Consider the following 41,837-nt stretch of genomic DNA (forward strand, 5'->3'; position numbering starts at 1 on the left):
GGCTACAGGAAAGTCCATTATGCGCCAGGCGGCTGACACGATTAAGCATGTAACGCTGGAGCTTGGCGGAAAGTCGCCTAATATCATCTTAGAGGATGCAGATTTATCAGAAGCCATCCCCGGTGCGTTTAATGGCATTATGTACAATCATGGGCAAAACTGCAGCGCGGGTTCACGGGTATTTGTCCACAGAAAGCATTATGACAAGGTAGTGGATGAGCTGGCAAAGATGGCTGACAATGTAAAGCTTGGCTCCGGCATGGACCCGGAAACCGACATGGGGCCGCTTGTAACGAAAAAGCAGCAGGAGCGTGTCCTTGGATATATCCAAAAAGGGAAAGACGAAGGGGCCAGAATCGTTGCCGGAGGAGACAAAGCATTGGAGAAAGGCTATTTTGTCCGGCCGACGGTTTTCGCCGATGTAACGGATGAGATGACGATCGCGAAGGAAGAGATTTTTGGTCCGGTTGTTGTCGTTCTTCCATTCGATAGCACAGAAGAAGTCATTGAACGGGCGAATCATACGCCATTTGGCCTCGCGGCAGGCGTCTGGACGGAAAATGTAAAGACCGCTCATCAAGTCGCCAATCAGTTAAAAGCTGGTACTGTCTGGATCAATGATTATAATCTCGAAAATGCAGCTTCGCCGTTTGGCGGCTATAAACAATCAGGCATTGGGCGTGAAATGGGCTCCTACGCCCTTGATAACTATACGGAAGTAAAAAGCATTTGGGTGAACTTAAAATAAACAGCGGATGAGGGCCTCAACATGCGTATTTTTTGTTAGGCTCTGCAGTTTAATTAAACAGAGCTTGTTAAAGATACGCATTTTTTAGAGGACAGCGGTATATCCATGCCTGAAGAGTTTTGCCGGCAGGAAGACTAGCAGCGCAAAGGGAGGACGGAGGATGACAGCGATTTATCAACAACGGATCACCGCTTTAAAAGAACAGATGAAAGAGCGGCAAATAGAAGTGGGACTGGTCACTTCACCAAAAAATATCTACTATTATACAGGCTTTCACTCAGAGCCTTATGAGCGCTTTATGGCCTTGCTGCTCGATGGCCGCACGGATCAGCTAAGCTTATTTATCCCCGCTTTAGATTATGAAGCCGCCAAGCAGCATTCGTTTGTTGAACAGCTTATTCCTATTTTTGATGAACAAAACCCTTATCAGGTCGTGAAAGATCATATTGGCGAGGAGATCAAAAGTCTGGGCGTAGAGACCAAAAGAGTGACTCTGCATCAGCAAACACAACTAAATAATCACCTCTCGATTTCCGGTTATTTAGATATAGGGGATTTCGTTGCCTCCCAAAGAATGAGAAAGACCCCGGAAGAATGCCTCCGGGTAGAACGGGCCGTCCAGATCGTTGAGAAGGTGTTAGCGGAAGGGATGAAAAAAGTTGCGGTAGGGATGACTGAATTAGAGCTGGCCGCAGAAATGGAGTTATTGATGAGAAGATTTGGCGCGGCCGGCCCTTCTTTCTCGACAACTGTTTTATCGGGGGTGAAATCGTCGCTTCCACACGGACATTCGGATGAAAAAAAACTCCAGTGGGGAGAGTTTTTACTGATTGATATGGGAGTGATGGCCGATGGCTATTGCTCAGATATTTCAAGAACATTTGTTATTGGAGAGGCGTCAGCTGAGCAAGAGAAGCTGCATGGCATTGTGCGCCAAGCGACAGAAGCAGGGGTTCGCGCCGCCAAGGCTGGGGTCGCGGCAAAAGAGGTAGACAGAGCGGCCCGGGAGGTTATTAAACAAAATGGATACGGGCGTTATTTTAATAACCGGGTAGGACATGGGCTGGGCATAGAGGTGCATGAAGAACCTTCTATTCATGAAAACAGCGAATTAATGATCGAAAGCGGCTTTCTCTTTACAGTTGAGCCGGGGATCTACGTCCCTAATTGGGGAGGGGTAAGAATTGAGGAGGATGTTTACATCGGAGAAGATGGACAGGCGAACGTATTAACCACATTTCCAACCGAGTTAATGAGCGTAGCAGTCAATAGTTATTCTTGACAGATAGAGCAAGCAGTGAAAAGAATAAGCTGAGCTGTTGAACCGCTCCCCGCTTATTGACAAAAAAGGTTCGGAATGATTTCATTCCGAACCTTTTCTGTTTTTTTAGATGATGTTTAAGCTATCCGGGAGAAGGAGAAACTTCGCTGCGTCGATTAGTCAGGCCAGTTTCTTAGGGGGCACCGCAGCGAAAGCAAGCGCCACCTGCATTGATGTTAAAACAGGCCGTATGGCATGGCTGCCCTCACTTTGCCAACTGTGTTGATTAGAGCAGAAGGCGCGAAGACTCCTTGGAGGTTTAGCAGACTGTCTGAGTTATTCAAGAAACGACAATTTTTTGGCTGTTCATTCAAAATTTTTAGACACGTTATAAAAAATTATACACACGGTGTTTAATTTTTTAAAATATTCTGTTAACTATTGCTTCAAACGGCTCTCTTCCATTGGCATATGGATTGCATTATGAAATAAAGGGTGAAGAAAGGAGGAGGGATAGAGGCATAAAGTGACAGAAAGATAGAGGATTACCTGCTTGTGAGCAAGCAAATCATTTTAAGCATAGGCAGCTGGAGGTGGGATGAGTGAAACAATATATTTTAAGCAGATTAGGATATACACTAGTAACATTTTTTGTTATTGCCACATTTACTTTTTTCCTGATGCAAACCCTGCCAGGTTCTCCATTCAATGATGAGAGATTATCAGATGTACAGAAGGAAAGAATGATGGAGCGGTACGGGTTAGATAAGCCTGTGCCTCTCCAGTATGTGACATATATAGGCAATATTTTCAAAGGAGATTTCGGCGTATCTTTTCAATACGATGGCCGGGCGGTGGTAGATATTATTGGCGAGCGGATCGGGGCATCTGTCGTGCTCGGATTGCAGTCGCTCGTTGTAGGAAGCATTGTTGGTATTCTCTTAGGAATTATTGCAGCTTATAAACATAATACACCGATTGATTACGGGGCGATGATTCTCTCTGTTATTGGGCTATCTGTACCGAGCTTTGTGTTTGCGGGGTTATTGCAGTATTGGATTGGCGTGCGTCTGCAGTGGCTGCCGGTAGCTTTTTGGGAAGGGTTTGAATTTTCCATTCTTCCTACTATTTCATTATCCGTATTTGTTGTCGCTACTTTGGCCCGGTTTATGCGCAGTGAAATGCTTGATGTACTCGGCCAGGATTATATCGTCACCGCTAAAGCTAAAGGGTTAACGAATTTCAACGTCATTTTCAAGCATAGCATCCGGAATGCGGCGATCCCGATTATGACGATTTTGGGCCCGATGACCGTGTCGCTTCTGACCGGCACGCTGGTGATTGAAAAAATCTTCAGTATTCCCGGATTGGGAGAACAGTTTGTAAAGTCTATTATCACCAATGACTTTCCAATGATCATGGGGGTTACTTTATTCTACAGTATTCTATTTATTGGTGTGGTCCTGTTGATCGATATTATGTACGGAATTGTTGATCCGCGGATACGAGTGGCTGGGGGGAATAGATCATGACCGTAGAGAACAGGGAGCTTGCGGATGAACTGTTTGAGCCCGCGCAAGAACAGCAAAGTGCAAAGAGCATTTCCCGTCCTGCAATGACTTACTGGCAGGATGCTTGGAAGCGCTTTCTGAAAAATAAAGCAGCATTTGCCGGTTTAATGTTAATTGCCCTCATCATCTTATTAGCTGTCTTTGGCCCTTATGCAAATAACCATGGGTACGATGAGCAAAATTTGGCGCGGGCTAACTTGCCGCCGAAGGTTCCTATCTTAGAGCAGGTGGGCTGGCTTGGATTTGATGGAGTAGATAACAGAGGGATTGACCGTTACGAAGCAAGCGGAGTGACTGATTATTATTGGTTTGGCACGGATAACTTAGGAAGGGATCTATGGACAAGAGTGTGGCATGGAACCCGTATTTCGCTCTACATTGCTTTTCTGGCGGCAGCGATTGACCTGCTTATCGGGGTCGCGTATGGAGGCATTTCTGCTTATTACGGAGGCCGGGTTGATAATGTCATGCAGCGATTGATCGAAATTCTGGTGGGCATCCCCAATCTCATTGTAGTGATTCTTTTAATTTTAGTGCTGAAGCCTGGCATCATGTCCATCACGCTGGCCATGGTCATTACAGGATGGGTGGGAATGGCGCGCATCGTCCGGGGCCAAATATTAAAGCTGAAGGAACAGGAATTTATTTTGGCTTCTAAAACGTTAGGGGCGAAGGACAAAAGGATGATCTGGAAGCATTTAATTCCTAATGCATTAGGGCCCATTATTATTACGACGATGTTCACGATACCTACCGCCATTTTTACAGAGGCTTTTTTGAGCTTTATCGGTCTTGGGCTGCAGCCGCCGGTATCTTCTTTAGGCACATTGATTAATGAAGGCTATAAGCTATTAGGCATTTATCCGCATATGCTTGCTTTTTCGTCTATCGTTATTAGTGTGATCATGATCAGCTTTAACTTGTTGGGAGATGGCCTGCAGGATGCGCTTGATCCTAAAATGCGCAAATAAGGAGGGGAGCCAGTGGAAAGAGTACTGGAAGTAAAGGATTTGCATGTCTCATTTAACACCTATGCCGGGGAGGTGAAAGCGGTCCGCGGTGTTTCCTTTCATTTGAATAAAGGAGAAACGCTGGCCATTGTCGGAGAGTCAGGATCAGGGAAGTCCGTTACTTCTAAAAGTCTGTTAAGGCTGATTCCTCATCCGCCCGGGAAAATAACAAAAGGGGAAATCCTGTTTGAAGGAAAGGACTTGGCGGCTTTATCGGAGAAACAAATGCAAAGCATCCGCGGAGCTGATATTTCGATGATTTTCCAAGATCCAATGACCTCCCTTAATCCAACGATGACAATAGGCAAACAAATCATGGAGAGTGTCATCAAGCATCAAAAAGGAACGAAGCAGGAAGCGAAGGAAAGAACGCTTGAGCTGCTGGAGTTAGTCGGCATTCATCATCCGGAGAAAAGGTTTGATCAGTACCCCCATCAATTTTCCGGAGGAATGAGGCAGCGGGTCGTGATCGCCATGGCCATTTCCTGCAATCCGAAAGTGCTGATCGCCGATGAGCCGACAACCGCCCTTGATGTAACGATACAAGCCCAGATTCTTGAACTGTTGAAGTCCCTGCAGAAGCAGCTGGGAATGGCGATTATTTTTATTACCCATGATCTAGGAGTAGTAGCCAACATAGCTGATCGTGTGGCTGTGATGTACGCCGGGAAGATCATTGAAGTCGGCAAGGCCCATGAAGTGTTCTATGAGCCTCAGCATCCATACACATGGGGGCTTTTGGGAGCGATGCCGGATATTCATCGCCAAGAGGAGGAGCTCGTCACTATTCCGGGGGCGCCGCCTCATTTAGCTGCCCCTCCGGCAGGGGATGCCTTTGCTGCACGGAACCCAAACGCAATGGAAATTGACTTCCTGTTAGAGCCTCCGATGTTTAAAGTATCCGACACTCATTATGCGGCTACCTGGCTTTTGCATGAAAAAGCCCGAAAAATGCGGGGGGCACAGCAGCGTAAGCAAACGGCTGCCAATTCACGCAAAGCGAAAGAAAATGAAACCGTCATAAAAAAGAGCGGAAAGGGCCAAAAGCTGTTAGAAGTAAAAGGGTTAAAACAATACTTTAAAAGCGATAAGCATCATGTGATTAAAGCGATCGATGGATTAAGCTTTGATATTTATAAAGGGGAAACCTTTGGATTGGTGGGAGAATCAGGCTGCGGCAAGTCAACAACCGGGAGGACATTGATCGGCCTGTATGAGGGCACTGCCGGGGAGGTGCTGTATAAAAATGAGAGCGTTTTTAAAAAGAAGTCTGGTGCAGAAACACAGCAATTGAACAGAAGCATCCAAATGATTTTCCAAGATCCATACTCTTCCCTGAATCCGAGATTGACAGTTGCGGATATTATTGCGGAAGGGATGGATATCCACGGGTTAGCCGGTAGCCGGCAGCAGCGGATGAACCGGGTTTACGAGCTGCTGGAAACGGTAGGATTGCATAGAGACCATGCGAATCGTTATCCTCATGAATTCAGCGGGGGGCAGCGCCAGCGCATCGGAATTGCCCGAGCCCTCGCTGTAGATCCGGAATTTATTATTGCCGATGAGCCGATTTCTGCTTTAGATGTATCTATTCAGGCACAAGTGATTAATTTATTGAAAAAGCTGCAGCGGGAAAAAGGGCTGACCTACCTTTTTATCGCCCATGACCTGGCCATGGTCAAGTATATTAGTGACCGGATAGGGGTTATGTATAAAGGAAAGATTGTTGAGTTAGCAGAAAGCAACGAGCTTTATTGCCGCCCTCTGCATCCGTACACCCAATCCCTGTTGTCTGCCATTCCGATGCCTGATCCCCGATTGGAGCAAAGCCACCAGCGCATGAAGTTTGATGAGCAAAAGCTGTTGTCTGAAAGAAAACAGGAAGAGGTGCGGCTGCGCGAGGTGAAGGATGGACATTGGGTGGAATGCACAGAACGGGAATTTAGAGAATATCAAAGCAAACTATCAGGAGCAGTATGAACCAAGGCCAAAACCGGAAGCAAAGGAGAGAACGCCTATTCTCAGGAAAGTGAACAAGCTATTGTGTTTATCGGTAGCTGCTGCTTATATAGGTTCATTGTTTTCACAAGGCACCTTATGGACGGTCTTCACTACTTATTTATTCTTTATAGCTATCTGGCTGTTAATGATAGGCGGAGCACTGCTCGTCTTAGAAGGCGGTATGTTTGATGGGATGATGTACAGCTTTCGGCATTTCAAGAAGCATACATCCAAGAAGGAGGCGTATATTTCCCGGCAAACGAAGGAATGGCGGCCTTCCCGTACAGGACGCCATAAGTTTTCACTCACTTATCCGTTCCTATTCTCAGGAGGTGCATTATTCCTCTTTACTGTTGCCGCTTCACTCGCTCAATAAAGATAAACGAGCTGTTTTTAGCCGGGTTGCGGCTGAACTTTCAGGCAGCCAAGAATGATTCATTAGGGGGAAAACACAGTGGAAAAGTTAATAAAGGCCAGACAAATACTTGAGGAGCAGCATATAGACGCTTTATTGATTACGAATGACACAAACAGAAGATATTTGACGGATTTTACAGGAAGCGCCGGCGTTGTGATCATTACAAAAACGGCCGCTGTGTTAGTGGTTGACTTTCGCTATGTTGAGCAGGCGCACAAGCAGGCTGCTCAGTATTCGATTCATTCCGTGAAAAACAAGCCGTCTATTTTTGAAGAAACGGTAAAGGTATTAGAAGAATTAAAGGTTTCTGCCATTGGATTCGAACAGGACCATATGTCTTATCGCCTGTATACAAAATATCAGGAGGCGGCAACGGCGGAAATGGTTCCTCTATCGGGAGAGATAGAGAAATTAAGAATGGTCAAAAGCAAGGAAGAAATCAGCAGACTGAAAACAGCGGCGGAAATCTCAGATGCAGCCTTTACACATATCCTAAGCTTCGTTCAACCGGGAGTAGCAGAAGTGGATGTAGCGAATGAATTAGAAGCATTCATGAGAAAGCAGGGAGCGGCATCGTCATCCTTCGATATGATTATTGCTTCAGGGGAACGTTCGGCACTGCCGCATGGCTTAGCGAGCAAACAGGTGATCCGGCATGGGGATATGTTAATTCTGGATTACGGCGCTTATTATGAAGGATATCGTTCGGATATGACAAGAACTGTGGCCGCAGGGGAACCTGACGCCCGATTAAAAGATATTTATGCGGTCGTGCTGGAAGCTTTGATGAGGAGCCTGCACTCCATTAGACCGGGGATTACTGGCCGTCAGGCGGACGCATTCAGCCGTCAGTATATTGAGCAGCAAGGGTATGGCAAGGAGTACGGGCATGGCTCCGGCCATGGAGTGGGGCTGGATATTCATGAAGAACCTTTTATGTCTCCAAGGTGTGAACACATCATTCAGCCCGGGATGGTGTTAACGGTAGAACCAGGTATCTATGTGCCGGGACTCGGCGGCGTGCGCATAGAAGATGATATTCTAATAACGGATCACGGGAATGAAGTGCTCACTGCTTCACCGAGAGAGCTGATCATCTTATAGAGGCGTGCAGATACCGCTTTTTTGACTGAATATTCCGTCAAAACCGGCGACTGTTTGAAAATATAAAGACCATGAACGGGGGATAGGAAAATGAAGAGATCCATAATGATAACCGGCATGCTGCTCATAGGCTCTGTTTTGTCCGGCTGCTATGGGGGAGAAAGCAAAGGCGTGGATGAAGCAGAGGGCACCGGAACAGCCAATGAGAAGAACAGCCAGCAGGTATTGAACTTAGCGGAAGGAGGGGATTTGCCTACGCTGAACACTTTAGGGCTGTTTGATACTCTTTCCAGTAAAACAATGAACAATATTTTTGAAGGACTTTACCGGCTAGATAAGTCTCATGAGCCGGTCGCAGGGGTGGCTGAAAAACATGAGGTGAGCAAAGATGGAAAGACGTATACTTTTCACCTCCGTTCCGATGCGAAATGGAGCAATGGGACGGCCGTAACGGCCCAAGATTTTGAATATGCTTGGAAAAAAGCGATTCATCCCGATACTCTTTCCATGTACGCCTATTTATTTAACGATATGAAGAATGCAGCCGCCATACAGGATAGCAAAAGTGAGCTGTACGGAAAGGTGGATGAATTGGGCATCCAAGCAGTTGACGAACATACCTTGCAAGTGGAGCTGGAAAATCCCGTGCCGTATTTTCTCAGCCTCGTGACTTATCCAGTCTTTTATCCGCAAAATAAAGAGTTTACTGAAAAACAAGGCGAGAAGTATGCACTTGAGGCAGAGAACTTACTCTATAACGGCCCATTTGTCCTGAAATCATGGGAACATGAAGCTGGCTGGATATATGAGAAAAACCCTGATTACTGGGATGCTGATGCCGTCAAGCTGGAAAAAATTAATGTGAAAGTCGTCAAGGATGTCGCTACAAGAGTAAACTTATATAACACAGGGCAAATTGATTCGACAGACCTTACTTCCGAATTTGTCGACCAGTATAAAGACAGTCCCGAGTACAGCACATTATTGAAGCCGGAAGTATTCTTTATTCGCATGAACCAGAAAAATAAAAATTTGTCGAATGTAAATATCCGAAAAGCCATTGATATGGGCTGGGATAAAAAAGGAGCGGCAGAAAAGCTATTAAATAACGGCTCGATTCCTGCTCACTATCTTGTGCCGAAGGATTTCACGTTTGATGAAGGGAAAAAGGATTTCCGGGCAAAGTATGAAGGGTTTAATACAGAAGGTGTGGAGAAGGCCCAAGAGCATTGGCAAAAGGGGCTCAAGGAGCTGGGAGTTAAAAACCTCAAGCTTGAACTATTGAGCTATGATAGCGAAGACAGAAAAAAGATCAGTGAATATGTAAAAAATCAATTAGAAAAGAATTTGCCAGGCCTTACCGTTAACATCAACCAGCAGCCAAATAAACAAAAGCTCGCTTTGGAATCGAGCCTCCAATACGATTTAAGTTATTCGGGATGGACACCGGATTTTCAAGATCCGATTACTTTTATCGACCTTTATGTGTCAGACGGTCCGTACAACTGGTCCAATTTTTCCAACAAAAAATTTGATCAGCTTGTTATGAAAGCGAAAGCCGATCCAAGCGATTTAAAAGAAAGGTGGAGAAACCTTCAGGAAGCGGAGAAAATCCTGATTGAAGAAGAGGCAGCTATTTCTCCAATGTACCAATCAGGCAGCGCCCAGCTGAGAAAACAGTATGTGAAGGGGTATATTGCTCATCCATTTGGTGTAGGCGCTTCATATAAATGGGTAGAAATAAAGGGGAAAAACTAGTTTAGAGCATCGGAAACGCTTAAGAGCCGCCTTCAAGGCGGCTCTTAAGCGTTTCAGTTGGGCGCATCTCTTTAAAACAAGCCTTTTTGTGATTTAAACGAACATTGTGCAGAATTCAAATTCAAATTTTAAAACAACATCCATCAAGTACTGCATGGACAACCATTTCAACCGCTTTTTAATGATGCCTGCATCTAAACTGTCCTGCGATTTGGATATGAAAGAGGAAGGAAGGGGGGGCTTTTTCAGAGAAATAAGCGAATATTGTGAAGGAATTGTAAAGATTTATTGAAGCTATAGGTTACCGCTTTGCGTTTAGGGCGGGAGCGATTATAATATTGTTAACAAAAAGAAAGACAGGCGGTTTATTATTCAACTCCCGTATAGACAAGGGAGCGTCAAACCAATAAGGGAATGAAAATGGAGAGGAGCTTCACTGGTGAGTAAAAGATTGTTGTCTCGCTTAGGAATAGGGTCAGCAAAAGTAGACTTAATTTTAGAAAAACAAGAGTATTCGCCTGGCGAAAAGGTGACGGGTCATTTCTTATTAATCGGCGGGATCATCGAGCAGGATGTGAAAAGGATTGATTGCCACTTAATGGTATTAGACAAAAAAAACGGTTCGGAGTCTATTCTGGACTCGCTGACCATTTTAAGTTCAAGATCTATCCGTCCTAAAGAAGTAGAAAAAATTGATTTTAAGTTTCGGCTTCCTGAGAATCTAGAAATGTCCTCATCGGCGCGTTCCTACCAGTTTAAAACGAAGCTTCATTTTGACGCGGGAGTAGCGAATAAAGATCAAGATATTATTCATGTCGCTGCCCAAAATATTTAAAACGATCAGTCTAACTGATAAATGAGAGGGACAACAATCGTATGAGCATTGTAGGGCCCTCTAAAACTATATCTTCAACTATGCGTAAAATGCTTGTTTTACGAATTATCATTCTTTTTTATGTTATGATACTATATAAGTGAAACAATCTAACGATTCTACTGATTGGAGTGAAGAATGTGACCATTGAAGATGCTGAAAAATTGATAACAGACTTTCTTGTTGATCGTGTAGCTCCATCTGTCATTTATTTATTTGGTTCTCGAGTAGCTGGTCGGGCACGTAGCAACAGTGACTATGATATCGCTTATTTAAGCGACAAGCACCTCAGCAACTATGAGCGGTTCATGCTGGCACAGGAATTGGCAGCCATCTTAAACAGGGACGTAGATCTTGTTGATTTAAAACAAGCCTCAACAGTTTTCCAAACAGAGATCATAGAAACAGGAAAGGTCCTATATGGAGATCATTCAACAGACAAAGCCCTGTTTGAAATGCGGGCGCTGAAAAATTATGCCATTCTGAATGAGGAAAGACGCGTTATATTGGAAAATATTTCAGAAAGAGGTCAAATCTATGAAGAGTGACGTCATTTTAAATAAAATCGGCACCATTGAACGCTGTGTCAAGAGAATAAACGAAGAATATGCTAATCATCCGGACAATCTGGAAAATTACACGAAGCAGGATTCAATCGTTTTGAATATCCAGAGGGCTTGTGAAGCCAGCATAGACATTGCTATGCATGCAGTAGCTGAAAAGAAGCTGGGGATTCCGCAGACAAGCCGTGATGCCTTCGAATTATTGGCTAAGAACAAGGTAATTACCGAGGACCTTTCATTTAAGATGAAAGCGATGGTCGGTTTTCGGAATATTGCTGTTCATGACTATCAAGACATTAATCTGGATATTGTCAAGGCCATTATTGAAAAGCATTTACAGGATTATAAGGATTTCACTAAACAAATTCTTGCCTTTCAAGGATAACTTTCAATTATTTCGTAAAAATTGTATTTTACGCATAATTGAAAACGTAAAGGAGATTTCTCATGGCTACATCCAGACAGCATCAAATTCATGAGCAACGGCTTCATAAAATGGTGAAAACCATGCCCTTCTACGTGGAAGAGTTTATTGATGATAAGCTTGATCATCGCTCTCCTTCTACTCTGCTCAATTACTTGCACGACTATAAGCTGTTCTTTGAATGGCTGATTGCGGAAGGAATTGTTGATTGCCGGGAAATCAAGGATATTCCTCTTTCCGCATTAGAGACGCTAAGGCTGGAGTCAGCCCAAAGTTTTTTCAAATACATTCAACGGCGGGAAATACCCGTGGGCAAGACAGAAACGAAAAAGCCTGAAAAAGTCTCTATTAACAGGAAAATATCTGCCCTCCGCTCCCTCTTTCATTATTTGACAGCCCAGACGGAAAACGAAGACGGCGAGCCTTATTTCTACCGGAATGTCATGCAAAAGGTTGAAATTCATAAGGTGAAGGAAACGCTGGGAGCCAGGGCCAACAAAATCTCGGCCAAAATCCTCCATGACGATGATGACTTGCTGCTGGTTGAGTATATCAAGCAGCAATACATTCATGAAATGCCCGAAAATTCCCGCCAGCGCACTTATTTTCTTCGCGATCAGGAAAGAGATGTAAGCATTCTTTCGCTTTTTCTCGGTTCAGGAATCCGAGTAAATGAGCTGGTAAACCTTCGAATCAAGGATTTAGACTTTCGCGAGAACCTGATCCATGTCGTCAGAAAAGGAGGAAAGAAAGATACGGTAGCTGTAGTTCCCGGGGCAATGGAGGATTTGAAGGGCTATATGCGTATCCGAAACGAGCGCTATCATGCAGATGATGACGATAACGGCTTTGTTTTCTTAGCCAAACGCCAAGGCAAAGGAGAGCCTCTTTCTGTCCGGGCTGTTCAGCTCCTGGTCAAGAAGTATACGAAAGCTTTTACAAAAAACAAATCGCTGGCTCCTCATAAGCTCCGCCACACGTATGCGACAAAGTTAATGGAAGAGACAAATGATATTCATTTGTTAATGAGGCAGCTTGGGCACACATCTACTACGACAGCCGCCCTTTATTCTAACCCGGAGCAGGAAAAAGCCAAACAGGCCGCCCGCCTGCTTGATAACAGGCGAAGCAAGAACACAGATTGAGAAAAAAGCTGTTCTCCCCCTGATGAAAGCGTTCATTGAAATAGCAAGCGACCGGTTAGGATGACAACCGTTAAAACTTTAAAAAGGGCGCTTTCCTTATCTAAAGGAAAGCGCCCCATTCAATATTTATAATAGGTTAATCCTGATAATATTCTGCTAATGCGTTTGCAGCGACGATGGCTTGATAGACATCCGCAGGCGTGACTGGGTGCGGCATATTCCCCATCGTGTCTCCTTCAGCACATGCAAGTTCTGCTACTTTGCGCCATTCTTCTTCTCTGAATTCATCCAGACCCAGGTCTTTTAATGTTAAAGGCAGCCCAACTTCTTTAATAAAGTGGATGACTGTTTCTATTTCTTCTTTTGGTGCATCTTCTAAAACAAGCTGCGTTAATAAACCAAACACCACTTTTTCACCGTGTTGTGCATGGTGGAGCGATGGAACTGCAGTCATTCCATTATGAATAGCGTGTGCAGCAGCTAAGCCGCCAGCTTCAGCGCCAACACCGCTTAAGTAAATAGTGGCTTCAATTGTATTTTCAACAGCGGGCGTAGATACTCCGTTATCAACGGCAATTTTAGCTTGAAGGCCGTACTCCAGTATCGTGTCATAGCACATTTTTGCTAAGCCTAATCCAGAAAGAGACGGTTTCAAATTAACCAGGTTGTCCCCGTTTTTGCGGTAACATGCCCGTGCTTCGAAATAAGTAGCAAGCGCATCACCGATGCCAGCTACGAAGAAACGGGTCGGCGCCGCTGCTAAAATGGCGGTATCCGCTAATACAACGTCCGGATTGGACGGTAAAAATAAGTAGCGGTCAAATGAACCATCTGTATTGTAAATAACAGAAAGGGCTGTACACGGTGCGTCTGTTGAAGCGATTGTCGGGAAAATGACTACGGGCAAATGCTCGTAGTAGGCAGCTGCTTTCGCCGTATCTAATGTTTTTCCGCCGCCGATGCCGACGATTACATTTGCGCCAGAGCTTCTCACTGCTTCCCGGTGCCGGTCAATTTCTTCCTGGGTAATTTCTAAATTAAACTTAGCAAATTCACTCTTATGCCCTGCCTCTTCAAAGGATTGGCTGGCTTCTTGACTGGCGCGCTCAAGAATGAATTCATCACAAATGACATAAGCGTGGTCCCCGTATGTTTTTGTATATGTACATAATTCCTTCAACAGGTGCTGCCCTACGATAAATTTCTTGGGGGATGTAATAGACTTTACTGATTTTGACATTTAAAACAATCTCCTTTAGTTGGATTTTTCAGCTTATTATTTGCTGTAAACAATTTAATTATAGCTAATTTAGCGCCGATTTGCTTCTAAATTGCCTGTCAAATGTCACGATGAAGGTCTATGTTTTGGGTATATATACCTGTTTTTCATTTCGCTTTAATGAAAAATCATATATTTTTGCTCTTTCCGCACTAATAAACAAAAAAGAGGCTGCACGGGGCAGCCTCTTTTTTGTTATACATCGATATTATGAAACCTTTGTTTCTTCTGGTGCAGGAGTTTTATCTTCTTCTTTAGGAGTTTCTGTTTTTAGTGCTGTTGCTTGCTCGACAAGTGATTTTAAGCGTTTGATCTCGTCGTTAGCCAATTTTTGCAGCTCTTGAGATTTCGCTGTTAACGCTTCATAATCAGCCTTATTCTTTTTATCTTTTTTCTTAGATGCAGCGATTTGTTTGTCGATCGCGCGTAATTTATTGATTTCAGCTTTTAGTTTTCCAGCATAGCTGTTGTACTTTTTATTTGCAATTGCTTTTGTTAATGCAGCCTCAGCTTGTCCTTCTTGGTTCACGCCAAAGTCAGCATTTATCGCTTTTGTGATTTTGTTAATTGCTGCTTCAGAAGCGTTTAAGCGCTTTTCAATGGCTTTTCCTTGCTGTGATTTAATTACCGCTTTTTTCTTTTGCTCTTTTTTCTTCACTGCTTGTGTTTTTGCCTTCTCTGGCTCCTGAGCACTTACTAAAGAAACCGATGATGTAACTAGCGTAAACGCCAATAAACTTGCTGCTGCTTTTGAATACCAATTCTTTTTCATTCCCATACTTCCTCCTCAATTGGGTAACGGTAGCTGGCTAGCCTGGATCGCGATCTGTAGCCCCTATAGCTTTGTGACATCAGGTTTCCCTGACTGTACCACGGCTTCATCATACAACAAAATTTTTAGCGGAAAAAGCAGTTTTTATCAAATTTTGAAGTTTTAACATATGTATAATTTGCGTAATATTTAAGGGATGATTGCCCTTTTTCTAAGATATTCCGCTATAGAGATTTTACGGTAATAAAAGGAGTATTTATCCTTGGGAAAGATCTCTTTCTGCTTATCTTTAGAAAATTCCAATAAAAAAGCCGGCAGCCAGTATACGTTTAATCGGTTCACTGGCTGCCGGCTTTTTATTTCTATAGATAAAATATGTCTCTGTTTGTAAGAAATTATTGAATATAACAAGAAAAACGTGTAATACTTTTGAGATATTCCTCGTCTACTTCCAAGCCCAGGCCTGGCGCATCGCTAAGTTGAATCACGTCCCCGTCGTAAGTTACAGCGGCAACGTCCCGTGAAAACATGAGCGGTCCCACCATTTCATTGGTTTCAATGATGGATCTGCTCATAGCCAGGTGCGCACCAGCCATGGTGCCGATGGCTGATTCCACCATGGACCCGACTTGGCAAGGCATTTCTGCCGCTTCAGCTAAATTGGCTAAGGCTAGAGCCGGATAGATTCCGCCCGATTTCATCAATTTGATGTTCAGCATATCCGCCGCCCGCATGCCGATGACATTCACTAAGTCTTGAATATTATGAACCCCTTCGTCCACCATCACTTTCTGCGGGGAAACCGCCCGAATTTCTTTAAGAGATCTTAAATCATGGGCCTTTACCGGCTGCTCGTACCAATCCACATTGCAGTCAGCTGTTTCACGAATCACTTTTAGTGTATCAATTCTGTTCCATCCTTGGTTGGCGTCCACGCGAAGCTGAGTCACCTCGCCAATGGCTTGTCTTACAGCTTGAATCCGCTGAATATCCATCGTCGCATTTGTGCCTACTTTAATCTTAATGTTTCGGAACCCTGCTTCCACATAACGTTGGGCGTCCGCTGCCATTTCCTCGGGTTCTTTAATGCTAATGACTTGAGGAACTTGCAATTCTTCGTGCGCTTTTCCGCCAATTAACTGATAAACCGGCTGCCCGGTGATTTTTCCCATTAAATCGTACAAGGCGATGTCCAGCGCTGCTTTGGCTGAAGGAACACCGTCGATTTTGCCGTTAAACTTTTTGTGAATGCGGTCAATGGCAAAGGGGCTTTCATTAATAAGCAGCGGAGCCAGTTCGTGCTGGATAACCTGATAGGTGCTTTCCCATGTTTCCCCTGTCACATTTTGGTCAGGCACTGCTTCTCCCCAGCCGATTACTCCCTCGTCTGTTTCGAGTTTGGTAATAATGGTCGGCATATCATCTAGTTGAACATATGAAATAATAAAAGGTTCCTTCAGCAGCAAGCGTGCCGCAAACACTTCCACTTTTTTAATCTTCATGAGCTTTTCCGTCCTTCCGCTTACAGCTCCTCATCAAGAGGAGTTGTTGATCACTGGTAATGCTTAATAATTTCAATAAATAATTGAATGGCATCAGGAAATACCTCTTCATCAAGGTCGAATCTTGGATGGTGATGCGGGTAGCGGCTTTTTTCGCCGCCGATGCCTACGAAGATAAAGGCACCCGGTCTTTCTTGTAAATAAAAAGAAAAATCTTCGCCGCCCATGACAGGGTCGATTGCCTCGAATGTTTCCCTGCCGAATTGTTCGGCGATGATGGACTCGACAAATCGGGCTTGCCCCGGATCATTGATGACAGGCGGTGTGCCAAGAATAAATTCCACTGTTCCTTTGGCGCCAAACGCCTGGCAAATTCCCTCTGTTAAGTTCACCATATTTGTTTGAATCGTATGGATCGCCTCGGGTGTCAGCGCCCGGATTGTCCCGATTAATTTGGCAGTGTCCGGGATAATGTTATAATTCGTTCCTGCTTGAATTTGCCCCACGGTAATTACTCCTGCATCAATCGGATTTAAGCGCCGGCTAATGATGCTTTGAAAGGATTGAATTACATGGGTAGCAATATAAATAGGATCAATCGTTTCGTGTGGCATCGATCCGTGGCCGCCGGAGCCTTGAATGGTTATCTCAAAATCGTCAATAGAAGCCATCATCGGACCGTTTGTTAAGCCGATTTTTCCTTTTTCAAGCCCTTGCCATAAATGAATGCCGAAGATGGCATCTACTCTCTCTAAAACGCCTTGTTGAATCAGGCGATCGGCTCCGCTGGGGGTCATTTCTTCGGATGACTGGAAAATCAGCATAACGTTTGGCTTGATTTGATTACTTTTTCTGGATAGCCATTCAGCAACGGCTAATAGGATCGCGGTATGGCCATCATGGCCGCATACGTGAGCGACCCCTGGTTTTTTGGAGATATAAGGCTTGTCGCCTTCTTCCATAATCGGAAGAGCATCGATGTCTGCCCGCAAGGCAATCGTCTTCGCTCCTTCTGTTCCTTTAATAAAGGCTACTATACTGGGAGGCTCATAATCCAATAGTTCAATATTTAATTCTTCTAATCTGGTGCGGATAAACCGGCTCGTTTCATGCTCTTCTCCAGAAAGCTCGGGATATTGATGAAGATAGCGCCGGTCTTCAATCGCTTGTTTCGTTAAATCCATGATCTCTTTTGTTTCCACGAGTAACTCCCCTTTTTTAAAATGGTCCGTATTGAATCAACTGAGCAATCACAAGAGCAACCACCGCAACGGTTACTTGAATGAGCATAAATGGAAAAATCCACTTTATCCACTTGCCCCATGGAATGCCTGCAATGGAGAGACCGGCCATCAGAAATCCTACGGTTGGGAAAATGATATTCGACATGCCATCCCCAAACTGATAGGCAAGAACAGCGGTTTGCCGTGTGACACCAATCATGTCAGATAGCGGAGCCATAATAGGCATCGTTAAGGCGGCTTGGCCACTTCCAGACGGGACTAAAAAGTTTAAAAACAATTGAAAGATAAACATTCCGACAGCATTCAATGCAGGAGGAATGACATCCAGTAATCGAGCTGTATGGTACAAGATGGTATCAATCAGGCCGGCATCATTAAAAATGACCAGAATGGATTGGGCCAGCCCGATAATTAAGGCGCCGCCAATCAAATCCCCCGCTCCCCGAATAAACGAATTGGCAATGTGAGACGGAGCCAGCTTTCCGACAAGACCCATAATAATTCCAAATAACAAGAACAGACCGGCGATTTCAGTGATATACCATCCTAATTTCATCACCCCGTACATGAGCACGATGAAGTTAAGGAGGAAGGTTACCATTACAAGCTTATGTCTCATGCTCATTTTTATATTGGCACCGGCGAGCGCCTCCTTGTTTCCCGGCTGAAAGTTGCCGTAGAAGCCAAGAGACGGGTTATCCTTCACTTTGCTTGCATAGCGATACACATACAGGACGGCTGCCAAGTATAAGACGACAAAGATGACAACGCGAAAGATAATTCCTGAAAACATTGGCAGCTCAGCGATTTCTTGGGCAATCCCTACTGTAAACGGATTCATTACAGCAGAAGAGAAACCGACAGAGGCACCAAGAATAACGATGGCAAATCCCGTCATCGCATCAAAACCTAAAGCGACGGCAAGCGGCACCAATATTCCAACATATACAATCGTTTCATCAGACATTCCCATTAAGGAACCGGCACAGGCAAAGAAGAGCATTAATACAGGGATGATTAATTTTTCCCTATTGACCATTTTCACCGAAAGCATAGATATAAAAGAATCTAATGCACCAGTGGCTGATAGAATGCCGAAGGTGCCGCCAACAATGAGTACGAAGAAAATAATACTCGATCCTTGCATCATGCCAGAGTGGACACTGCTAAAGATATCTAAAAACCCGATAGGATGTTCATCTGCGTATTGGAAGGTGCCAGGTTGAATAACACTGCGTCCATTGACTTCCTCTCTTTGAAATTCGCCTGCAGGAATGATATAAGTTAAAACGGATGATAACACAATCAGGCAAAATATTAAGACATATACATTGATTCCTTTTGGCTCTTTCGTACTTCTCATATCGACTTTAGTCTCTAATTTACTCATCTTTCATCCCCCTTTAATAAAGGCCTAGCATTATGAACTTTTCTTCTGTTTCAACATTCTGTTCAATCGATGTTTCTTTTCCCTCCTTTTGCTTCCTCCCGTTTTTTTTTTGAAAGTTCCGTCTTATTCACATTGTAATGGATCGAAAATCAAATAAAAAATTGCGATTTCAAATAGTTACTATTAGTAAATTTGCATATAAAAAGGCGACTGTTGCCTATTAGGCAACGTCGCCTTCAGAAAAAGCAGAGAAGCCAAGCCTATTTAAATGGTGCTCCACATATCTGTGACCAAATCAATGAACGTATTTACATTGCTAAAGCCTTTCAGGTTTTCAGGATAAACTACGTATGTAGGCAATCTTTTGGGGAAGCGGTAAAGCACATGCAGGCTGCCCTCGCTCACTTCCTTTTGGATGATGCGGTCGCTTAATAAAGCAATGCCGACTTCTCCCAGAACAGCCCGTTTGATGGCCTCCTCGCTGCCAAACTCAACAATGGTTTTGGGTGCACACCGAATTTCGCGCAGACAGCCTTGAATAATGCTGTCCATCCCATAGGTAATAAACGGATAGTCATCAAATATTTCCTGAATCGGCCGGTGATCGACAATGAGCGGGCTGCCCACGAGAACTAAATCCTCTTCATCAATCAAAACCTCCTCAATGCCCGGCCGGCTTTGCTTTCCTGCCACAAAGCCGACATCAGCCTTGTTGGAGCTGACCAGATTCATCGTTTCTTTGCTGTTAAAGCAGAGAAGCTTAATGTTTACTTGAGGGTAAAGCTTAATGAAAGGTCCTAAAATATGAGACAAATAATATCCGCAGTAAAATTCGGGGGCGGCAATCGTTAAGTGCCCAAACGGCCTTTCGAACTTTTTTAAATCAAGCTCCATTTCGTCTATCACCTGGAAAAGCGTATCCGTATGTTCTTTCAGCAGTTTCCCGATCTGAGAAAGAAATATCTTCTTCCCCACTCTGTTGAATAAGGTGTGCCCTAACTCTTCCTCCAGCGCTTTAATCTGCTGACTAATTGTCGGCTGGCTATAATTCAGAATTTGAGCGGCTTTGGTGAAGTTCAAATAAGTAGAAACTACATGAAATGTTTTTAAATTGCGCAAATCCATCGATCCACACCCTTTCTCAGAATCGAGCAGCTGTCTATTATCGTGCGTCTTTTCTGTTAATTGGAATACCATTATACCGAAAAAGCCCCGCTGCGTCAGATGGAGTTATTTTCCTTAGTCTGCCCTTGGAGGGATTGCGCTCAATAAAAAGACTTCATTGAAAAATGAAGTCTTTTGTCTGGGTATATAGTCATTGTATAGAAGGTGTGCTTTCTTTGCTACCTTCCTGCAGAAATTTCTCCATTTCATTGTTCTTTTTTATAAAACCCATTTTCGCATAAAGCGGTTCGCCGGCTTCGGTTGCGTGCAGCCATATTCGTTTGACGCCCCTTTGCTTGCTTTCCTCTATACAGCATTCAAGCAGTTTGCCCGCCAAGCCCTTTCCGCGATATTCAGGAAGAGTATACATATTCAGAATATAGGCTTCCAGTCCTTGAGGATTTTCCGGATAAGGAGGTCTTTTAAACAATGCCATTCCGCTTATACTGGCCGGTTTTTCATCTATTTCAGCTATATAGGAAATAAATTCACGATTTGAAAGAGCATGTTGCAAATACTCTCTGGTCGAAGCGGCCAAAAGCTGTTCTTCCTCCGAGGAATGTAATTCGCCCACTTCTTTTAACAAAGCCAGCCGCAGGTCTATGATCGCATCTATTTGCTCAAATGAGGCTTTCAAGCAACGGAACATAAAAAAACACCCTCTTGTATTCATAGTAGTTTCTATCATTAATACGATACAGAGGATGTTTTTTCCTTGCTCATTTCAGTAGGCCGCACTCATTTTTCGTTTGAAGGCGGTTATTAACTATAAAAGAATCTTTATTTATTTATTAAAACCAATCTTCTTTTCTTCTTTGTTTGTTAGAAACCTTTTACTCTTTGACGGTTGCTGCTTGTATTACTGATTTTTCAATAGGTAGTTAGAGAGGTCATCCATGATATGGTTGGCCGCTTGAACTCCCAGGCCGCTTAGCCAGGTTTCGTCATTGACTTGATATACTTTCTTTTCCTTTACAGCTGTTAGCTCATTCCACGCAGGATTCTTCATAACCTTTGTGTTTAACAGGTTTTCTTTATCGCGTGTGAACCAGAAAATGACGTCGCCTTCCATGTCATCAATCTGTTCCTCTGTTAATTGGACGGAAAACTCATTCTTATTCTGTGCCGGCGGCCGCGGCAAGCCGGCATCCTGAATGACTGCCCCGCTAAAAGAATCTTTTAAATAGGCGGCTACATGATCGGTCCGTGCCCGCAAAATAGAGATTTTTGAATGAGCAGCGTTTTCGCCCATTTTCTGTTTAAAATCATCCAGGCGCTGTTGGTAATCGCCTAATATTTTTTCGCCTTCTTCTGTTTTTCCAAGTGCCTCTGCTTGCAGTTTTAAATTTTCTTTCCATGTGACGCCTAGCTCCTCAACAAAAACTGTTGGGGCAATTTTCGAAAGCTTGTCATAAATCGCTTCATGAGTGTCCTTGCTTCCTAGAATTAAGTCGGGCTTCAGCGACGCAATCGCTTCTAAATTAGGCTGGTCAACCGTACCGATATTTTTGATTCCCGCTGCCTGGTCTTTAAGATAAGACGGAAACGGCTCATCAATAAAAACTGTAGCGGCTCCGACCGGCTTTACATCTAAAGCCAGTACGTTATCAAGAGTTCCATTATCGAGCACTATCACCTTATCCGGCTGATCAGTAACCTTCGTTTCGCCCATTGCATGTTTCACTACCCGCTCCTTCGCTGCTTGTTTGCCTGATGATTTATCCTCAGCCTGTTGATCGCTGCTGCATGCTGCAAGGGCGAGTGCCAAGAAAATCGAGCAAATGAGCATAACAATGCGTTGGTGTTTGTTTGGCATTGACTATTTCCTCCTTCAAATGTAAAATCTTACTATGTAATAATTGATAATAATTATCATTATCAAATATAGAGGGTGGATCAAATATTGTCAATAACATTTTTGGTTAATTTTAGAATCTTTTCGGGTGGTGAATGAAGTGTACACGTTGGTATCTAAGAGGCCTGGTGTGTGGCTGATTCTGGCCTTTGTGGCCATGCTTAGCTGTTTTGCGGCAAGCATTGCTTATGGAATATCTGAAATTTCGATACATACTGTCTGGTCTGCATTGACTGACTTTAACGGTTCAAAAGAGCATGTCATTATTCGAACCGTTCGTCTTCCGCGGGCTCTTATCGCTTTAGTAGTAGGAGCTTGTTTAGGGGCAGCAGGGGCTATTATGCAGGCATTGACAAGAAATCCTCTTGCTTCCCCTGATATCCTGGGGGTAAATCAAGGGGCGGCCCTGTTGATGGTTCTGTCGATTTTTTTTATGGACGATGGCTCCCTGATGTCCAGAACTTGGTTTGCGATGATAGGAGCAGCCCTCGCTGCTGTCCTTGTTTATGGGCTTAGTTCCATTGGCCACAGGGGATTGACCCCCTTAAAGTTGACGCTGGCCGGAGCTACGGTGGCTTTGCTGCTTTCTTCTATTACGCAAGGAATTCTCATCCTGCATGAACGCTCTTTAGATGAAATGCGTTTCTGGCTGGCCGGATCAGTGGCAGGGCGGGATATCCAGCTTTTTCTCCAGGCTGTGCCGTTTATGGTGATTGGCATCCTATTAGCCATTCTTCTAAGCAAGCAAATTAACCTGCTTAGTTTAGGAGATGATGTGGCGTATGGACTTGGCCAAAAAATTGTAACAGTAAAGCTTTTATCCCTTGCGGCTGTTGTTTTATTAACGGGAAGCGCGGTTTCTGTCGCGGGCCCTATTGGGTTTATCGGGCTAGCTGTTCCCCACATCGTCCGTTCGCTCATCGGGAGTGATTACCGCTGGGTTTTTCCTTATTCTGCCGTTTTAGGAGCGATCACCTTACTGGCTGCTGATATAGGCGCCCGCTTTTTTTATGAAGTCCCTATTGGCGTCATGACCGCGTTAATAGGCGCCCCTTTTTTCATCTTTCTGGCTAGAAGGAGTGTTCACTGAATATGGATTCCGCTAATACAATACCTATCAAAAGAAAAAAGTTTTCTTTGTCTTTGTCTAAAAAAACTTTATTCCTTCTTTTCTTTTTGACGGCTCTTAATGGGGCGGTGCTGATCGTCAGTGTCAGTGTCGGGGAATATCCGATTCCTCTCGTGGAAGTGGTTCAAACAATAGCAGGGACAGGCAGCGCCGAATACGATTTTATTGTGAATACACTGCGTCTTCCGCGCACGCTCGTTGCCTTCCTTGCTGGAGCGGGATTGGCCGTATCGGGTTTGATTCTTCAAGGCTTGACGAGAAATTCCTTGGCATCTCCTAGTGTGCTTGGACTGAATGCGGGTGCGAGCTTGGCCGCTGTCACTGTCATTGTGCTTCTTCCCGCTGTTTCTCTTTTTTGGCTGCCTTTCGCTGCCTTTTCAGGGGCTTTTCTGGCTGGTTCTTTTGCTTACTTTCTAGCATGGAAGCAAGGAAGCTCGCCCGTGCGCCTCATCCTGGTTGGAATCGGCATCTCTTCTATTGCCCAAGCGCTAGTGACCATTGTTATGACATTTGGGCGTATTCAATTAGTCGGACAAGCAGCCATTTGGATGACTGGCAGTGTGTATGGAAGAGGATGGGAGCATTTTTGGCCGCTATTTCTCTGGATTGGCCTGCTTATTCCGTTCACATGGCTGCAAGCACGGCACTTAAATATTTTTCAGCTGGGAGAGGACATAGCTAAAGGAGCCGGCGTGAAGGTAGAATGGCAGCGCGGCATCCTATTGCTGACAAGTGTCGCGCTTGCCGGAGTCTGCGTGGCTGCGGCCGGTACCATTAATTTTGTGGGGTTAATGGCACCTCATATGGCCCGCCGGCTGGCAGGAGCGTCTCATGCCTCTTTAGTGCCCCTATCTGCCTTGATTGGCGGTTTGCTTGTTATGAGTGCTGATTTAGTAGGGAGGGTCATTCTCGCGCCTATTGAAGTTCCTTGCGGGATCATTACAGCGGTTGTAGGGGCTCCGTATTTAATTTATCTTCTCTATAAAGGAGACAATAAGTAATTTAAAAAGCTAAGTGAGCATAACCCCGTCCTCGATTTAGGATGGGGTAAAAATATAGTAATAACATCGTTTCAAAATTTAAGGATGATTCCTCTTCGTTAAAGACGGGATCGCGGTGTCCCGGGAGCGTCGAAAACTCCCGGGACTCTTCCACCCATAAATCTATTATTCTGAGCTGTTTTTAAATGCTTTTTCCTTTGTCTTAAATTCTTCCTCTGTTACAGCATGAAAGATTAAAGGGCGGTCTGTCTCCCAAAATGACAGTTCAAATTGGGAGGCATCCCCGTGAAAATGCCCTGTTAGTTTAGTTTTCTTTCCATCAACCGTCGTGTAGAGCTGCAGCATGCTCCCGTCCGTTATTCCAACCGCCTCATATCTAGTTTCTGTGTAAGGTTTATTGTGATCACTTTTACGGGTCCTCATAAGAAGTGAACCTGACACATCTCCTTCACGTGTCCACTCGTCTATTGTGAGAAGCAACTGAAACGGTTCTTCCTTCTCAGAGTAAAGGTAACCGAAAGTACGATCTAGTTCGGAAAAAAAGGAATCTGCATGTTGATTGAAATACTGTTCTTCGTTATAGTCAGCCTCCTTTGCCTCGTCTTGAAAATCCTTTATCTCTTGATCAAATTCTCTGCGGTCAACCGCTCTGTACAATCTTTCATACTTTCCCTGCTTTTCCTTAATCAAAAGATTTTCTCCAGAAAACTCAACATCGACCTTCTCTGTTTTCCCTTTAAAGTCTAACTTGAATTCATAGCCTTCCTCAGTTTTTTTTCCGGTCAGGGGATACTTGGTTTCCTGAATAGAAGAGTCTTCTTCGACGACATCCAGTTGGTGAAGTGTTCCCTTTACCTTCCTGCTGGAGTTTGTTAGATCAAACCAATAAAAATCGCCATTTCCCCCCTTATATACAAATGCATAAGGAGTGTTGAGAGGCCCCTTTGGATGTAAGCTCGGCCACCATAGTAAAGCACTAATCAGCAGCCCGCCGACTAGCACGGCTAAGCCTAAATATTTGAATGTATTCACTTTGCTCCCCCCTATGATTCACAAACAGGACCCTTGGCAGGAAAACGCTGCATCTTGTGCTTCCAGTCGATAAGCTTACTTTTTGGGATGAAAAAAAGTTTACACTTAACTCCCTAGCATATTATTTTTCTTTTAACATTGAATACTTTCGATAAGCTTTATAGAAACTGCTGCCAAATAAAACAACCAGAAGCATGGGAGACAACTTCAAAAGGACAAATGGAGTTTCAAATAAAAATGCCTTCCAAAACAATGACCCATTCATGCTCCAAAGACCTTCATGGTATAATTCCGAATCCTTGTAAAGCATGTAAGAATAAGCTGCGAACAGCATACCCAGCCAAAATGGATACCCCATTAATCTTTTATAATAATTCCCCCTTGATTGGCGATCCGAGAAGATTTCATTTTGATCATCTCCTTCTTTTTGCCAATACCGTATTCCACTAAGCCAGGGTCCCTTTATATAGCTCCAACTGAAATCCTCATATATTCCTTTGTATTCAGCTAACTTTTTCCTAGGTAAATAATCTTGATAATCCAGTCGCATCACATATCTCTTGTCAGTTTTTTCGAAAGTGTATGTTCCTAATCCACTAATATTTGTACAACGATAGCCTTTTTGTAATTGCTCGTTCAGCCATTGCTCTTCTTTTTCAATATCAAAAAACATCTTAAATTTCTTCATTCGATTCACTTCCTTCGTATAAGGATAAAATATGCAACAACCTGTTTTGTTCCATTTTCAAAATGGCGCTTCCTTCTTCAGTTATCATATAAACTTTTCTCCGGCCTGACTCTCCAACAGGTTCAATCCAACCGTGCTTATTCAAGTTTTCAATCGCGCCGTATAATGTACCCGCTGCTAAAATAACAGTACCATTACTTATCTTTTCTATTTTCTGCATGACGGCATAGCCATGAAGTGGCTCACGCAGAGCTAATAAAATATAATGCATGGTTTCAGACAATGGCAGTAATTTATGCTTCATTTCCTTCCCCTCTATTCAGTTCGACTATATAGTTCAACTTAATAATAACATAATGCAGTTCAACTGAATAGTCAACAGCATGTTCAAAATTAGTCAAAGGAACTTAAAGTGAAAAGCTTGAGAACAAGGGAAAATCAATTTGAAAAGTCGCTTTCCTTATATAAGGAAAGCGACTTTTGTGCAGACTGATTCTATTAAATTAAAGGGCCCGATTGCGGAATAAAACGAATTTCATGTTTTAACAACTTCACTATCTCTGTACAGCCGCCTGGAATGGAAATCAGCAGGTCGCATCCGCGATCTGAGAGGAAACCCTTTACTGGTTTCCGTTTTTTTAGCCAGGATTCAGGCTTCACAAAGATAAATGCTTTCGGAATATAGCCGGATAGAGCTTGCCCGCCGGGAAAGATAAGACTCCCACTCTTCGGAATCAAACATAGGATCGGCCAGCCAATGAAGAGGAATTTTTAAATTCAACAGACGGCCGTTGATCTTAAAACGGGTGACTCCGGCGGGCATTGTTTTCCCTGCTAATACCACTTCTTCAAGCTCCGCCATGGTATAGACAGGAGAAGTGACGCGCACCTGCCCTTTTTCTAAAGCGGCACTGCTGTTCTGCGCTACCCGTGTAACTGCCCCATGCCGACTATAGGAATCCACAATTTGATGCCAAATTTCCAGCCGTTGCCACCAATGGGCCTTATCGTTTCGAGGAGCTAAGCAATACGTGCTCCCATCATCTGCTGTGATTGTAACGATAGCCGGCTGATCATGAGAACGGACGTCCTCATATACATGACCTTGTTGCTTTAAAGCCGAAAGCCATGGACCGGCAGAGACAATATGATCCCAAGCCTCAAGCATAATATCCTCCGCTCTGGCCAACTGAACGGGAATCCTTTTGCACCCCATTCGCTGTAGAGCCCCTGTCCGGTGTGCGCCGTCTAAGATTAGGTAACGCCCGTCGCGCATCTGCATGGCAATGGGCGGGTGACAAAGTTCTCCTGACTGCTGAATCGCCTTGCATGTTTTGTCCAGGCGCTGCGGTTCGTGGTCTTCATGCAGGCAAATGGCATCTATGTTGATTATTTGTAAAGAAGATAAAATGTTCATGATTGATCGATCCCTGCTTCCTTTGATTGATTTTGGGCCGCCTTTTGCCGAAAAGCATATAAAGGATTTTGAACTGGCTGCGATCTGGTCCCCTCCTCGGCAAATAATCTTCTTTTAGTTAATTGCTCCACCTCCATTGTTTCTGAAAATAAATTAAAGACAGCAAAACGTTCCTCCAAGCCGGGAAATTGGGATTGATAGTCAGAAATAATCTCCGCTATCAACGCCCAAAAGTCCTCTTCTGGCCAGCTGTAATGTTTCTCTAAAAAGAAGGCCAGTTCACCCAGATTAATAAAGAAGAAGGCGTCCTGGAAAAAGTCTTTAACGGCCGTTGGATCCCTTAGCTCGATAAAAGAATTCCTGTTTAGGCGGGGGTGATTTCCAGGAGGCAGCACGATATTCGGACAGCGATCAGGATCGCGCAAATAGTCTCTTGAAAACCGGAGGCCATCATGGAAATCCTTTAAAGCAATCCGGGAGGGCCTTCCTTCTTGCTGAATCAGTATCATGTTCTGTGCGTGTGACTCCATGGCAACACCATGTTTATATAGAAGGTGGATCAAGGGCACAATTGATACTTGGAGCAGATCTTTTAACCAGCAGCTGATGCCAAGCTCACGGACCCACGGATCAATGAAAGGCTTTCCGTTGATGTCAACAGTGGCCAGTGCATTAAACGGCAGCGCCTCTTCACCAGGTTCAAGGTACGAATGCAAGCTTTCTCGCCAGATAGCCCCCAAGGTTCCGTACACTTGGGTCTCTATTGGATCGGGCAGGCTTTGGTGATCATATGTGACGCCAAGAATCTCCTTGAGAAGGATGAGGCGGCATGTCTCTTTTAAATAAGAATCACTTTCCAAAATCTCTCCGAGCCAATCAGATAATCTGGCGGCATTTAGAATCGTATGCTGGGCCAAGATTCTTCCTGTTGAAGTATTTGTGATGCTGAGCGGCAGCTTGATATAAGCCTTCTTTGGAAAAGAATAATTGGCCAAGGTGCGGATAGATTGCTGCGGCCGGTAAAGGTCTTCTCCCTCGCCTAAATAAATCAGCCGCCCATCGCTAAACGGCTCAATAAACCCTGTTGAAACTTGCTCCCGCCATTGCCAAGGATGAATAGGAATGAAAGTATACTCTTCTGTGCTCCTCCCTTTTTGAGTTAAAAGAGAGACAAAACGCTTGAAGGTTTTTTCACCGAGCTCCTCCTGCAAAAACGCAGCATGATCCAGCTGTTTTGCAGCAGAAATCTTTGCTTCTTCCTTTTTCACAGCGACCCAAACAGGCTGAATGACTGGCTTAAATTCTGGACCGTACGTGCAATTGTCAGCAAGGTCAAAGCCGATTCGCGACTTGTAGCATGGATGATAAGGGTGTCCATCCATGATGTCCCCCTCTAGTTCATCGTAGTCCGGTTTTTGTAGTGCCGGCTGCTGCCCGCGGCAGAACTGGGCAAACGCATCTTTTAGAAGGGTTTGATTGATTTCTTCTATAAATAACGACAACATCGGGCTGTCGTTATTCATCAAACGGGAGGTCTCCAGTAAGAATGCGGTTAATGAATGAGCCTCCTCCTCTTTATTTTGTGCGATCCGTTTCACCGGCTCGCTAGTTAGCCGGATACGTCCAAAACTGCCTGGATGTTTTCCTTGGCATTGATAATAGACAGCGTTTCCTGCTTCATCCATTCCTTGCAGCACATAGGTGCGCTCATTTTCACTCGTGATCGTTACTTCTGGCTCCATAATTCCCTCAAAAAGGAGTGATTCAATCAATTGGCGGAAAATCCGTCTTCGGACTTGGCTGAATGATTCGGATTGCAGTACACCATCATACTCCGGAAAAGGCTGTCCGTGCTGGATCTCATTACCGTTCATAAAAACACCTCGTTCTTGTCGTTTATTCATTACAGCTGCTTTATTCATTGAATGCGATCAGCTCCTTTTTCAATCCGGCAGCCGTTTCGTCTAAAGTTCCGATATAGAAGTGGTCGGGGTGCGGATGGCTGAGAAAATCATGATGCGAGATAGCCCACCCATAGGCTCCCGTGTAGCGAAAGAGAACAATGTCCCCGATGCGGACGCGAGCAACCCGGCAGTCCTTTGCCAGTACATCTTTTGGGGTGCATAATTGTCCAGCTATGGTGATTTCGCTATCTGTCAGCTCTATGCGGGCAAACGGATTATTCCACTGGTCCATATGTATAATTTCAAAAGGATGGCTATGCTGCCAAGAAACAGGCAGACGGAAGTGGTGCGTCCCGCCTTTGATAATGACATAGTTTTTTCCGTGATTTTGTTTTATATCCAGCACCTCTGCTGCATAATAACCGCATCCGGCTGTTAAGTAACGGCCACATTCAAAAATAATGTCTATATCCCCCAGTTGATGAGAAGCAAGGACCGGCTTCAATTGATCAATAAATAATTCCCAATTAAACTGCTGGTCGAGCTGCTGATAATTGACCCCGATGCCTCCGCCGGCATTGAGATAAGAAATAGTCAGGTTAAATTCCTCGACCCATTCTTTGACTTTCTGACAATAGTTCTTCACAAGCTGGGCATGCTGGAAGGCATCCAGATTATTAGATAATGAGTGTAAGTGAAACCCTTCTAAACGTACACCCTCTAAAGCGACTGCCAGCTTGATCGCTTCGCCGATATTGCGTTCATCAATGCCAAACTGAGTGGGCCTTCCCCCCATCGCTAAAGTCGCTTCAGGAAGCGGAGAGTGTAAATTCACGCGCAGAAGAATCGGAAGGATGGCTCCCTTTTGTTTGGCAATATAACTAGCCCGCCGCAGCTCATGCAGACTCTCCACATGCAGCAGGCTGATTTTTTGCTCGATCGCTTCGTGAATTTCTTCATCTGTTTTGCCTGGGCCTCCAAACAGAATGGGAATATCTGCTGAAATAGCGCGGACTTTACGTATCTCACCAATGGATGCTACTTCAAATCCATGAACAATCGATGAAAGGGCTTGGAGAATAGGTGTGTCCGAGTTAGCCTTGATAGCGTAGAACATCCGGCACTTTTCGGGAAGAGAGCTCACCCGATGCTGAACGTGGCGTGTTAAAGCACGCATATCATATAAAAAAGCGCAAAAAGCTTTGTCATCATCTAGTTTGGCTTGTTGAATGTACTCATGAATGGATGTCATGAAGAACCCCCCTTTTATATTAACTAGTACCTAACGGATTGCTTACCTGATGAACCCGGATTTCGGTATCAGGATACAGCCGCCGCTTCGTTAATTGTTCTACCTGTACAGTTGGTGCAAATAAATTAAACAACTGATATCTCTCAGCCAGTTGAGGGAATCGCTGTTGATGCGTTTCCAATACTGTTCGTACAAGAGCCCAAAATTTGCGCTCGTCGTATCCAAAATGATCAGCCATAAAAATCGCTAATTCCCCTATGTTGATGAAGAAAAGAGCATCATGCATAAAATCCCGCACAGCTGCTATATCATCTGTTTCGAGAAAGGAATTTCGGTTGACCCGCGCATGGTAATCCGGTGTCTGCTGCAGGCAGGGAGCTTTTTGGGGATGCATCAGATGCTTTTTGGAAAAGCGGATGCCGTCATGAAAATCCTTTAAAGCTACACGCCTAGGCATCCCCTTCTCATGGATCAAAATCATATTTTGAGCATGAGTTTCAAGGGCGACCCCATGGGCATACAGAAAATGAACAACCGGCAGAATACTTGCTTCGAATAAGCGGCGCAGCCAGCTTTCCGCTCCATATTCAGTCACCCACTCTTGAATGAACGGCCTGCCATCCGCATCCAATGCTGATAGCGCGCTGAATGGCACGGCTTCTTCCCCCGGCTCCAAAAGTGAATGGACACTCTCCCGCCAAATACAGCTTAATACCCCGTATGTCGATGAACGGGCGGATGCTGACAAGGAAGGCGGATCATAGCATATCCCTATTGTCTCGCCAAGCAATGCAACACGCGCCTCTTTTAGTAAGAATTCATCCTCTTCCACCATTTCTTTGAGCCAATCTGAAATGACAGCTGCATTTTGTACGGTGTGGGGAGCCAGTATCCGGCCTGTAGATGTATTCACTAAGCTCATGGCCAGTTTTAAATAACACTTTGCAGGTGAAGTCATATTGGCTAATGTGCGAATAGACTGTTGTGATCGATAATAATCACCCGATGTACCGAGAAAAATAACGCGTTTTTCCCGCAGGTCTTTCAAAAAGGAAGTGGTGATGATGTTGTTCCACTGCCAAGGATGGACAGGCAAAAAAACATACTCCTCAGCAGACACCCCCATCTCCCGGAGTCTTGCTTCAAAGGCAGAAAGCCGGCCAGCACCCAGCTCTTCTAGCAAAAAATCCCGGTAAGATTGACGTGCTGAAATAGATTGCTTGATTTCACTTTTATGAGCAGCAACCCATAAAGGCTGAATGGCCTGCTTAAATTCGGGTCCATAGCGCCAGTTGTCCTCAAAGCTAAATCCGATCCTCGATTTGTAGCTTGGGTGGTAGGTATGCCCGTCCATCACCTCGCTTTCCCACTCGTCGTATTCAGCATTCCGTACATGGATGTTCCTGTGCTGCCGTGTATATTGGGCATGCGTATCATGAAACAGGGTTCTTTCTAATTCATTTGCAAAAGCGGCGATCTTATCTTCATCCGCTTGGAGGCTGTATTGAATATCCAAAAGAAATTGGGACAATGACTGCGCTTCGGTTCGTTGTCTGTCTGATCGTCTTTCCACAGGTGTATCACTTAGCCGGATTCGCCCGAATGTAAATCGTTGAACACCGCGGCATCTGTATTGAACCGGTCGGCCCTTTTGATCTTTTCCATTGATAAGGAAGACTTGTCCGTCTTGATCGGTCTCTATGTCAGGAAAGATGACTCCTTCATATATCAATGATTCGATCAATTGCCTAAATATTCTTCTTCGAACTTGGATATATTGATCAGATTGAATGGCCTCCGCCAATGTTACAGTCAGATCTTCCATGGTAAAATGTCCTCCTCTCGTTTCCTTAAAAGGTTCGGGACTGGAACATAGAGAGGCTTTTCCCCTCTTTTTTGAAAATAACTGATTAAATTGGCCTTGGCCGGCAAATGCTCCTCCTCAAGAAGACTTCGTAAGTAAGGCAGGCCTCTGTCTTGATCGAATAAGCCCGAAGACTGAAGGAATTCGCCGACTATTTTCCAGAGCTTTCGTTCATCCGCCCCTCCATAAAAGGCGAGTGTATGAAGCAGATGACCGAAATGATTGACGAGCACGTAATACTTCAATCGGTGCCAGGCTTCGGCATCCGGATATAAAGCAGCGCTATGCGGATCGATTATTCCATCAAAATAGCCCAGCTCTGCCGCCCGCTCCTGGCTGATGCTGACTCCCTCAAGATCTCTTACATAAAAGTGAACAGGCCAGCCATCCTGTAATGTCACCATGGAATTTTGGACATGGGCTTCTAGGCTGATTCCGTATTCTGCAAACAAGTACATTAATGGCCGCAGCGCTATCTCCAAGTAACGTTCAAGCCATGTTGTTAGTAAATCAGAGGAAAGGGCTTTTTCCCCATCGTTTACAGCGGATCGTATAGCTTGCATTAATGGGGGCTCCGGCTCATTCATTGGCTTTTCCAATAGGCCGGCGACAACGAACGGCGTACTTTCCGCAAAAGGCTGAACTGCAGGATTTTGCCGGAAGATCACGGCGAAGCTTTCAGCGATCTTCAGCTGATCCGGCTCATTCACTGCCGGGATATTTAAGGTTCTATAGCCTTCTTCAGCAAGGACTGTAAAATGATCATAAGGAAGCTGCTCTGATACTTTCTTCAACAACCGACTGGCATCTACCGTGCGTTTTAACTGTTCCGGCGGATTCACTCTGACGAAATTTGTAATACGGACATTCAGCGGGAGCTTAAAAAAATAACCGTGTGCTGGGTCCCATACGGTCCGTACAGAGGAAGTAGGGTAAACCGGATTTGCCAGCGGGCCTAAATCTACTAACTTTCCGGCCTTTACTAATTCCTGAACCTCGGTCCAGCCTTTTACGTACTGAGCTTGCCAGGGATGACATGGCAATAACCGATAATGCTGCTGTGTTTCGCCCAGTTTCTGCCGGGCTTCTTTCAGTACTTGTTCCGGCAGCAGCATCTCCTCTGTTTCATCTGCTTCTTCCTCCACTAAGCCCGGCTCTGCAGCAAAATAATGCAAGGCGAAAGAAGCGGACATCTCCGGTGCGTAGCGGGCCAGGTCATCAGCAGAAAATCCTTGTGAACTTTTAGGAGCAGGATGAAACGGATGGCCGGACAGTAAAGCTTGTTCCGCCGCGGCAAATTTCTTTTCCCCTTCTGCCTTCCAAAATGGGAGACTGTTCAGCTGATGCCGCATATAGACTTCTGTTTTCTGCAAAGAATTCTCGATATGGGCAAGTATCTCGCTCACTCTATTTTGTCTATCCAGTTCATCAGGCAGGTCGTGAGAAAGTTCCAGTAATACAATTTCAGCCAGATCATGAAGCCGTTCAATCTTTCGAATGCTTGATTTATCCATTTCTTCAAGCCAAAAAGACTCTCCGTAGCGATGATGGCCAAAAGGTGAAAGATAAAGGACTGTTCCCGCGATTGCAGCTTTGGCTCTTGGAAGCACTATACGCATAGGTTCTTCATCAGAGTGGCTGTCTTTAAAGACAGCGGAAAACTGCGGCAGGCTATCTAAAGAATGGATTCTTGGGTCTGTCATTCCGGTTTCACGCAAGTAGGTGTTTAACAGACGCTCAATAGCTGAACGCTGAGCGGCATTCCGAATGGTGTGAACAGACGTCTTGCTGTTGATCTGCATAGAGTGCATGTTGTTTTCCTCCCTTGCCTTTAATACAGGCTCAAAGCTGTTCCAATATTGTTAGCAATCGCCCTCCGGTAAACCTCATAGGCACTTGAAATGTCTTCAATCGCCATTCCCATTGGGTTCAGAAGAATGATTTCCTCCTCTGACTCCCGCCCGGCCTTTTTGCCAATCAAAATTTCTCCTAATTCAGCATGAAGTTGCTCGCGGGAAAACTTGCCTTCTACAACAAGCTGATGAATGACTTTCTTTTCTCTATTCGCCTGCTCCCAATCGTCGACAATGACTTTATCCGCTTGAAGGAATACCTCTTTGTGGACATCCATAATGGAAATGTTGCTTATAAATGCCCCTTTCTGCAGCCATTCAAATGGAATGTAAGGCTGATCCGTGACGGTTGCTGTAATGACGACTTCTCCTTGGCGGACGGCCTTCTCTGCACTGTCTGCCACACATACCTCGACTTGTTCAAACTGCGATTGAATATGTTGGGCCATTTTTCGGGCAGATGCTTCGTTCAAGTCAAAGAGATGGACCTTGCGAATTTGCTCAAATTGTTCAAGCATGGAAGTGACTTGCATTTTGGCAATGATGCCGCAGCCTAAACAGGAGATTTGCTGAAAGTTTTTTTTGGCAAGATAGTTGGCTCCTATTACCGTAACGGCTGCCGTACGCATGGCACTGATTAAACTGGCTTCCATAACGGCTATTGGATAATTCGTTTGCGGGTCATTTAAAATAAGCAGGCCGCTGGCGCGTTCCAGGTTTCTCTTAACCGGGTTGTCATGCTTGCTGCCAATCCATTTAATTCCAGATACAGGCGATTCGCCGCTAAGATGCGCCGGCATGGCAATAATGCGGTCTGCGATATGTCCCTCTTTTCCATTAGCTCTCAAGTACGGCTTTAAGGGCTGAACAAACTCGCCTTTGGCATGAAGCCGAAGAGCCCGCTCAAGAGCCGTAACATAAAGGTCAGAAGATCCCCCTCCTGCTTGTTGAATATCACTTTTGCTTAAATAACAAATAGATGGCTGATTCATTTCTTTTTCTCCTCTTTTCAATTAGTTGTGGTGTTTTGTGATAGGTTTTGAACCCATTCTTCACTGTACACACTATCCAAATAACGCTCTCCCCGGTCTGGCAAAATGGTGAGGATGCGTGATGAGGATTTTAGGTCAGGGATTATTTTTTTCAAGGCAGCGACAACCGAGCCCGATGATCCGCCGGCGAAAATACCTTCTTTGCTAAGTAAATCCCGGCATCCTTGAGCAGACTCCATATCGTTTACATAGATAATTTCGTCAATTTCCTCCTCATTTAATAATTCTGGGATCCGGCTGGAACCAATGCCGGGGAGCTCCCGTTTGGCTGCAGGCGCTCCAAAAATGACGGACCCTACAGCGTCTACTGCGATCACTTTCACGTTCGGGTGATCTTGGCGAATCCGGCGGGCACAGCCTAGAATACTTCCTGTTGTGCTCACAGCAGCAATTAAATAGTCAATTGGCCCGTTTATTTGCTTTACCATTTCATCTGCCGTGTCTTGATAATAAGCCTGCCAGTTCCATTCATTGGCATACTGGTTAATCCAGTAGGCTTTCGGATGGCTTCTTAACAATTGCTGGACGCGTGCAATTCGTGTTTTTAGATATCCGCCTTGATCGTCTGGTTCATCCACCATCTCAATCCGGGCTCCCAGCAGCTTTAAAATAGTCAAATTAGCTTTAGTGATCTTTGGATCGACCACTGCTGTAAAAGTCAGGCCATAGCTTTTACAAACCATAGCCAAAGCAATTCCAAAGTTTCCGGAGGTGCTTTCAATAATGTGAGAGTTTCGCTGGATCAGCCCTTCAAGCAATCCTTGCTCGATAATAAATCTAGCCGAACGATCCTTCATGCTTCCCCCTGGATTCATCAGCTCAAGCTTGGCTAAAACCTCGACATTGTTCTGGGAAAAAAGCCGACTCAGTTGAATTAAAGGAGTATTGCCTATACAAGACACAATAGAATCAGCTACTCTTCCCTCTTTGCCAAAAGATTGATTCAACAGTTCAATCATAAAAACCCTCCTGTTTGACGATAATGAAAATCATTTTCAATTAAGATGATAAGAGAGAATGATAATCATTGTCAATGAGACTTCTGGCTTATACAAAAATTTGAAGTGATGATTTATTATGGATTTTGAAATAATTGTTTCCAATCACCCGCTCTCTTTTATCAGCAGAAAGGAACCGATGGAATGAAAGACAAAAACAAGGATACTAATATCACTATTTTATGGATGGGCCGTTTCCTGACTTCTGCTGGCCTCACGGGCATTAGCCCTTTCCTGCCGCTTTACCTGGAGGGATTGGGTGTTCATGATACGAAAGCTCTCTTGCTTTGGAGCAGTCTGGCCGTTTCTGCCCCCGCTGTTTCTTACGCTATTTGTACGCCGTTTTGGGGAAAGCTTACTGACCGCTGGAGTAAAAAATGGATGGTTATCAGGGCTTTGTTTGGGCTTGGAATCAGCATTTTTTTAATGGGGATCGCCCAAACTCCTTTTCAGCTTTTTCTATGCCGCCTGTGCCAAGGGGCTTTCGGGGGGATTTCAGATGCAAGTGCTGCTTTTGTAGCTTTAGAGGTGCCTAAAAATAAACAGGGGAAAATTCTCGGCCACTTACAGTCGGCCAGTTCCATAGGGCTGTTAGCGGGACCGTTAATGAGCGGTCTGCTCGCAGGAGTGTGGGGGTTTAGCTTCTTGCTGCTTTTCACCGGGTCTTTAATTATGATGTTTGCCTTTCTTTCCGTGTTCGTTTTAAAAGAAAGAGAAAGAAAAAAATTGAACCACCAAAATACACACCGTGTATCCGCGGCGTTCCATAGTTTATTTCGGGACCGCACAGTCAGGCTGTTTATCTTAGCGGGAATTTTAGCAAAAATCGGGGATTTCGGAATCTTTACGATCTTTTCTCCTTATATTAAATCCATTGTGCCGGAACAAGCGGCTATTTGGGTTGGGTTGCTAATAGCCGCTACATCGATGGGGGAAATTGTCGGTTCACCTTGGTGGGGGAAGAGAAATGATTCTTCCTCGGTGGAGAAGAATTTCTTTTTTGCAGCCAGTCTTTGTGGACTTTTTGTCTTATTGCAAGCCTTCACGCAAGATGTCCGCTGGCTTTTGTTTATCAGGTTCCTGCAAGGCTTTTTCTTTAGTGCGTTAATCCAAACCGTTCTCTTTTTCGTGATGCAAACCTCCAGGCAGAACAGTCAAGGTGTGCGCATCGGTGCCACAAATAGTGTGCTAGTCATTGGGCAAATTATAGGCTCCTTTCTGGGATCGCTGCTTGCCGGCTATTTGGACATGCCTGTCGTATTTGTTCTTATGGGATTTGTTTTCATCAGCAGCTCTATATTAGTTTGGTACAGCACGTTAGGATCGAAGCAAGCGCTTTTCTTGAATGTGAAGCCATATGAAAAGCATAAATAGTCCTATTATTTATTTAGTCAAAAGAAAAGCTGACAGGCGGTCTGTCAGTCGCCGCTTGTTGGCAAAAGGGAGGCAGAATGATCTTATTCCGAACCTTAAGTTCTTTGTCCAGCTGCCCTCTTTTTGTGCACTTGATTGGAATGGAAGGCGCGAAGACTCCTGCGGGATCAGCGGGACAGGCGAGACCCCGCAGGAGTTTTGGCGCCGAGGAGGCTCACCGCCCGCCCCGCGGAAAGCGAAGCGCCTGGAATGGAAAGCAACAGCCCTCATCCGCAGGCAAACCAAAAAAGACGGCAGGCATTCTGTCAGTCTTTCTTTCTTCTGCGATTGGTCAGCCAGTCTAATAATAAGATGATGGCAAGCACCAGAAAGGCATACTTCAGAGCTTTCATGACGTTGTTATCAAAAATAAAAAAGGAAACGGTTGACAAAATAACGAAAAACCATATATATCGCATGATTTTCCTCCTCCCTCTGAAGCTCCTGTTTTACATACAGCCTAAGCCAGCACTCAAATTTTTTTCAGCACAATGGCCAACTCATCTAGTGCATGCTGTATCTCCTCCTGCGTATTGTAGAGGTGTGGTGCGATTCGAATAACATCTTCTCTTGCGGACACGATCACTTTCTTATCTCTTAACATGGCTTCCGCTTTGGCTGCATCACCCACTTGAAAAGCAACAAGGCTTGATCTCTGATCTAAGTTGGCCGGCCCTATCAGATGCAGTCCTTTTTCCTGTCCATATTGTATGGTAAATCGGGCTAATTCTGTTAAATCAGCTTCAATCTGCTCGACTCCTATTTCTAAAAGTAAATTAAGCGCTGAACAGGCGGCGTATATACTAATAAAAGAGGGTGTCCCTGTTTCAAAGCGGCGGGTTCCTGCAGCAAACATTGGGCGCTCTATATCAAAGGTGGAGGAAGGATTTTGCCCTAGCCATCCCGTTATCTGCGGTTTGAGCTGTTCGGCCAGCTCTTTTCTTATATATAAAAACGCTGCTCCCGGGATGCCCAGCATATATTTGCGCGTCCCGGCTGTTAATAGATCGATCTTCATTTCTTTTACATGAATCGGGATATGTCCAGCGGATTGATAGGCATCGACAAACAACAGCGAGCCTTTTTGGTGAACGATACGGGCGATTTCCTCTAGGTTTTGTTTATAACCGTTATAATAAGAAACATGCGGGATGCATGTGATTAAAGTATCGGCCGTTACGTCTTGCTCATACTGCTCCAAAGGGATTTCTCCGTGACAGGAGCGGATGATAGAGGTTTTTTCTTTGAATGATTCCTGTGCAAGCCAAATGTGTCCAACCGTAGGGAAATCGATATCGGTAAATGAAATTTTGCGTTTTTCGGCTCCGGCAGAAAGAGAAACGGCGACCGCAGAAATCGCATCTGAAACGGAGGCGACAAGGGCAATTTCGTCTGCTTCCGCGCCAATCAGTTTGGCAAACCTCTCCCTCGCTTCTTCCGCTTTGCGCATCGCTGCCTTCCAGTTGTTCCCTGAAACCAGCAGCTCATGTTGATAGTCCTCTATCGCTCTTGAAACCGGTTTTGCCAGTGCCCCTTGGGAACAGCTGGCCAGATGGATATGGGTCGCCGTAATCGGAAACAAGGAGCGGTAAAAGCCAACATTCATGACGGTTCCTCCTCTTTTCGTTATTTATAGTAAGGCGGCCTTTCTCCTTCCTCTGCGTAAGCAGTGCAGCTGCCTTTATCCACTTGATAAGATAAAAGCCAGGAACCTGTTTCCTGTCCCTTCCTCCATTTTTCCGTGAAGATCACCAGATATATTTCCTGTCCCTCTTTCTGTACGCTTGTTTCCCGTTGGACTTCATATCCATTCACTGTGCCCTGCCATTTTCCTGCTTTCTTTGGAAATGCATCTGTGACCGTGCCATTTCCGCTCATCGCAAATTTAACGGCTTCTTCCTTTGTGAAGGGAGGAGAAGACGGAGAGGTGAAGAACATGACTCCCCAGCTGATTACGCATAGAAGCAGCGGAACGAGCACAAATCCCTTGATCCCCTTTTTTTCAGCCATTCTCTTATACAGCCATCGATCCATGAACGCATATAATAAGGCAGCCGCCATTCCATGCAAGGCCATCAGCCAAGATGCAAACCATACTCCATTGACCAAACCAAACATGCCATGCAGTAAAATATAAAGCCAATTGTTCTGTTTCAACCACTTTCGCTGAATATACTCAATCCCGACAGAGACAGCGCTTCCGTACGTTGTTTTCTCATAATTCCCTTCCTTTTTTTTCATGAATTAAGAATTAATCTACCCCTTCTCCTCGTTCATTTCTTTAGTAATGGATCTTTTTTCTTTGTTTAAAAATTAAATATAGCATACCTCTCATTTGGTCGTCTTACCAAGATGGATTATTATTGATTAAGTCCGATGAAGTGACAGCGAAAAAGTTTTTTTGCTTTATTATACTTATAATAAGAGTGTTAAATTTATTTGGAGATGGATTTCCAAAATTTAGACAGAGAGACCCCTTTCGACATAAGGGTGTCTCTCTGGTTTTCTCTATTATTATTCACTGCTCTCTGTGATTCTAAATTCTCTTTTCATACTATAGAACTGTAAGAAAAGGGAAAATATCATAGATAGAACAGCAAAATAAATTAACATAATACTTCCAGTTCCAAAAGACAAAACAACCCCGCCTAGAGTAGCACCTATTGCACTTCCTAAATAGTTAATAGAACTGTTTAATGCTACTGCCGAACTTCCATTCTGAGGTTGGTATGACAGTAATATATGTTGTTGAGGTGCTTGGCAGGCCCATCCCATTGCTCCCCAGACAAAGAAAGGAAAGTATTGTAGTAAAGGGATGTTAATCATTATTGGTATACATATAATAGATAATGTTAATGTAATTAGAATGATGGTAACTAAAGTTTTTGGTTTCTTGAAATGATCGATCAAGTAACCAATTATTACACTTCCAAATAATCCTCCGAATCCCCAAGCCCAGAGGTATACGGCCAGGTTGTTATAGACTGAAATTTCGTTTAATAGTGGAGATAAATATGTGTATAAGCCTAGACTTGCTAAGCTGGCAAAAAATGTGATTAGCACGGTTATAGCAACCCTTTTATCTAAAAACAATTTTAACCGTTCATTCAGTGCAGGGGGTGGTGTGGTAGGGAAATGTGGTAGAAATTTAAGCATTCCTAAAGCCGCTATTACACCGATAATAACTAAGACCCACATGGATATTTTCCAGTTGAACACATTTGAGACATAGAGACCTAAAGGTACACCTAATACTGTCCCTATACTCATTCCTCCTATGGTCAGTCCTATAGCTCTCCCTTTTTTTTCACTAGAAACAAGCTGCGCAGAGGCTGCTACAGCTAGCGGAGAAAATAAGCCAGCTCCTACCCCAGCAATTGCTCTAGATAGTAAAAGAATAGAAAATGTTGGGGCTAAAGCTGTAATAGCATTAGCAATGGTAAAAATGAGCATTGAATATAACAGTACTTTTTTTATGGGTTTACCAGCAAGTAAGGAAGAGAACAAGGGTGCGGATATAGCGTAAAATAGAGTAAATATACTAACCGCTTGCCCTACTTGTGATGCATTCTTATCATACGTGTCGCTAATTCCAGGAAGAAGACCTGCAATAATATAAGCATCAAAGCCCAAGGCAAACATGCCTACTGCTAATAATAAAACGTTTTTCATAAGTAAATCCTCCCTAAATCAAAGGTAATAAGCATTAAGTTCATAAAGAATTAAATGACTTAAAATCAACAAGGGATGTATATACATCCCTTGTTGATTTTAAGTCTAATCTTTCGAATCCACTCTCTTCTGTTAACAACACTCGTTTTGCTAATCTATTGTATTTAACAGAAGAAAATTTATATTTACTAGCATCAATTTCATTTAATAACTTTTGTAAAGTGATCGCCTCTTTCAGATTTGGAAATTTATATTTAGGCTTTACACCAAGAATTACAAAGTCGGTAACATCCTTAACCACTCTTATAACTCTTTCTAACCTTCTATCTCCGTCAAATTTTTTGGATTTGAGTCAATAATTTGGACACAAAAAAGTTAAGTCTTAGGCTGTTCTTCTAATTTGATCCTCAATGGCTTGAGGTGTTTGATAGCCAATACTGCTGTGAATTCTCTTTCGGTTATACCAGCCTTCTATAAAC

At 44.3% G+C, this 41,837-nt stretch carries 38 protein-coding genes and 1 riboswitch (1 of these 39 only partly in view); of the genes, 15 read left to right on the forward strand and 23 right to left on the reverse strand.

Annotation, left to right across the window (positions count from 1 at the left end):
• The 12 genes from B1A98_RS15340 to xerS all read left to right on the forward strand — a co-directional run.
• Positions 1-748, forward strand: the 3' portion of a protein-coding gene (locus tag B1A98_RS15340) for an aldehyde dehydrogenase family protein (RefSeq protein ID WP_041114119.1). 737 nt of this gene lie to the left of the window's left edge; only the last 748 of its 1,485 coding nucleotides appear in the window; its start codon lies off the left edge, out of view; the stop codon is at positions 746-748.
• A gap of 160 nt (positions 749-908) precedes the next feature.
• A complete protein-coding gene (locus tag B1A98_RS15345) occupies positions 909-2,030 on the forward strand; it encodes a M24 family metallopeptidase (protein ID WP_041114118.1) in 1,122 nt (373 codons plus the stop codon).
• 581 nt (positions 2,031-2,611) lie between these two features.
• Positions 2,612-3,541, forward strand: a complete 930-nt coding sequence (gene opp3b, locus B1A98_RS15350; RefSeq protein WP_041114117.1) for an oligopeptide ABC transporter permease — start codon at positions 2,612-2,614, stop codon at positions 3,539-3,541.
• On the forward strand, positions 3,538-4,551 hold the full coding sequence (opp3C, locus tag B1A98_RS15355; RefSeq protein WP_041114116.1) for an oligopeptide ABC transporter permease: 1,014 nt from the start codon (positions 3,538-3,540) through the stop codon (positions 4,549-4,551). Before opp3b ends, opp3C begins: the two co-directional genes overlap by 4 nt.
• Before the next feature lie 12 nt (positions 4,552-4,563).
• Positions 4,564-6,570 (forward strand): ABC transporter ATP-binding protein, encoded by a 2,007-nt coding sequence (locus tag B1A98_RS20925; RefSeq protein ID WP_063386158.1) that lies wholly within the window; start codon positions 4,564-4,566, stop codon positions 6,568-6,570.
• A 49-nt stretch (positions 6,571-6,619) separates the two neighbouring features.
• On the forward strand, positions 6,620-6,967 hold the full coding sequence (locus B1A98_RS15365; RefSeq protein WP_158286037.1) for a DUF3899 domain-containing protein: 348 nt from the start codon (positions 6,620-6,622) through the stop codon (positions 6,965-6,967).
• Positions 6,968-7,045: 78 nt separating this feature from the next.
• A complete protein-coding gene (locus tag B1A98_RS15370) occupies positions 7,046-8,113 on the forward strand; it encodes a M24 family metallopeptidase (RefSeq protein WP_041114114.1) in 1,068 nt (355 codons plus the stop codon).
• 90 nt (positions 8,114-8,203) lie between these two features.
• Entirely contained in the window at positions 8,204-9,871 is a 1,668-nt protein-coding gene (locus tag B1A98_RS15375; RefSeq protein WP_041114113.1) for a peptide ABC transporter substrate-binding protein, read from the forward strand.
• A 439-nt stretch (positions 9,872-10,310) separates the two neighbouring features.
• The gene (locus B1A98_RS15380) at positions 10,311-10,706 is read left to right on the forward strand and encodes a sporulation protein (RefSeq protein WP_052475203.1); all 396 of its coding nucleotides are present in this window, start codon (positions 10,311-10,313) and stop codon (positions 10,704-10,706) included.
• A 179-nt stretch (positions 10,707-10,885) separates the two neighbouring features.
• Positions 10,886-11,293, forward strand: coding sequence for a type VII toxin-antitoxin system MntA family adenylyltransferase antitoxin (gene mntA, locus B1A98_RS15385; RefSeq protein ID WP_041098742.1), 408 nt, complete (start codon positions 10,886-10,888; stop codon positions 11,291-11,293).
• The gene (hepT, locus tag B1A98_RS15390) at positions 11,283-11,693 is read left to right on the forward strand and encodes a type VII toxin-antitoxin system HepT family RNase toxin (RefSeq protein WP_041098740.1); all 411 of its coding nucleotides are present in this window, start codon (positions 11,283-11,285) and stop codon (positions 11,691-11,693) included. Before mntA ends, hepT begins: the two co-directional genes overlap by 11 nt.
• Before the next feature lie 62 nt (positions 11,694-11,755).
• The gene (gene xerS, locus B1A98_RS15395; RefSeq protein WP_041098738.1) at positions 11,756-12,877 is read left to right on the forward strand and encodes a tyrosine recombinase XerS; all 1,122 of its coding nucleotides are present in this window, start codon (positions 11,756-11,758) and stop codon (positions 12,875-12,877) included.
• Between the two features lie 136 nt (positions 12,878-13,013).
• Here xerS and B1A98_RS15400 read toward each other — a convergent pair whose 3' ends face one another.
• The 8 genes from B1A98_RS15400 to B1A98_RS15435 form a co-directional block, all read right to left on the reverse strand.
• Positions 13,014-14,117, reverse strand: coding sequence for a glycerol dehydrogenase (locus B1A98_RS15400; RefSeq protein WP_041098737.1), 1,104 nt, complete (start codon positions 14,115-14,117; stop codon positions 13,014-13,016).
• A 247-nt stretch (positions 14,118-14,364) separates the two neighbouring features.
• Positions 14,365-14,928: a hypothetical protein gene (locus B1A98_RS15405; RefSeq protein WP_125474396.1), complete on the reverse strand. Its 564-nt coding sequence runs from the start codon at positions 14,926-14,928 to the stop codon at positions 14,365-14,367.
• A 25-nt stretch (positions 14,929-14,953) separates the two neighbouring features.
• Positions 14,954-15,038, reverse strand: a riboswitch (cyclic di-GMP riboswitch).
• Between the two features lie 285 nt (positions 15,039-15,323).
• The gene (locus B1A98_RS15410) at positions 15,324-16,430 is read right to left on the reverse strand and encodes a mandelate racemase/muconate lactonizing enzyme family protein (protein WP_041114111.1); all 1,107 of its coding nucleotides are present in this window, start codon (positions 16,428-16,430) and stop codon (positions 15,324-15,326) included.
• A gap of 50 nt (positions 16,431-16,480) precedes the next feature.
• Entirely contained in the window at positions 16,481-17,614 is a 1,134-nt protein-coding gene (locus tag B1A98_RS15415) for a M20 metallopeptidase family protein (RefSeq protein WP_041114172.1), read from the reverse strand.
• A 34-nt stretch (positions 17,615-17,648) separates the two neighbouring features.
• Entirely contained in the window at positions 17,649-19,064 is a 1,416-nt protein-coding gene (locus B1A98_RS15420; RefSeq protein ID WP_041114110.1) for a YfcC family protein, read from the reverse strand.
• Positions 19,065-19,328: 264 nt separating this feature from the next.
• Positions 19,329-20,261 carry a LysR family transcriptional regulator gene (locus B1A98_RS15425; protein ID WP_223664079.1) on the reverse strand — a complete coding sequence of 311 codons (933 nt, stop codon included), beginning with the start codon at positions 20,259-20,261 and terminating at the stop codon, positions 19,329-19,331.
• Positions 20,262-20,379: 118 nt separating this feature from the next.
• Positions 20,380-20,877: a GNAT family N-acetyltransferase gene (locus B1A98_RS15430; protein ID WP_052477356.1), complete on the reverse strand. Its 498-nt coding sequence runs from the start codon at positions 20,875-20,877 to the stop codon at positions 20,380-20,382.
• Positions 20,878-21,087: 210 nt separating this feature from the next.
• Complete coding sequence (locus B1A98_RS15435) at positions 21,088-22,044, reverse strand: ABC transporter substrate-binding protein (RefSeq protein WP_052477355.1); 957 nt, start codon at positions 22,042-22,044, stop codon at positions 21,088-21,090.
• A 139-nt stretch (positions 22,045-22,183) separates the two neighbouring features.
• Here B1A98_RS15435 and B1A98_RS15440 point away from each other — a divergent pair, with 139 nt between their 5' ends.
• On the forward strand, positions 22,184-23,173 hold the full coding sequence (locus tag B1A98_RS15440) for a FecCD family ABC transporter permease (RefSeq protein WP_223664081.1): 990 nt from the start codon (positions 22,184-22,186) through the stop codon (positions 23,171-23,173).
• Between the two features lie 2 nt (positions 23,174-23,175).
• Positions 23,176-24,213 carry a FecCD family ABC transporter permease gene (locus B1A98_RS15445; protein WP_041114109.1) on the forward strand — a complete coding sequence of 346 codons (1,038 nt, stop codon included), beginning with the start codon at positions 23,176-23,178 and terminating at the stop codon, positions 24,211-24,213.
• Positions 24,214-24,378: 165 nt separating this feature from the next.
• Here the strand turns inward: B1A98_RS15445 and B1A98_RS15450 are convergent, their stop codons facing one another.
• From B1A98_RS15450 to sbnA, 10 genes are all read right to left on the reverse strand, one after another.
• Positions 24,379-25,245, reverse strand: a complete 867-nt coding sequence (locus tag B1A98_RS15450) for a hypothetical protein (RefSeq protein ID WP_041114108.1) — start codon at positions 25,243-25,245, stop codon at positions 24,379-24,381.
• A 121-nt stretch (positions 25,246-25,366) separates the two neighbouring features.
• Positions 25,367-25,933 (reverse strand): DUF2812 domain-containing protein, encoded by a 567-nt coding sequence (locus tag B1A98_RS15455; RefSeq protein ID WP_041098720.1) that lies wholly within the window; start codon positions 25,931-25,933, stop codon positions 25,367-25,369.
• Complete coding sequence (locus tag B1A98_RS15460; protein ID WP_014663320.1) at positions 25,920-26,237, reverse strand: PadR family transcriptional regulator; 318 nt, start codon at positions 26,235-26,237, stop codon at positions 25,920-25,922. The genes B1A98_RS15455 and B1A98_RS15460 overlap by 14 nt, the downstream gene beginning before the upstream one ends.
• Before the next feature lie 345 nt (positions 26,238-26,582).
• The gene (locus tag B1A98_RS15465) at positions 26,583-27,350 is read right to left on the reverse strand and encodes a ParB N-terminal domain-containing protein (RefSeq protein ID WP_041098717.1); all 768 of its coding nucleotides are present in this window, start codon (positions 27,348-27,350) and stop codon (positions 26,583-26,585) included.
• The gene (locus B1A98_RS15470; RefSeq protein ID WP_063386177.1) at positions 27,347-29,224 is read right to left on the reverse strand and encodes an IucA/IucC family protein; all 1,878 of its coding nucleotides are present in this window, start codon (positions 29,222-29,224) and stop codon (positions 27,347-27,349) included. The genes B1A98_RS15465 and B1A98_RS15470 overlap by 4 nt, the downstream gene beginning before the upstream one ends.
• Positions 29,225-29,264: 40 nt before the next feature.
• Positions 29,265-30,506, reverse strand: a complete 1,242-nt coding sequence (locus B1A98_RS15475; protein WP_052475198.1) for a type III PLP-dependent enzyme — start codon at positions 30,504-30,506, stop codon at positions 29,265-29,267.
• 19 nt (positions 30,507-30,525) lie between these two features.
• A complete protein-coding gene (locus tag B1A98_RS15480) occupies positions 30,526-32,331 on the reverse strand; it encodes an IucA/IucC family protein (protein ID WP_041114107.1) in 1,806 nt (601 codons plus the stop codon).
• The gene (locus B1A98_RS15485; RefSeq protein ID WP_052477353.1) at positions 32,319-34,181 is read right to left on the reverse strand and encodes an IucA/IucC family protein; all 1,863 of its coding nucleotides are present in this window, start codon (positions 34,179-34,181) and stop codon (positions 32,319-32,321) included. The genes B1A98_RS15480 and B1A98_RS15485 overlap by 13 nt, the downstream gene beginning before the upstream one ends.
• A gap of 20 nt (positions 34,182-34,201) precedes the next feature.
• Positions 34,202-35,215: a 2,3-diaminopropionate biosynthesis protein SbnB gene (gene sbnB, locus B1A98_RS15490; RefSeq protein ID WP_041098713.1), complete on the reverse strand. Its 1,014-nt coding sequence runs from the start codon at positions 35,213-35,215 to the stop codon at positions 34,202-34,204.
• 17 nt (positions 35,216-35,232) lie between these two features.
• On the reverse strand, positions 35,233-36,234 hold the full coding sequence (gene sbnA, locus B1A98_RS15495; protein WP_063386157.1) for a 2,3-diaminopropionate biosynthesis protein SbnA: 1,002 nt from the start codon (positions 36,232-36,234) through the stop codon (positions 35,233-35,235).
• A gap of 183 nt (positions 36,235-36,417) precedes the next feature.
• Between sbnA and B1A98_RS15500 the strand changes: the two genes are divergently transcribed.
• Positions 36,418-37,647, forward strand: a complete 1,230-nt coding sequence (locus B1A98_RS15500; RefSeq protein ID WP_052477351.1) for an MFS transporter — start codon at positions 36,418-36,420, stop codon at positions 37,645-37,647.
• Between the two features lie 305 nt (positions 37,648-37,952).
• Here B1A98_RS15500 and B1A98_RS20540 read toward each other — a convergent pair whose 3' ends face one another.
• The 5 genes from B1A98_RS20540 to B1A98_RS15525 all read right to left on the reverse strand — a co-directional run bounded on the left by B1A98_RS20540 (position 37,953) and on the right by B1A98_RS15525 (position 41,659).
• Positions 37,953-38,105, reverse strand: a complete 153-nt coding sequence (locus B1A98_RS20540) for a hypothetical protein (RefSeq protein ID WP_156141484.1) — start codon at positions 38,103-38,105, stop codon at positions 37,953-37,955.
• A 53-nt stretch (positions 38,106-38,158) separates the two neighbouring features.
• Positions 38,159-39,292, reverse strand: coding sequence for an aminotransferase class V-fold PLP-dependent enzyme (locus B1A98_RS15510; protein ID WP_041114105.1), 1,134 nt, complete (start codon positions 39,290-39,292; stop codon positions 38,159-38,161).
• Positions 39,293-39,312: 20 nt separating this feature from the next.
• Complete coding sequence (locus B1A98_RS15515; protein ID WP_052477350.1) at positions 39,313-39,927, reverse strand: hypothetical protein; 615 nt, start codon at positions 39,925-39,927, stop codon at positions 39,313-39,315.
• Between the two features lie 273 nt (positions 39,928-40,200).
• Entirely contained in the window at positions 40,201-41,358 is a 1,158-nt protein-coding gene (locus tag B1A98_RS15520; RefSeq protein WP_041114104.1) for an MFS transporter, read from the reverse strand.
• Between the two features lie 40 nt (positions 41,359-41,398).
• Positions 41,399-41,659, reverse strand: a complete 261-nt coding sequence (locus B1A98_RS15525) for a hypothetical protein (protein WP_041114103.1) — start codon at positions 41,657-41,659, stop codon at positions 41,399-41,401.
• Positions 41,660-41,837: the final 178 nt, after the last annotated feature.

The sequence above is a fragment of the Pseudobacillus badius genome (genome assembly GCF_002189605.1).
Taxonomy (GTDB): domain Bacteria; phylum Bacillota; class Bacilli; order Bacillales; family Domibacillaceae; genus Pseudobacillus; species Pseudobacillus badius.

Bases quoted from the DNA above. Each gene is read 5' to 3' on its own strand.
- sbnA (WP_063386157.1), bottom strand. From the start codon at position 36,234: ATGATTGAACTGTTGAATCAATCTTTTGGCAAAGAGGGAAGAGTAGCT.
- B1A98_RS15485 (WP_052477353.1), bottom strand. From the start codon at position 34,181: ATGCACTCTATGCAGATCAACAGCAAGACGTCTGTTCACACCATTCGG.
- B1A98_RS15410 (WP_041114111.1), bottom strand. From the start codon at position 16,430: ATGAAGATTAAAAAAGTGGAAGTGTTTGCGGCACGCTTGCTGCTGAAG.
- xerS (WP_041098738.1), top strand. From the start codon at position 11,756: ATGGCTACATCCAGACAGCATCAAATTCATGAGCAACGGCTTCATAAA.
- B1A98_RS15480 (WP_041114107.1), bottom strand. From the start codon at position 32,331: ATGGAAGATCTGACTGTAACATTGGCGGAGGCCATTCAATCTGATCAA.
- B1A98_RS15405 (WP_125474396.1), bottom strand. From the start codon at position 14,928: ATGAAAAAGAATTGGTATTCAAAAGCAGCAGCAAGTTTATTGGCGTTT.
- sbnB (WP_041098713.1), bottom strand. From the start codon at position 35,215: ATGAATCAGCCATCTATTTGTTATTTAAGCAAAAGTGATATTCAACAA.
- B1A98_RS15425 (WP_223664079.1), bottom strand. From the start codon at position 20,261: ATGGTATTCCAATTAACAGAAAAGACGCACGATAATAGACAGCTGCTC.
- B1A98_RS15445 (WP_041114109.1), top strand. From the start codon at position 23,176: ATGGATTCCGCTAATACAATACCTATCAAAAGAAAAAAGTTTTCTTTG.
- B1A98_RS15375 (WP_041114113.1), top strand. From the start codon at position 8,204: ATGAAGAGATCCATAATGATAACCGGCATGCTGCTCATAGGCTCTGTT.
- opp3C (WP_041114116.1), top strand. From the start codon at position 3,538: ATGACCGTAGAGAACAGGGAGCTTGCGGATGAACTGTTTGAGCCCGCG.
- B1A98_RS15520 (WP_041114104.1), bottom strand. From the start codon at position 41,358: ATGAAAAACGTTTTATTATTAGCAGTAGGCATGTTTGCCTTGGGCTTT.
- B1A98_RS15510 (WP_041114105.1), bottom strand. From the start codon at position 39,292: ATGAATGTTGGCTTTTACCGCTCCTTGTTTCCGATTACGGCGACCCAT.
- B1A98_RS15460 (WP_014663320.1), bottom strand. From the start codon at position 26,237: ATGAAGCATAAATTACTGCCATTGTCTGAAACCATGCATTATATTTTA.
- B1A98_RS15345 (WP_041114118.1), top strand. From the start codon at position 909: ATGACAGCGATTTATCAACAACGGATCACCGCTTTAAAAGAACAGATG.
- B1A98_RS20540 (WP_156141484.1), bottom strand. From the start codon at position 38,105: ATGCGATATATATGGTTTTTCGTTATTTTGTCAACCGTTTCCTTTTTT.
- B1A98_RS15435 (WP_052477355.1), bottom strand. From the start codon at position 22,044: ATGCCAAACAAACACCAACGCATTGTTATGCTCATTTGCTCGATTTTC.
- B1A98_RS15455 (WP_041098720.1), bottom strand. From the start codon at position 25,933: ATGAAGAAATTTAAGATGTTTTTTGATATTGAAAAAGAAGAGCAATGG.
- hepT (WP_041098740.1), top strand. From the start codon at position 11,283: ATGAAGAGTGACGTCATTTTAAATAAAATCGGCACCATTGAACGCTGT.
- B1A98_RS15415 (WP_041114172.1), bottom strand. From the start codon at position 17,614: ATGGATTTAACGAAACAAGCGATTGAAGACCGGCGCTATCTTCATCAA.
- B1A98_RS15400 (WP_041098737.1), bottom strand. From the start codon at position 14,117: ATGTCAAAATCAGTAAAGTCTATTACATCCCCCAAGAAATTTATCGTA.
- B1A98_RS15500 (WP_052477351.1), top strand. From the start codon at position 36,418: ATGAAAGACAAAAACAAGGATACTAATATCACTATTTTATGGATGGGC.
- B1A98_RS15465 (WP_041098717.1), bottom strand. From the start codon at position 27,350: ATGAACATTTTATCTTCTTTACAAATAATCAACATAGATGCCATTTGC.
- B1A98_RS15475 (WP_052475198.1), bottom strand. From the start codon at position 30,506: ATGACATCCATTCATGAGTACATTCAACAAGCCAAACTAGATGATGAC.
- B1A98_RS15420 (WP_041114110.1), bottom strand. From the start codon at position 19,064: ATGAGTAAATTAGAGACTAAAGTCGATATGAGAAGTACGAAAGAGCCA.
- B1A98_RS15470 (WP_063386177.1), bottom strand. From the start codon at position 29,224: ATGAACGGTAATGAGATCCAGCACGGACAGCCTTTTCCGGAGTATGAT.
- B1A98_RS15515 (WP_052477350.1), bottom strand. From the start codon at position 39,927: ATGAAAAAAAAGGAAGGGAATTATGAGAAAACAACGTACGGAAGCGCT.
- B1A98_RS15430 (WP_052477356.1), bottom strand. From the start codon at position 20,877: ATGTTCCGTTGCTTGAAAGCCTCATTTGAGCAAATAGATGCGATCATA.